Below are 57,671 nucleotides of genomic sequence, written 5' to 3'. Positions count from 1 at the left end.
ATAGAAAGAAACCTCACCTGTTTCACACCGAAATATTCATTGATAATATCCGTCATAATGAAAATGATTGGCCAGGTTAAAACACCTGCAGACATTACAAACGAAAGATTCGGTACGCCGAATAAGTTGATATCGAACTTTTTAAAACCAAGGGTTTCTTCGACACTGAATAATTTGACGCCAATAAATTCTGATAAGATCGCATTGGCCACAAAAAAACTCCCCAGGATGAGAAGTAAACGGCTTTCTTTAGTTTTAAAAGTCATAGCCCATAAATCTAAAGATAAATCGTTTCAATTCTCAGGTTTTAAATGTTAATTTTTAAAAGCAATGACCTTTTTACAATCGTTCGACCATAAAAATAGGTTAAGAAGTTAAATCTCCCAATCTTTGCGCCGCTCAAAACTAGTAAACATGGCTCAGAAAAAACACTTCTTCCTCATTCTTATATTAGGCTCACTGGCAGCACTCGGTCCCTTTTCAATCGATATGTACCTGCCTGGCTTTGTCGATATTGCCAATGACCTTAAAAGTACAGAATCTACAGTTGCCTTATCCTTGTCCAGCTTTTTTATCGGTATCTCGGCTGGTCAGCTCTTATACGGACCGCTGTTAGACAAATTCGGAAGGAAAAAGCCGCTTTATTTCGGGCTGGCCTTATACATTGTGGCCTCTTTTCTGTGTTTGGCCGTTACCGATGTAAACCAGTTGATCATATTGAGATTTGTGCAGGCCATCGGGAGTTGTGCTACTGCAGTGGCGTCTGTGGCTATGGTTCGCGATCTTTTCTCTGTAGAAGACAGTCCAAAGGTCTTTGCATCGCTTATGCTCGTGATTGCCGTTTCCCCTATGCTTGCGCCAACTGCAGGCGGGTATCTTATTTCAGCCTTAGGTTGGAAATATGTATTTGTATTTCTTGGCCTTATGGCCATTTTTATCTTGCTGGCTTCCATATTCAAACTTCCTGAAAGTTACAAGCCCGACCCAACTTACTCTTTAAAACCCAGGCCCATCATCAATAGCTTTTTGTCTGTTTTAAAAGAGCCACAGTTTTCCACTTACGCACTCATCAGCTCCATTACCTTCTCTGGTTTGTTTGCTTATGTATCATCGTCGCCAACAGTTTTCATGAAGATATATGAGGTAAGTAAAACTGGCTATGGCTGGATCTTTGCCCTGCTGTCGGTTGCATTTATCGGTTCAAGTCAGCTTAACAGCATGATTTTGAAGTGGTTCAGCAGTAAACAGATTGTAACCTGGGCACTATTGGCACAATGCGGTTTCAGTTTAATTTTTCTGGTTTTTGCCTTCAATAACTGGTTAAACCTATATTCAACCATTGGCTTTATCGCGCTGTTTTTATGTTGCTTAGGTTTCATTAATCCAAATGCTGCAGCATTGTCTCTGGCGCCGTTCACTAAAAACGCCGGTAGCGCATCAGCTTTAATGGGCGCTACACAAATGGGTTTAGGCGCTTTAGCATCCGTAATAGTCAGTTTATTTAGTGAACATTCCGTGGTGCCCATGCCCCTGGTTATGACTATTGCTGCTTTTACTGCTCTATTGTGTTTTCTCATCGGCAGAAGATTTATCAAAAATGAAGTCGCAGCCTCAGCTGATGCAGCTGTTGTTGGTCATTAGTCTGTTTCTGCCCCAATAGTCATTTTAAGCTAATCTTAGGTTTTCTAAAATGTCTCAGGTGGTGAAAATGCGCCCCATCCTACCACTTCTTTCTCTTTTTTTACTACTTTCGCTTATAACATGTTGAACATACAATCAAAACTTCCTGGTGTAGGCACCACCATTTTCTCGGTGATGTCGAAACTCGCGGCAGAACACAAAGCCATAAATCTATCACAGGGTTTTCCCGATTACCCCAGCGACCCCAAATTGACTGAGCTGGTTCATAAAGCCATGAAGGACGGTTTCAATCAATATGCACCAATGCCGGGTAATATCCTGTTGAAGGAGACCATCACCCAAAAGGTGCACAACATGTACGGCATCAGCTATAATCCCGATACCGAAGTAACTGTAACTGCCGGTGGCACCCAGGCTATTTTTACCGCCCTGGCCACTATTATCAACCCTGGAGACGAGGTCATTATATTCGAGCCTGCTTACGATTGTTACGCACCTACCATAAGACTTTTCGGAGGTCTGGTGAAAACCTACGAACTTACCCCACCGGCTTATGGTATCGATTGGGATATGGTGAAGAAACTTTTCACGGCAAATACCAGGATGATCATTCTGAATTCTCCGCAAAACCCATCCGGTAGCATATTATCTGATGAAGATATGCAGGCGCTGATCAAACTTGTTAGCGGAACAGACATTTTGATCCTGAGCGATGAAGTGTATGAACACCTGATTTATGATGGCCAGCAGCACAAAAGTGTAATGCTTTATCCTGAATTAAGGGAGAGAAGTTTCATCGTTGCCTCTTTTGGAAAACTTTTGCACGCCACTGGCTGGAAGCTAGGATATTGCCTTGCACCCGAAAAACTGACCAAAGAATTTAGGAAAGTACACCAATTTAACGTTTTCAGCGTTAATAGTCCCATGCAGCAAGCCATTGCCGAATACCTTCAGGATCCGGAAAATTATACAGGCATCACTTCATTTTTTGAGGAGAAACGAAATTACTTTAGGGGATTGCTGGCCGCAAGTCGTTTTGAACTATTGCCCTGCCATGGTTCCTATTTTCAGAGTGCAAGTTACGCGCACTTCAGCGATGAAAAAGATACAGACTTCAGCATCAGGCTGATCAAAGAATTTGGTGTGGCCACCATCCCGGTTTCAGCATTTTACCAGAAATCAACCGACCACAAAATTATAAGATTTTGTTTCGCCAAAGAAAACTCAACCCTTCTGCAGGCGGCAGAAAAATTAAAGAATGTTTAACTCATCCCGTTAAAATAAACATATGGAAGCACCTCTTTACACTCAAATAGAGAATCTGAAAGTTACTGTTTTTCAGGCTTACCTGTTTTGGGAAAACATCGAGAAGAATTTACAAAACCTCACTCTTCGTTTATCTATGGGCGTGCGTGAAAAAACGGATCTGATTGTTTTACCTGAAATGTTTAACAGCGGCTTCAGCATGAACGCCGAAGCCCTCGCCGAAGAGATGGGTGGCTTTACCATGCAATGGATGCAAAAAATAGCCCACCAGTACAATTGCGTAGTCACCGGAAGCTTAATAATTAAGGAAAACGGACAATACTATAACCGGATGATCTGGATGGAGCAAAATGGCGAATATCAGAAATATGATAAGCACCATTTATTTGGGATGGGTGAAGAAGATGAGAACTTTAGCGCAGGGCATGATAAACTGATTGTAACCCTTAAAGGCTGGAAAATAAGACTGGCAATTTGCTACGACTTGCGCTTCCCGGTATGGTTACGAAATCAAAATGAGGAATATGATATTCTCTTGCTCATCGCCAGCTGGCCTGATAAGCGTTCATCACATTGGAAAGCACTGATTCCCGCAAGGGCAATCGAAAACCAGAGCTACGTAATTGGCGTTAACCGCGTAGGGCACGATGGCAACCAGATATACCACAGTGGCCATTCTATGTGTATCGATCCTTATGGAAGTACCATCTATTATAAACCTGAAGATGAAGATCTCTATACCTTCAGTATTAATTATGAGGAATTGGTAAAGGTAAGGCGACAGTTTCCTTTCTTAAAAGATGCAGATCATTTCACCATCAGTTAAGTAATACTGATCAAATCAACGATTAACCACTCACTAGCCTAACGATTATGGGTCTGACTAGTTAAACGATTAACCAGTTCAGCAAACTAAGTATTGAATTATTGAACCGAAAACAACAAACAAACCCTATTATAACACCAATGTTTAACCGCCGCAAATTTATAATGGCCTCTGCCCTTTCAGCAGGATTACTAGCTATTGACAAAACCAGCATGGCTGATGCCCTTCCCCGATCAACAGCCATCAAAGCCAATCTACCCATTGTCATTTCAACATGGGACTTCGGTATTGCCGCCAATGCCGATGCATGGAAAGTACTTTCAAAAGGCGGAAAAGCCCTGGATGCCGTAGAGCAAGGCGTCTGGGTACCCGAAGCTGATGAAAAAAACCAGTCAGTGGGTTATGGTGGTCTGCCCGATCGTGACGGAAAGGTTACCCTGGATGCCTGCATCATGGATGAACAAGGCAATTGCGGTGCCGTACTCGCCCTCGAACACATTAAACACCCTATATCTGTAGCCCGTAAGGTAATGGAAAAAACACCTCACGTCATGCTTGCAGGTGATGGTGCCCTTCAGTTTGCTTTAGAACAGGGCTTCAAAAAAGAGAATCTGCTTACCCCCTCAAGCGAAAAGGCCTGGAAAGAATGGCTCAAAACAGCAAAGTACGAGCCTGTAATGAACATTGAAAATAAACTGTACGAAAAGGCTGCGCCTCAAAAACTACCAGGAAACCAATATAATCACGACACCATTGGAATGCTGGCAATAGATGCCCAGGGTAATATTTCTGGTGCATGTACCACCAGTGGCATGGCCTATAAACTGCATGGCAGAATTGGTGACAGCCCGATTATCGGTGCCGGCTTATATGTCGATAACGAGGTTGGTGGCGCAACGTCAACGGGTGTTGGCGAAGAAGTAGTGCGTAACGTAGGCTCCTTTCTTGTAGTCGAACTCATGCGTCAGGGATATACTCCAGAAGCCGCTTGTAAAGAAGCCGTTATGCGGATCATTAAAAAGAAACCAGAAACAGCAAAAAATATTCAGGTGGGTTTCCTGGCCATCAATAAAAAAGGTGAGTATGGCGCTTATGCCATCCAGCAAGGCTTTAGCTATGCTGTGTGCAATGCCGAAAAACAGGATCTGTTAATTAAAGGAAAAAGTTATTATTAAAATATCCTGCCGCAGTTGATTAGCATTGATGATGAATTGATCTGTTCACCTGCGGCTTACCACCTCATCAAATGAATCAGTTTCAATCAAATTCAACGGCAGTCTGGGCACTGGAAGTATGTGCAAACGGCTATGAATCAGCGCTGGCTGCACAGCAAGGCGGAGCTATCCGTGTGGAGTTTTGCGATAACCTCGCTGAAGGCGGTACCACCCCGAGTTATGGTCAGCTTGCCCTGGCCAAGAGAAATCTTGATATCGAAATCTGGCCGATTATTCGTCCCAGAGGAGGAGATTTTTTATACTCTGATATTGAGTTTAACTTGATGAAAGAGGATGTAAAGAACTGTAAGGCATTAAATTGTGATGGAATAGTCACTGGTTTATTGAATGCGGATGGTAGCATTGATAAAGTACGTACTGCCGAATTAATAGAACTGGCCAGGCCCCTCCCCGTTGCCTTTCACCGGGCGTTTGACATGACCAACAACATGGGAAAAGCCCTTGAAGATCTGATTGAACTGGGGATTGTAAGGGTGTTAAGCTCCGGTGGAGAAACCACTGCATCCAAGGGCGCAGAAACCTTAGCCAGGTTGGTCGCACAAGCTAACGGAAGAATCAGCATCATGCCCGGTGCCGGAATCAATGAAAACAATATCACTGAACTGATTCAGGAAACGGGTGCGACGCAGTTTCATGCTTCAGCCAAAACTTTCGTGGCCAGTAAAATGGTTTTCAGAAATGAGTCGGCAAAAATGGGAACCATCGATGATGAATACCAGTATGAGCTAACATCGCCCGAAAAAGTCAAAGCCCTGGTTAACGTAATTCAGTCATTTTCGAATTCCTGAGCAATCAGGCTTTTGCCTGATCTCCGCTTCCCGGTATGAAATGAAGTCCCGGAGTAAGGTAGTGAAGTAAAATCACTCTCGAGTACCTGTAATTAAAAGGCGAACATAACAGCACACCGAATAAAATTAAGCCCACATAGTACCACAGATTTTCATAAACCAAATCCAGGCCCAGTATATACGATGCCACTCCTATCGTTATAATTTCGGCCACATTCATCGCGTAACTCACAAACATGGCGACATAAAAGAAGCCGGGCTCCCGCTCAAATTTGAGATTGCAATGCGGGCAGTTTACATTCGTTTTCTGAAGTCTGAAAGAATACGCGTTCCCCGAAAAGATTTCTCCTTTACGGCAACGTGGACATTTGCACTGAATAAAAGCCTGAAATTTAGATAGCTCTGCCATGATGTGTTGTTTAACAGTACAAATGTAGGTTTTTAAAATGCCCTGCATTATGACCTATATCATGTTTTGAACAATATTATAAAGACTAAGGTTTTACTATTTTCCCTTTAATGGTTTGGATCTTCCCTTTTTCTGCAAGCAATTTTACGCCCCTGATTACGGTTTCAACTCTTAGTCCGGTCATATCGGCCAGATCCTGCCGCGTAACCTTCAGGTGGTCACCCTGTTTCACATCCGCCAATAGATAATTGATCATGGTGAGCAGCCGGTGTTCAGCTTTTTCACTGGCAAGCTCCTCCAGCATCATCGATTTATAAAACAACCTGTTGCTTAACGTGTGGATCAGCTCCAGACTGAAATTAGGTTCATTTCCAATCAGGCCGAAAAACTGTTCCCGGTCCACACGAATAATCTCCGAATCTTTACTTGCGATGGTGTAAGCCAGGTAACGGCGGTTTAAAATCAGCGCAGGCTCACCGAAGTATTGGCCGGTTTTAAAAATGCCCTGAATAAACTCCTTGCCATCTTCACTAACCGTAACCATCCGCACTTCACCCGACTTAATGAAATACACATAACGTGGAAGCGCGCCCGGCTCGTAAATTACCGCATCCTTTGGATATTCCTTAGGCATAAAGCCTTTATTGATGATGTGCTGAATATCCATAAATGCGTTTACCCTTAACCTAAGGTTTCTTTCATTAAGCTCGTATAAAACTGTTTCAGGCTAATGCCCATTGCAGCCACCTGCTGCGGAATAAAACTGGTTGCCGTTTGGCCAGGGATGGTATTGATCTCGATAAAATAAAATTTACCTGTACCTTCTTCCAGAAAATAGTCTACACGGACAACACCCCTGCAGTTCAATTTAACATAAATATCTTTAATAATCTGGTGCACCCTGGCGTATTCCTCATCGTTCATATCGCCGGGTGTAATTTCCTTAGTTGCCCCCGGGGTATATTTGGCCTCGAAATCGAAAAATTCATTCGAAGGAATTACTTCGGTGGTTGGCAAAACGGTAATCTCTCCGTTGGCCTTAAACACACCGATGGAAAACTCCCTTCCGCTTACAAATTCCTCTATTAAAACCTGATTATCTTCTTTAAATGCTTTTTCAATCGCTTCATCCAGGTCGTCGGCATGTTTAACTTTGGTCATGCCGATACTGCTGCCGCCACTATTTGGTTTTACGAAATAAGGTAATTTTAACTCTGCTTTGATTTGGCTAACACTATAATCTCCCCCCTTAAAAATCTGTACCGATCTGGCAACGTTCAAATTTGGAATGCCATCCACAATGGCTTTTGTATAACCTTTATTCATCGTGATGGACGAGGTAAGCGCATCGCAGGTAGTATAAGGGATATTGAGCATATCAAAGTAGCCTTGAAGTTTACCATCTTCACCCGGAGCACCGTGGATGGCTATGAAAACGCCTTCAAACTTTATTTTGCGACCTTCCAGTGTAATCGAAAAATCATTCTTATCAACTGCTATCTTCACCGAATCCGCAGGCTCGTAAAACCAGCCCTTATCATTGAGCATAATCTTATAAACATCGTACAAGTCGGAGTCGATATTTTGCGCAATCGTAGCCGCACTTTTTACCGAAACTACCCATTCGCCTGTAGTACCGCCTGTTAACAATGCAATAGTCTTTTTCATGATGAAAATCCTTTATATAAATAGAAATTGATAAGTAAATATATCCTCAAAAATATAAATATCTTTGTGCTTTATTTAATTTTGAGCAACAGAAATAGAAATTGATGGTATCGTTTTTGCGGTTATTGAATCGCAAACCATTCATTGATGACTATTGAAAAATTAAATAAGTACATTTGATTTTATACGCATAAACCCCAGCATTTACCATTCATGTCTAAATTTATAGATTATTTAAAAACCAAGTCTTTCAGAAGCAATCTATTAGCCGCAGTATTAACCGTAATTGGCCTTTTGCTGATTGCATTTTTCAGTCTGAGATATTACACTAAACACGGTCAGGGACTAAACGTACCAACAGTAAAAGGTTTGTCTTTTGAACAGGCTGTTCAGAAACTGGAAGAGGCGGGTTTAAAATATGAAGTTGATTCTGTTTTTATCATGGACCAGCCTGCAGGCATTGTGATTGATCAGGATCCCGATCCTAATACTTTTGTTAAAGATAACAGAACTGTATACCTAACCATCAATGCGGGTAAAATACCAAACACCAAATTCCCTGATATCGCATTTAAAACATTAAGGGAAGCACAGGCCATTATTGAAAGTTCCCGGTTAAAACTGGGCGATACCACATACAAACCCGACGTAAGCAGGGACGTAGTATTGGAAGCCTCTTTTGGCGGCGCACCCATCCAACCCGGCGACATCATCCCCGTAGGATCAAGAATTAATCTGGTACTGGGTGATGGCAGAGGTAACGAAGAAGTAGATGTACCACAGCTGGTGGGCTTAACCGTAGATGAAGCTAAATTCAGCTTGAAAGGTTCCAATTTAACTTTGGGCAATATCATCTACGAAGGCGCCATCACCGACAGCGCAAATGCAGTAATCACCAGGCAAGATCCTATGCCTGCCGATTCCTTAACCAAGGTAGCCATCGGAACAAAAATTAACATTACCTTATCTAATAAACAACCATAACTTTCCGTTAAAGAGAAATGACTGATACAGAAAAAAAGACCATGAGTACTGGCAAAAAAGTTTCGATAACCATCGCCCTGATCATTGTACTGGTGGCGGGTTATTTTGCGTTAAACCTGTACCGCCTGTACTTTGCCCCTAACATTACTGAGAACCAGAAATATTTATATATTAAAACCGGGAGTAGTTACGATCAGCTGGTGGCTAACCTGAAACAAAAAGACATCGTAAAAAGTATCTCAGCCTTCACCGCTGCGGCCGGAAAAATGAACCTGGCAAATAATGTAAAGCCCGGCCGGTACCGCTTAACCCATGGCATGACGAACAGAACGCTGATCAATATGATTAAAGCAGGCAACCAGGATCCGGTTAAGCTGAAGTTTCAAAATATCCGTAAAAAAGAAAACTTTGCAGCCTATCTGGCCAGCAATCTTGAAGCCGATTCCCTCAGCTTTATTCAGGTGCTGGATTCCACTGCACTCATCAGTAAATATGGGTTCAATCAGGATAATATCTATGCGATGTTTATTCCGAACACCTATGAAATGTACTGGAATATCTCGCCTGTTGAATTCTTTGAACGTATGCACAAGGAATATGATTCCTTCTGGACTGCTGAGCGCAAACAGAAGGCAGCCAGTTTAAATCTGACACCGGCGCAGGTCTACACCCTTGCATCCATAGTAGATGCCGAAGCACTTTATGATAAAGAAATGCCCATCATCGCCGGTTTATATCTGAACAGGTTAAACAAAGGTATTCTATTGCAGGCCGATCCTACTGTAATTTTTGCCAATAACGATTTCACCGTAAAAAGGGTAACCGGTAAGTTGCTTCAGGTGCAATCGCTTTACAACACTTACAAATATGCAGGTTTGCCTCCGGGCCCGATCATGATGCCAAGCATCAAAGCCATCGATGCCGTATTAAACCGTGATCAGAACAATTATATTTACATGTGTGCCAAAGAAGATTTTTCAGGATACCACAATTTTGCCGAAACCAAAGCACAACATGAAATTAACGCCAGGAAATATCGCGAAGCTTTAAATAAAAGAAATATCTTCAGATAATGTTTACTTACGAAACTAAAGTGAGGGTTCGCTATGCTGAAACCGATCAAATGGGTGTAGTACACCACGGTAACTACGCTCAATATTATGAAATTGCCCGAACGGAATGCTTTGAAGCCTGTTCAGGCATGTCCTACGAATCAATGGAAGCTGAAGGGGTTATGCTCCCTATTCTCGAAATGACCTCGAAGTTTTTGAAGCCTGCTTTATATAATCAGGTGTTAACAGTAAAATCGATTGTAAAAGGTTTGCCGACCGTACGGCTAAAGGTCGATTACGAGATATATAATGAGTCAAAGGAGTTGATTAATATCGCTTCAACCACACTGGTTTTCGTAGACAAGGTAACAAGAAGACCTTGCCATCCGCCAAAAAGTTTTATGGAGCATGTTAGTCAATACTTTTAGTTAATTCAATGGAATGGTTACACCGGCAATTATTACATCTTAAGTTCTATTCGAGGTTTATCGAATGGACTAAAGGATGCATATTACCCGGATTTAGCCCGCTTCCACTGTATACAGTTGCCACTTTCTTTTTTCGGGAAATAGGAAAAGACACCCTGGTAAATAAATCCTCTTCACTGGCGTACAGCTTTATGCTGGCCATTTTTCCAGGGATTATCTTCCTCTTTACACTCATCCCATTTATCCCGATCAATGGATTCCAGGATCAGCTGCTGAACTTAATTCAGCTGGTGTTGCCCCGCAATGCCTACGAAGCCTTTGAAACAACACTTAAAGATATTGTTAAAAACCAGAATACAGGATTACTATCTTTCGGATTTTTATCAGCTATATTTTTTGCTACCAATGGCGTTAAAAACCTGATGAAAGCTTTCAATAAGTCGTCCCTGATCATCGAAACGCGGAGCTGGCTCAGGCAGCGCCTCATTGCCTTTATTCTTACTTGTGTTATCTGCTTCTCTATTATCGTGTGCATCAGCGCCATGGCTATTGGTGAGGTACTGCTAACCAGTATTAAGGATGAGTTACACATCAAAGCAGGCTTACTGGTTTACATCATTCAGTTTTCGCGTTGGGCAATTCTGGCCGTGTTGTATTTCACCACCATCTCCATTTTATACCGTTATGGGCCATCACATACCAAAAAATGGAAGTTATTTAGTGCCGGTGCCTGGTTAGCTACCCTCCTGGCATTTGTGACCATCTGGGGCTTTTCTTTTTACATTAACCACTTTGCTTCATACAATAAAGTTTACGGATCCATAGGTACTTTAATCGTGATTATGATCTGGCTGTACCTCAACTCCCTCATTCTGCTGATTGGTTTTGAGCTGAATGCGAGTGTTGATGTGAGTAAAAGAAGCGTGAAGATTATCCGGCCCACCTTCAATTTATTCAAAAAATCAGCTCCTATCGAGGATGATTTACATAAGAAATAATTTTTTCCTCCTCATTGTTAAGTAATTATCAATTTAATATAAAAAAAAGACCTCCGCAGTTTGCAGATTTAACCAGAGTTCGTACTTTTGCCTCCGGAAAGCTGGCAGAGTGGTCGAATGCGGCAGTCTTGAAAACTGTTGACTGTAACAGGTCCGGGGGTTCGAATCCCTCGCTTTCCGCACAAAAAATGAAAGCCCGACGATAGTCGGGCTTTCATTTTTTCCAGTCCACCTCAAGTCTACCCCAACTCCACCTTTTCTCTACGTCCAATCTACCCCAACAGGCAGGTAACTCCGGGAAAACCTCGAGTCAACTGGCCAACGAACCCGGATAATAAGAATATACCCCACAAAAAAAAGGATGCCCATGATCAATGAACATCCTTTTTTCAATTCCTGTACAAACTCACTACAGACCTTACAAAGTAGTGGTAAATCAGAATAATTAGTTTACATGCTGGATCGCTGTGATTAATCCACCTTCAACTTTTAAACCTCTGGTTGCCGTGCGTGTAGAGGCATTAATTTTATAAACCCAGGTAGTGCCATCAGTTAAGTTTACCCCAACGTATCCTGTTGTTCCATCTTTTGGCGAGTAGTTAGTAGTTGTAATGCTGGCAACGCTTGCTGCATCAGGAAAGCCGGTTACCAGGTTCACTGTTTTAGCAGACACATCTACAATAGCTAATCGCTTGCCGGCAACATACGCACCTTTAGTCGCTTTAGGCTCAACGTTTGCCACAAATTTGTTCTGACCCACATATAACCAGTTGGTAATTACGTAACCGTTCGAAGCGGCTTCAAAATCCATATAGTAAGTTTGATCAAACTCAGTAGTTCCCGATTTAATTCTGGTAATTGCAGATGGTTTCGTGGAAGTATATACACCACCTTTAACAGCCACAGATGATGAAAATGCATAAGTATCGCCGTTTTCAACTATGCCTAAGCCATCAGTAAAATACCTGCCAATAAAACTTGTTCTGGTATCCTTAATGGTTTTTTCATAGGTCATCGAAGGATATGAATAAACTGCAATACCTGCATAATCCGGGTATTCGGTTTCAAAAGTACGGCCGGTGATGGAGAAGAATGGCGCAAACACCTTCGTGCCAACCTGAGTCAACCAGCTAAAGTGAGCAATTTCGCCATTACCAGATGGTAAAACAGCATCTAAAGTACCCTCAGCGGTTTGCTTGTTCGTTTCCGAACTCACAATATACCAGTTAGCCAAAGTTGCTCCGGTGGCCGCATATGCTCTCGGAACTTTAACCATCAGGATATCATTATTAACAGGCGCAAAAGCCTGAACAGTAGCAGCGGTAAAATCATTTAGTTTGGTTAATTTACCACTTTGAACGCCGTAAACGGTTACCGCACCAGGATTTCCCTGGCCGTATAGCATACTGAAAAATTTATTGCCCAGTGTTACATAATAACGGTAGGTACCGTCCTGTTCTACTCCATTACCGATAATAGAAACTGATCCCGATTCAAGATTGCTCGCCGTTACCAGGTAATCGGCTACACCGGTCGAAGCTACAGGAGTTACTGCAAGTACGTAATTGCCTGGATTTTCAGGAACATCATTATTGCTTTTTTTACACGCACTGAATGCAGCCGTAAATGCCAGCGCTACCAGCGCTTTTGTAATTGTTGATTTCATATTGGTTTTTTTAATAATTAAGATTTATTGATAAAGTATCGAAGGTTGAGGTAAAAGCCACGACCTGGTTTTTGCAAGCTGAAATTGTCGAACAGCGGTTTATCTGTAATATTTCTTGCTTCGAATGAGATGTTATACCGTCCGTTTTTTATACTGTATACAAGATTAAGATCATGGGCCATCTGCATGGGAATTACTTTTTTATCGGCAGCAGCATCTTTGCTTCCAAGACTTGGCCAGTAAAGCCAGAATGCATGAACATATAATAAATTATATCCAATGGTTAGATTGTTGCCTTTTTTACCGAAATCAGTGAATGTGGTACTTACATCGGTATTACCAAAGAGATATGGGATATTTGGCATCTGGTCAAGGTAAACTGGACTTTCGCCATTGTAACCCGGCTCGTATTGCTGTAAGTTCTGCAAATACTGATAGGTAATGGTTGTTCCTGCAGATAACCAGTTTTTGTAGGAATATCGTATTTCTGCATCCGCCCCAAGCGTGCGAACCCCTTCTCGGTTATCTGCAACAGTCTTAGTTTGGTTATTGTTAAGCCTGTTATAAATAAAATCGGCTGAATAGCGGTAAACACCGTTTGCCGTTAACGAAAAACGGTTAATCTCATTGATCTGGAAACTATAAATTAAACCCAAATTGAGGTTGTCACTTCTCTCAGGCTTTAATGCAGGATTAGCTTCCTGATTTTCAAGGTCACCAAAAATTTCGGTTGCCTCAGGCATTCTGTTCGTGAGTTCGTAAGAAGTTCTGAGCTGTACATTCCGGTTGAAGAAGTAGGCTAAAGCAAGTCCGTAACCCAACTTCTCGGTCGAAGAAGAGATGCCTCTGCTGCCAATCAAATTATTCTGATAGATATATTTCCCGAAAACACTGCTGCTCCATTTGTTATCTACAGCATAGCTATAACCAAAACCCAGTACATTTTTGTTCACTTTTTTAGCTGGATCTGAAGCGTTGTTATCTGGATAAAGAATGTTGTCCGTTTTACGGTTAAAAGTGGAGAATACATTGTTTATAGCTACAGAATGATGAGGAGCAATCTGATAGCTAACCATCGCCGTAGCCAGGCCGTTGTTATTGGTAAACTTAGATAGCTGACCACCTTCGCGCTCGCCCATGGTAGCTTTTGGATCACGTATACCATCCCAGTCATATTTCGCATAGGCCGTATCAATCGTTTTTTCGAAACCCAGATTATAGTTGGCATTTAGCGTTACATCTAAACCCTTAACCAAATTGGATTTTTTGTATTTTAATGATGGCATAATTATCGTTCCGCGCCTGTGCAGCTGGCCGAAAACAGCATCAGGCCTTGCCCCTGTTTGTATCTCCTTGTAGTTTTGTCCCAGCGTAATGCCCAGCAGAAGATTATCAGCAAACTTTTTACCTACCAGGCCAACATTTGCAATCAGCGTTTCGTTATGGTAGGTATCATTGAACCTCCTTAAAGAAGTTGCCGTAGTTCCCTGAACGTTTGCAAGCAGGCGCTGCGGTAAATCTGTCTTATAATCATTATCCGAATAATTCTGGAACGCACTCAGTTGAAAAGTAACCCCCGATTTTGTAGTTGCAGCAGCATTAACCACCGAACGGTGGGTGTTGAAGCTTCCATACGAATACGATGCATCGATATAATTCCTTTTAGTGTTCCCGGTTACAATGTTTACCGCACCGCCCAACGCATCTGAGCCCAGCCACATCGGCACTACGCCTTTGTATACCTCTACCCTTTCTGCCACATTAATTGGAATATTATTGATCTGGAAAGAAGATCCGAAATTATCCATCGGGATCCCGTCAATAAAATAGCGGATATGATTTCCGGAGAAGCCATTCAACGAAACATTGAAGCTAGATCCTACTCCACCGGTTTCGCGTACACGTACACCGGCAACCTTATCCAGCGCACCCGAAATATCCAGCGTGGTGTTGTAAAGTTTTGTCGCATCGATAGCTGTAACATTAAATGCCTGGCGGTTTACCTCCTGCGCTTTCGTGCGGCCCAGTACGTTTACTGTTTCCATTTGAGCTGCATCTTCAGCAATAGTCACGTTCAGTTTGAAGTCCTGTCCCGCATTCAGTCTGATGTCCCTCTTTTGTGTTTTAAAGCCTATTGCGCTGATGTGAATGCTGTAAGCACCCGGGGCAATGTTCGTGATCTGGAAAACGCCATTGGCATCCGAGATCGTGCCATAGTTTGATTTTTGAATCTTAATAGTCGCCCCTGGAATGGGGTCGCCATTATCCCCTTTAACGATACCTGAAACGGTAGAAGTTAAATTTTGGGCGTAGCTGAAAATTACGTAGGCACATAGTATACCCGTTAGCAAAATTTTCTTAATTTGCATGACTTTTAACAGAGATTAAAGGTGAGCCGGTTTCCGGTTAGCCACACGGGTCCGAAACCGTGTGGCATTTTTTTTATGTCGCAAATATAGGGGTTATTTAGACTTGATCCAAATAAGAAGTACTAAATGTCAAATCAACTTAAAGCCGCTGAAAAAGAATTGGTTAAAGGCATGTCTTGCCTAAATCACCTAAAAATGTTACAAAATGGTGCAAACGGTCATCGATGCAAGTGACCCTTTTATCGAATAGATTAGGAAAATCCAGAGAAAAAGAAAAAGGGTTAGCCATTTCAATGGCCAACCCTTTTTCAATATAAATGAAGTTAAATCTGATTATGCTTTCGTAGCGCTTTTCGATTCACTCTTTTTAATCTGTGCATTGATGCGGTCCAATACATCGTAAATGTCGAATGGTTTACTGATATAATCGTCAGCGAACGCATCTATTGCCTTCTGCTCACTGTTATTCTGTGCCGACATCACAATAATCGGAATGTGTTTAGTAAATATATCTGTTTTTAAATCCTCGCAAATCTCTGCGCCGTTACCATCTGGTAACATCACATCCAATAAGAAAAGATCAGGCATGGCATCCTGAATGTTTTGTTTCAATTCTGCAAATGATGATGAAAGCTGAAGTTCAAAGCCTTCTTCCTCTAATAAAATCTGAATTACATTTCTAATTTCCTGATCATCTTCAAGGATGTGTATTCTCTTTTTTTCCATTTCTCAATTATACGTTTGGGTTAATTCGAATAGGGTTGGTTTCTATACGATAGTAACAGTAACACCTAAACCCTCTAAATGTTTTACAATTTGTTCAGAAATTCCTTTATCTGTGATAATGTGATCTATTTCTTCCAGTCCGCAGATTTTTCCAAATCCCCTTTTACCGAATTTGGTAGAATCAGCCAGTACAATCGTCTTCTGCGACACACTGATCATCTTCCGGTTCAAATGGGCCTCCATGGCATTGGTAGTGGTTAAACCAAAATCCAGGTCTATTCCATCCACACCTAAAAACAGTTTGTTAAAATAAAAATCCTGCAGGATCATGTCTGCATAAGGACCTAAAACTGACGATGAACTTTTACGTAAAATCCCGCCCAGTTGAATCACTTCAACATTTGGTTCGCGTTGCAGTTCAAGCGCTACGTTCAATGCCGAAGTAACAACAGTTAAATTTGCTGTTGGTGTAATGTTTTTTGCAAAATAAAGGACTGTTGTACCTGATGCAATGGCAATGGAATCATTATCGTTTAACAGCGCCGCCGCCGCCGCTCCTATCTTGTTTTTTTCAGATGATTGTATCTTCTCTTTCTCATTTACCGGGCGGTCAACAGTGTACGGATTATTAACGGTGGCGCCCCCGTGTGTTCTAAAAAGTAAGCTCTTATCCTCCAGAAGTTTTAAATCCTTTCTTATTGTAACCGACGAAACTTTCAACTCCTTACACAAATCAACAACATTAATGTACTGGTCACGTTGTAAACGACTCAAAATAAACTGGTGCCTTTCAGCCAAATTCATCATAGATATATATAATTAACTTGGTGCAAAATAGCAATAAAAACATTCTCACAAATATTTTACATCATTATTTAATGTTTTTTTAATCCTGTGTCTTGTATGCTTGTGGTTTTTATTTTATATAATTACCCATTGTTTCGTTTTGTTGCATTTTGTTAATGAAGAGGTTCCATCAATCACATATTCCACCCGGTACAGTTTTCGATATTATCATCATTGGCGGTGGTGCAACCGGATTAGGAACTGCTTTAGATGCGGCCTCCAGAGGATTTAATACCCTTCTGGTCGAGCAATCTGATTTTGCCAAAGGCACTTCCAGCAGAAGTACCAAACTGGTTCATGGAGGGGTGCGCTACCTGGCACAGGGTGATGTCGATCTCGTAAAACACGCCTTAAAAGAACGCGGCCTTCTGTGGCACAATGCCCGGCACCTCGTCAGTAAAGAAGAGTTTCTGATCCCTTGTTACAGCTGGTTTTCGGTAATTAAATACCTTGCCGGACTCACATTATACGACTGGCTCGCAGGGAAATATAGTTTTGGAAAGTCGAAATACTTTTCCCGAAAAAAGAGTATAGCCAAAATGCCTGGTATAAAAGAAAAGGGCTTAAGGGGATGTATCAGTTACTATGACGGGAAATTTGACGATGCCCGCCTGGCCGTTAATCTGGCGCAAACGGCCGTGCGATACGGTGCGACATTGCTTACATATACCAAAGTTACCGGATTAACCACAGCCAGTAGCGGAAACATCAATGGTGTGGTAACGGAGGATGTGATTACAGGTAATAAATCAATCTTCAGCGCCAGGGTGGTGATCAATGCCACGGGTGTGTTTGTGGATGATATCATCAAAATGAGTAATGCGCAGGCCCGGCCAATGGTTCGCCCCAGTCAGGGAGTACATATTGTACTGCACAAGCACTTCCTGAACACTGAAGCAGCGCTCATGATTCCCAAAACCTCCGATGGCAGGGTTTTATTTGCTGTTCCCTGGCATGGTCATGTTTTGGTGGGCACTACCGATACCCCTTTAAAGGAACATCTTCTGGAGCCCCGGGCACTTCAGGAAGAGATTAATTTTATTTTAAAAACCGCAGGATTATACCTTGCTCAAAAGCCATTGGCTGAAGATATACTCAGCGTATTTTCCGGACTCCGGCCATTGGCGGCAACTACCAACTCCGCAAAGAAAAGCACAAAGGAAATCAGCAGAGACCATAAGCTGGTTGTATCGCCTCAAAACCTGATCACCATCACTGGAGGTAAATGGACTACCTATAGAAAAATGGCAGAGGAAACCGTAGAACTGGCCATCAGCCGCGCAGAGCTGCAACCCAGGGCTTGCGTCACCCAAAACCTCCCCATTCACGGTTCAACGGAAGCGACTGACTGTCACTATCTGAATATCTATGGTACCGACCGGCTAAAGATAGAGCAACTGATCATGGAGAATCCTGCACTAAATCAGAATCTTCATCCCGGTTTCCCCCACGTGCAGGCAGAGGTGGTATGGATTGCACAACATGAAATGGCTGAAACGGTGGAGGACATACTAGCGCGCAGGTTAAGGATACTATTTGTAGATGCAAAAGCTGCAAAAGAGATGGCTCCCACCGTCGCTAAACTTATGGCTGCCGTTTTTCGGTTCGACCAGGCCTGGGAACAAGCGCAGGTGCAGCAATTCCACGCGCTGGCCAATGGCTATCTCGGCGACTTCCAATTCTCAGCAAAATCGCTATCTTTGGAATCAGGTGATCAATGTTAATCTGATCTAAACAGCTAATCCAAATATAGTGCAAGATTTTTTCTTATTTATCGATACTGAAACTTCCGGTTTGCCAAAAAACTGGTCGGCTCCCTACGATGAGGAAAAGAACTGGCCTTATATTATACAGTTAGCCTGGGTGATTTTTGATCAGGAATACCGGGAGGTTAAGCGCGCTAATTATTTTATCAAGTGTAGCGATTTTAAAATTGAAAAGTCGGCACAGAAAATACACCATATTACAGAAGAATTTCTGATGATCAATGGTGGTTCGCGTGAGGTGGCACTCGAAGCTTTAAATCAGGACCTGATCAGGTATCAGCCATTGGTTGTCGGCCATTTTATGGAGTTCGATTACCACATGGTCAACGCCGAGCATCAGCGTATCGGGAAACCGACTGAATTGAATCATTTACCGTTATTTTGTACCATGAAAGCGAGTGCACCCTTTGTAACAAACCCCTCAAAAGAGCTTTTAAAGCTTAATGAGTTTTACGAGGCCTTATTTAATGAAGAGCCTGAAGCTTTTCATCAGGCCCTTGCCGATGCATTTAATACCTCGCGTATTTTTTTCGAGCTTAAAAGAATGGGTAAAGTGACAGCGGAAAGCATTACTAAACAGAATAATAATTTTACCATTAACCATAAAGGCTCAAAACCGGAAACTGCTAAAAGTTTTATCAGCCGGTTATTTTCATTTTAATCTATGGATGAAAACTTCAGCAAATCACAGGAAGACGTCGCCGCCTCACTGGTAGCAGCCGTGAGCGATCAAAGTGCCGTATCCAGTAATTATTTGCTTGCTGATCAGCTTTATAATACCAGAATTAATGATCTTGCCTACAAAAAGATCATCAGTTGCCTGCCTGAAACCCCAATATATCTGGCGGCACAACAGATGGCCGCCAATAAAACCAGCTGTCTTTTCATCAGAAATGAAAATCATGAATACTTAGGATTCGTAACCGATATTACGCTCCGCGATCGGGTAATTGCCACCCAACTGGATTCGCAATCGCCCATCAGTAACGTAATGGACGAAAATATTGTGAGCATAGCCAGTGATGTATATGTGTATGAAGCACTCCTGCTCATGTTTAATACCAAATCGCGCTACCTGCTCGTTAAAAACGGACATGAATATGTAGGTTTTCTCAGTAAAAACAGGTTATTAAGTGAACAGGCCCAATCTCCCCTGGTCTTCATCCAGTCGGTAAAATCAGCGGCCAATACCACCGATTTACGGTCCAAATGGCGCAAAGTGCCCGGCATCGTTGCCCAGCTGCTCGCCCGTGGCGTACATGCCGAAATTGTAAACGAGGTGGTAACAACCATTGCTGATGCCATTTCCAATAAAATCATTGAGGATGTGATTGCTAAACTCGGTCCTCCACCGGCTAAATTTGTTTTTATGGTATTGGGTAGCGAAGGACGAAAAGAACTTACGCTTAAAACCGATCAGGATAACGCCATTATTTATGAGGACACACCTGAAGAGAACAGGGCAATGGTACGGACCTATTTTCTCGATTTTGCCACTCAGGTTTCTGATAAGTTAAACTACGTTGGTTTCGTATACTGCGATGGAGATTATATGGCTACCAACCCCAACTGGACCCACTCCCTGTCGCACTGGAAATACAATTACAAAAACTGGATTGAAGAGGCCTTACCCGAAGCTGCAGTTAAGTTTGCCGCTTTCTTTGATTGCCGGGCAATTTATGGCGACGATAGTATTATGCAGGAGCTGCGGCTGTTCGTTGATGATGAGCTTAAAAAACCGATAGAGAAATTCTATGTATACCTGGCCAAAAATGCTTTGCTGTATGAGCCACCCCTCACCTATTTTAGAAACATCAGAACACAGAAAATAGCAAGTAAAGAGGTTTTTGATATCAAAACAGCCATGACGCCGATTGTGGATCTGGTGCGCGTGTATGCGCTGCAAAACCGGATCTTTCAGAAAGAAAATACCGGCGAACGCCTGAGGGCATTGAAAGACATGGGCGTATTTAATGATACACAATTCAACGAGCTGATGCAGTCTTACTACTACCTGATGGGCTTGCGTTTGAAAAATCAGTCGCGACAAATTATTGATGCCCATGCCGCCCCCAATAATTTCATCGAAATCAACAGCCTCACTAAAATTGATAAGGTTACCCTGATCGAAATTTTTAAAACCATTCAGAATTTCCAAAGCGGGATTAAGATTAGGTTCACCAACAGCCTGGGCTAATGGATTTGGTTATGCTTCGAAAAGCTTAAAACAAATACCCGATCAAAATCCCGATCAGCACAATAACCGGCGGACTGATTTTCGTGAAGTTCAACAGCAGAAAAGTAGCCACTATAATGCCCATAAAAAGCCAGTTAAGGCTCATGGGGATTAATAAAAGGATAAATGCCGCAATGATAAAGCCTACACTTACGGCATTGATACCAGATAAACTATGGCGGATCCTGGAAATCTTTTTTAAATCATCCCAGAACGGAACGATAAACAGCACCAGGATTAATCCCGGAAGGTTTATGCCGATCACACCGATTAAGCCACCCAATATTTGTCCGGTCATGCCATAGCCAAAGTTTCTCATGCTCAGGGCACCCAGATAACTGGTAAATGAAAAGGTAGGGCCTGGTAAGGCTTGCTGTAAGGCAAAGCCTGATAAAAAGCCTGAAGAGCTGAGGTAATGCTTCATCTCTACAAACTCAGTAAACATCAGCGGCACCAATACCTGCCCGCCACCAAACACCAGGATCCCGTTACGGTAAAAGTTTTCCAGTAAACGGATCGGCAAACTAAATGGCGATGTTCTGTTGATCACCGCACCAACCATCGCAAACAGCAGCAGCGCACCCAGAAAGTAAATCATTTTTCTCGGGTTGATGTTGGAGAATAACTTTACCCGGAGCTCGGTTTCTTCTTTTGGTGTTTCAATAGCCGAAGAAATAATTCCCCCTACCAGAATGGCCAGCGGAAAAACATAAGCATTGCGTAGTACAAATGTAGCCACTACAGCGCCTACGGCCAGAAATACCGATACCTGTGAAGTGAGTACTTTTTTGCCCAGTTGCCACGCACCGTAGGCTACAATGCCCAGTGCGATGGGCTGAATGTATTCTAAAATATCATTGAACTTTTGTTTTTGATCCAACAAGGCATAACTGATGGCGGCAAAAGTCATGATCGCTGCCGTAGGCAAAATCCAGATCAGAAAGGTAATGATGGCGAGTTTAAGTTTGCCTACTTTCCAGGCTATACCAACTAAAGTTTGTGTAGAGGCTGGCCCCGGAAGTACTTGTGCCAGTGCATTTAATTCCAGCAACTCCTCTTCTGAAATGAACTTTGTGCTCTGCACAAAATACTTTAAAAGCAATGCCAGATGTGCCTGCGCGCCACCGAATGAAGTAAACGTAAAAAAGATTACATTTCTGATGAAAAGCCACTGCCTCTTGGCGGCGATAGGTTTTGCGGAACTAATCATCTTCGTAATCCAGGCCTGCTGCGGTATTGTAAGCGCCTTGTAATTCAGAGAATGCATGCATATCCCGCTTATTCCGGGCAACCACCATCCCTTTCTGGTAAACTTCAATCGCCTTCTCTTTCTGATTGTCTTTTTCCAGCAACTTGCCAAGGTGATAGTACGTGCCTACATAATCCGGGTGCTCATCAGTTAACTTAAGGTAAAAAGAATAGGCTTTTTCCTTATCATCCTGAGCGTTATACTCTGTGGCTAAGGCATATAATATAAACGGATCGTTAGGATCACTTTCTAAAAACTCCAATAACTTGGCTAAACGTGTAGATGACATTTTATTTCCTTGCTTTTTTAATTAAATTTGCAACAGACCTTATATATAATTCAAAACAAATATGAAACATTTATAGGCATCTTTATTGCTTGTTCAGATTCATATCACTTAAAAATCAATTTAACATATGAAAATATTAGTTTGTATCAGTAACGTGCCCGACACGACGACAAAAATAACTTTTACCAACGATAATACCGAATTCAATACTGCCGGAGTTCAGTATATTGTTAATCCTTATGATGAAATTGCATTATCAAAGGCTATTGAACTAACTGAAGGTGGTAAAGGCACCGTAACGGTAATCAACGTTGGCGAGGCAGCTAACGATCCAACCATCAGAAAGGCATTAGCCATTGGTGCCGATGATGCGGTACGTGTAAATGCTGCTCCACGCGATGCCTATTTTGTAGCAAAGCAAATTGCTTCTTACGCTGCAGATAAAGATTTTAATGTGATATTAACCGGCCGCGAGTCCATCGACTTCAATGGAAACCAGGTTGCCGCTATGGTTGGCGAATTTTTAGACATCCCTTCTGTTTCCATCATCAAGAAACTCGACTATGACGGAAGCACAGCAACCATCGAAAGAGAAATTGAAGGCGGAAAAGAAGTGTTAACGGTTACTGGGAAGTTTGTAGCGAGCTGCGCTGAAGGCGTTGCTGAACCTAAAATCCCGAACATGCGTGGTATCATGAGTGCCAGAACAAAACCCTTAACTGTTGTAGAGGCGGTTGCAATTGATGCCGTGACCAAAGTAACCAAATATGAAACTCCTGCCCCACGTGGTGCTGTAAAATTAATCGCTGCAGATCAGGCTGAATCTTTAATCGGACTATTACACAGCGAAGCTAAAGTAATCTAATCCGGATTTCCTGAAGGGAAATATTAATTATCCAATCGTTACACCATCCTTTTTTAAGGATCAAGAAATAAATATATGTCAGTATTAGTATATGTAGAGCAAGCTGAAGGTAAATTTAAAAAGTCTGTTTTTGAAGCAGTTTCCTATGCCAAAGCAATTGCCGATCAGCAGTCAACTGGTTTAACTGCCATCTCCATTGGCGATGTGGCCGAAAGCGAATTAAAAGAATTAGGTAAATACGGTGCATCGAAAGTGTTAAACGTAAGTGCTGAGCAGTTGAAAACCTTTGTTAACCAGGCTTATGCCAGCGTAATTGCTGCTGCAGCTGAAAAAGAAGGCGCAGATATCATCGTGCTTTCCAACTCTTTCTCAGGTAAAGGTTTGGCGCCACGTATTGCGGTAAAACTCCAGGCCGGTTTAGCAGACGGGGCCGTTGAGCTTCCAAGCACTGACGGAAAGTTTGCCATTAAAAAAACAGCCTATTCTGGAAAAGCTTTTGCCATTACCGAATTGACATCTGCCAATAAAGTCATCGCATTGAATCCGAATGCATTTGGAGTAAAAGAAAATGCCACAGACATCGCCATCGAAAATTTCGCGGCTGATGTAAAACAATCCGATTTAGGTACGGTTATCAAAGATATCGTTCGTGCTTCGGATAAGGTATCATTACCTGATGCTGAACTGGTAGTTTCGGCAGGAAGAGGATTAAAAGGTCCGGAGAACTGGGGAATGATTGAAGAGCTGGCAGGCTTATTGGGTGCTGCAACCGCTTGTTCTAAGCCGGTTTCTGATGCCGATTGGAGACCTCACTCAGAACACGTTGGACAAACCGGGATTGCTATCAGTCCTAATTTGTATATTGCAATCGGAATTTCAGGAGCGATCCAGCATTTAGCGGGTGTAAGCTCCTCAAAAGTGATTGTTGTTATCAATAAAGATCCTGAAGCACCTTTCTTTAAGGTTGCAGATTATGGCATCGTGGGCGATGCTTTTGAAGTTGTTCCTAAATTAATTGAAGCTTTAAAAGCGCATAAAGGGTAAGACTGATAAGACCTTATGGGTTTTCAAAACCTGTAAGGTCTTCGTTTATATATGAAAAAAGTTAAGTTAGATATTGTAGGTTTATCTTACAGTCAGACACAATCCGGCGCTTATGCCCTGGTTTTAGGTGAAGTAAACGGACGCAGGCGCCTCCCAATTATTATAGGTGCCTTTGAGGCGCAGGCCATTGCCATCGAAATTGAGAAAATGACCCCAAGCAGGCCCTTAACTCATGATTTGTTTAAATCGATGGCCGATACTTTTCATATCAATATTCAGGAAATCATTATTTATAATCTGGTAGACGGCGTTTTTTATGCCAAACTGATTTGTAGCGACGGGAAAAATACGCATGAAATTGATGCCCGCACATCTGATGCGATTGCTCTCGCCGTGCGCTTCGATGCCATGATTTATACCTATGAATTTATTCTTGCTTCGGCAGGGATTGTAATTGAAGGTAATGATTTTCTTTTTCTGGAAAATATGGACTCTATTGCCAAAGAACCTGAAGCAGAAAGCATGACAGCCACCGCGCAACAGGGATTTGGGGATTTAACCACCGAAGAGTTGCAGCAAAAATTACAGGAAGCTATTGCCGATGAAGCTTATGAAAAAGCCGCAAGGCTGAGAGATGAACTGAATAAACGGGGAAAATCATAAAACCGGGTGAATTTTCATCTTTTTTAATGAAAACAACCGATAAAATACAGCCATAATAGAACTGGCCCAAATTGTTTAAAATAATTTGGGCCTTTTTTTAAATATCTTTTAAAATAGTTCTATATTCAACCTTTACTTTCAAAAATCAAACAACACGATATGATGAATGTTAAGTTTCGCTTAACGCTGATGAGCTTTATGCAGTTTTTTGTATGGGGCGCCTGGTTAATTACAATTGCAAATTATTGGTTCGGAACAAAACAATGGGATGGTACACAGTTTGGTGCCATATTCGCGACCATGGGATTTGCATCCTTGTTCATGCCTACCTTAACAGGAATCATAGCAGATAAATGGGTAAATGCAGAAGTATTGTATGGTATCCTTCATATCTTATACGCAGCTGTACTCTTTTATCTTCCGCAGGTGGAAAGTCCGAATGCCTTTTTCTGGACCATCCTGATAGCCATGTGCTTTTACATGCCTACCATATCATTAAGTAATTCAATATCATACACCACTTTGAAATCGGGTAACCTTGACGTGGTTAAAGACTTTCCACCCATCCGCGTATGGGGAACGGTGGGTTTCATTGCAGCCATGTGGATTACCAACCTGAGTGGTAGTAAAGCAAGTGCAAATCAGTTCTACATTGCAGGTACGGGCGCATTATTATTGGGTATTTACAGCTTCAGCTTGCCTAAATGCAAACCAAGTAAACTGATATCCGAGAAAGCTTCACTGATGCAAACTTTAGGTCTGGAGGCCTTCAAGCTTTTTGCAAACTACAAAATGGCTTTGTTCTTTATCTTTTCCATGTTTCTGGGTGGTGCATTACAGCTCACCAATGCCTACGGCGACGTATTCCTGGATGAGTTTAAACACTTTCCAAGATATGTAGATTCTTTTGTGGTACGCTATTCTACCATCATCATGTCGATATCTCAGGTATCAGAAACCCTCTTCATTCTGGCGATTCCGTTCTTTTTAAAGCGTTTTGGAATAAAAAAAGTGATGATTATCGCCATGCTTGCCTGGGTGTTCCGCTTTGGTTTGTTTGCCTATGGCGATCCGGCCGGCAATTTATGGATGATTATCCTATCCTGTGTAGTTTACGGTATGGCCTTCGATTTCTTTAACATCTCAGGTTCGCTGTTCGTGGAAACTTCCACTACCCCTAAAACCAGATCTTCAGCCCAGGGCATGTTTATGATGATGACCAACGGATTCGGTGCAGTTTTCGGTAGTCTGGTTTCAGGATGGATGATTGATAAATATTTTACCAGATCATTTTCAAACATACAAGCCACATCAGAATTTGTAGGTGCTGAAAGTACCAATAGCCACCTCATTGATTTTGTAAAAAGTCAGGGCGTTAGCATCCTTGCAGATGGCTCCTTTGATAAAGCCATCCACATGAAAGACTGGCACCATATCTGGCTGTCGTTCACCATATATGCTTTGTTGATTACCATTCTTTTTGCGCTGATGTTCAAACACAAACACACCATCGCCGAAGAAAAAGCCATTGATGCCATTAGCCATTAAAATTTTTTATCTCGAAATACGCTCATGTCTGCCGGAAAATATAGAAAAGAACACAATTGCCTAAACTGTGGATCGCATGTAGAAAAACATTATTGCAGCGACTGTGGTCAGCCTAATTTAGAACTTAAGGAAAGCTTCTGGGGCTTTATCAGCCACAGTATCGCCCACTATTTTCATTTCGACAATAAGTTCTTCCAGACTTTAACTCCCCTGCTTACTCAGCCTGGGCAGGTAACGCTAGATTACCTCGCCGGTAAACGTGCCCGTTACATCAATCCGGTGAGCATGTACATTTTTGTTTCCATTGTTTATTTTTTGGTGGCTTATTCACCTGAACATAAATCTAAAGAGAAGGAACATGTGAGCGTAGAGACACAAAACAAGCAGAAAGCGGCTTTAGATTCTGTAGACAAACGCTTAGGCGCCGCTGGTATTCTTAAGCATGCCCCGGGCATTGCCAGCGATGTAAGACAAGGCATTAAAGAAGACATTGATAAGGGTACTTTTAAAAGCATGACTTTTAATCAGCAAAGCGCTGTGCTTGCTGATTTAAAAAAGCAAAACAAAGCCAGCCGCTCTGATTCACTTGCCCGCATCATTACAAAGTTCAGTGAAATTCATGATGAACGTAATGATTCTACCTACGAAGCTTACCTTAACAGGCAAAAGCATTTGCCCCTTTTGGAAAAAGACAATTGGTTTGAGCGCATGATCAAAAAGCGCTCGATTACCCTTGGTGCAAAGTCAGAAGTGATTGAAGAAACCCTGGAGCACAACAGGCCTAAGCAATACTTCCTGCTCATGCCCTTACTTGCCCTATTCATCATGTGGAATTTCCGCCGTAACCACATTTACTACCTTGACCACCTGATTTTTACCATACACGGGATGACGGCTTATTTTATCATCTCCATTTTTACCCAGCCAATTATCAAATACATTTTCGGTACAGACTCCATCATATCTACAATAATAAAAATAGGTGTAGTCGTATGGATTTGCTGGTATATGTTTAATGCACTTAAGGTCTTCTATCAACGCCAGAAAGTAGTGGGTAAAATGCTTATGATTTTTATCCTGTACTATGTGGCCTTCCGCTTAACCGAAATGATCATGCTCAATCTCATCTACTATGTAGCGGTGTAACCTCCCTTTTGCGATTGCACCACTTCTATGCCTTACATTATTTCTATTTCACCCAGGTATTTGCTATTGCTTCTGCTTTTACGGTCTTCTGATACGAACGCGATGTAAGCATGAACTTTTATACCCGAAAAACGCTCGCCTGCATTTAGCGTTGCTGTTCCAACCTGACGTCGGCACCCGGCAGTTTCAAATTTCGCTTTACGCTGTTCCGGATTGTAGATTACCAGCATCACGCGGTCATCGTATCTATAAGGCCCTTCTTTACTCCAGTTAAAAGTAACTGAACCTTTTTCATTGCTGCTTACCTCAACCTCCGCTGCCATGGATTGCTGCCCATAACTTAGCAATACTTTGGCAGGGTCAATGTAAAATCCTGCATCATCTGTGATCAGTGCATTTTTTGAATTGTAGGATTTTGCTGCTAAAAACCCCTGATAGGTTTGTGCATAGCCCTGGAACCCCACCCGCAGAAATTCTGTTAAGGGGTCGAACCATTGCTGAACATATGCAAACTTACGCTGATTTGCGAGTTCCTTTTCTGAAAAAGGGGTATGCCTTTCTCCTACTGTACGAATAACCTGCTGCCCAAATAAAGGGTAGCTTACTACTTTTCCGAGTTTTCCTCTGAATCCTCCGTTGAAGCCCTTGTCTAAAATTCCCATAATCTGTTTTTTTTCTACAATCATAGCAATTAGGAATAATATCTGCAAGTTGATTTACAGGGACTTAACCCGGATTTGAAGGGGGGTTGGTACGGAAATGCCCCTACTAACCCCCTACCACTCCCCTGTAAATCCCCTGCAGAGCCCCCGTCAAGGCAGTAATTGAGGGTACCCTGCAATACGTTTGCAATTGTGGAAAAAAAGTATTAAAAAACAAAAAAGCCACAGGTTCCATGAACCTGTGGCTTACATATTATCTGTATTTAGCTTACTTTCTGTCTTTGATATTTACAAAAGGTCTGTCAGTTTCACCAACATAAATCTGGCGCGGACGGCCAATTGGCTCTTTGTTTTCGTGCATTTCTTTCCATTGTGCAATCCATCCCGGTAAACGGCCCAATGCAAACAATACGGTAAACATTTCTGAAGGGAAACCTAATGCCCTGTAAATGATACCTGAATAGAAATCTACGTTTGGATATAATTTTCTGTCGATGAAATACTGATCGGTTAAGGCCGCTTCTTCCAGTTTTTTGGCAATCTCTAATACGGGATCATTGATGCCCAGGTTTTCCAGAATATCATCGCAAGCCTTTTTAATGATTTTAGCACGTGGATCAAAGTTCTTATACACGCGGTGACCAAATCCCATCATCCGGAACGGATCGTTTTTATCTTTCGCTTTTGCGATCCATTTCTCTGTATCACCACCGTCAGCTTTAATCAGTTCAAGCATGTCGATTACAGCCTGATTGGCGCCGCCATGAAGCGGACCCCATAGTGCTGCTATACCTGCTGCTACTGATGCATATAAATTACAATCTGATGAACCAACAATACGTACAGTTGATGCTGAACAGTTCTGCTCGTGATCGGCATGCAGGATCAATAACTTGTTCATGGCATTAACCACAATCGGATTTACTTCATAATCTTCGGTGCGCTGTCCGAAAGTCATCCAAAGGAAATTGGTTACGTAATCGTATTTGTTTTTAGGATAGATAAGCGGGTTGCCTAACGACTTCTTATAGATGAAAGATACGATAGTTGGTAATTTAGCCAGTAACTTAATGATGGTTAAATTTTGCTCTTCAGCAGTTTGATTCGGCTTTAAACACTCAGGGTAAAATGTAGATAGAGAGAAAATTAGTGAGCCCAGCTGACCCATTGGGTGAGATTTGGAAGGATAGCCATCAAAAAACTTCTTCATATCCTCATGAATCAAAGTATGTTTGTTGATCTCAGTCTGTAAATTTTCTACTTGTTCTTGTGTTGGAAGATCACCATAGATAATCAGGTAGATAACCTCAAGGAAGCTTGATTTTTCTGCAAGCTCTTCGATTGAATATCCCCTGTATTTCAGGATACCTTTTTCTCCATCTAAAAATGTGATTTTACTTTTTGTCGAACCAGTATTTTTAAAACCAGTATCTAAAGTGACAAAGCCTGTTTGATCTCTTAACTTAGAAATATCGATGGCTTTTTCGTCTTCTGTTCCTGTTATTACTGGCAATTCTATTGTCTTACCATCAACTTTGATCTCTGCAATATCTGACATATTATTGTATTGTGTTTATAGCTTTCTAAATTATATAAAATTAATATACGGGCATAACAAATCTGTTAATTTAATATGAAAATTAAGTCGGTGTGACGTAACAATCATGATTTGATTAAGATTTTCTGCTGTTTTCTTATTTGGTTTTAATCTCCTCTACCACGCTGCCACATTCCAGCATTTCATCACCGTAGTAAGGATTTCTGATTTCCTTTTCCGAAGATAACCAGTCGCCGCCATCCCCTTTGTTTGCCATCGGGCAATGTTGTACATAGACTGTGCCTTTTTCAAGCTCACTACTTTTAACCAGTGCAATGATATCTGCGCTAAGTGTGGTGAAATCTTTACGTTGCGCAGTAAGGTCAGCTTTTGAAGCAATCTTTCCGGCAATTAATGCCGTAGGCTCACAGCCAGCGTAACCCGCTAAACTTTTTTCAAGACTTTGTGCTGCCGACTGTGCCTTTGAGGAATCCGATTTTACTAGCGCATTTTTTAGGTCGAAATATTGAGATAGGATAGTATTCTTTTGTGCATCCATTACTAAAACATCCTGATTTGCCGTAGCTGATTTAGTGGTAGAATCTGTAATGCTTTCTGATTTTTTTTCTGATTGATTACAGGCAAGTAAAGTGGCTAAAATGGCAATGCCGAATATTTTTTTCATTGTATTTGGTTTTCGGCTCAAAATAGCAATTATAATATTAAATCAATAAAAAAAGCCCTGCAAACTGCAGGGCTTCCCGATTAAATGATGTTTTAATTATAATTTGAAATTATAAGCTAATCTCAAATTAAACTGACCTGTTTTCATGAAATACAAATCTGATGAACTGTTATTCACATATCCTTCGTATTTAACGCCAAGATCTAAACCATTTTTCCATTCGTATCCTAAACCACCAGTGTAGATGAAGTTCATATTGGCGCCATCTTTAACTGCCAAGCCTGATCCAAGCTCGGTAGCCAGGTACATTCTCTCAATCGGAAATACTCTAACACCACCTAATAAAGGGATGAATTCAAATTTCAATGGACTGCCTTTCCATTTTAAACGGGTGTAACCACCAGATGCAGTAACGGCCACAAAAGGACTTAAGTCATACTGTAATCTTAAGTCTGCTCCATAACCATAATCCATTTCCGAACGATCAGGAAATAAGCCATAATTTACGCCAACACCTACTTTGAATGCCATGCCACTTCCTGCAGCTGGTGTTTCCATGGTTTGAGCCTGTAAATTTGAGCTTGCGAAAATTGCAACTGCCGTTGCTGCTGTTGCAAAGAATTTAGTAATGTTTTTCATATTCGATATGTTATTTAATTATTAGGTTTATCATACTTACGCAGAATTGTATCAATCAGATTTATTAATTTTCATTTTTTTCAAAATGTCCTGAAATAAAAAAAGCCCCGCACATGTGCGGGGCTCTGTATAAATGTTATATTTATTACAAGCTAAATCCGTAAGCCAGACGTAAGCCAACATAACCTGTGCTTCCACCATCTCTTGCTAAACCTTCGTATTTAACGCCAAGATCTAATCCATTGCTCCATGCATAACCTAAAGCCGGAGAATATACAAATGATGTTCCTGCGCCTTTATTGGTTCCAAAACCGGCACCCAGTTCTGCTAGTCCGTAAACGCCTGATCCTGAATCGTTGAAGAAATATTTGGCACCCACTTTAACCGGGATATAACCGAAATCAGGAACATCAACCCCAGTATTACCGATTTCCTTACCCAGGAAACGGGTATAACCTGCTGTTACCGGAATCGATAATTGTTTATCTACATCAAACTGATAACGTAAGTCTGCGCCTAAGGCCACACCGTAAGCATCACTTGTAGGGATACCACCAATAATTCCTATGCCTAATTTTTGTTTATTTTGAGCGTTAGCATTTGTAGAAATAAATAAAGCTACTACAGCTGCTGAAGTAGCTAGAATTTTAGTAATTGTTTTCATTTTAAGATATCGTTTTATTAGGTAAAATAATATGCTTCACCAATTACAAAGGCTGTGCCAAAAAACCGCCTATTTATAGCAAATAGCTATAATTTGGTCATAAACAGCACTTAAAAGAATAATTTTATTTAGTTTAAACCTTTTGCAGGATGAGCTGTTTTAAAAGGTTGGTTTCAGCGCCGGCATCGAGCCAGTTTATGCTCACCCCATCCTTTTCCATCTTTCTGAAAAACGTATTCTGGCGTTTGGCATACTGGCAAATGGCTATACCAAGTTTGTTTCTTAGCTCCTCGAAGTCGAGCAAACCGCCAAGGTATTGCGCGATGAATTTATACTCCAGGCCATAAAATACCAGCATTTCAGTGGTAATTCCTTCAGCAAGCAGCGCTTCTACTTCGGCAATCATTCCATCGTTGAAACGATTATCCAGCCGCTTTAATATTTTAGAACGCGTCAGGTTGACTTCACTCTTCAGTCCGAAAACAATGGGTCTCAGTTCAGGGCGGGCAACTACCTCAAGTGTGTTCGATTGCAGGAACGCTTCTATTTCAATTGCACGGATTAGCCTCTTCTTTGAAGACAGATCTACGAGTTGCAGATTCTGGCTCTTGCTAATCATGACCTGAAGTGTTTCTTTGGAAAGAAGTTCGAGTTCTTTCCGGAGTGCGTCGTTTACCGGGACAGCGGTGTAGGGTTGGTTTTGAAGCAAACTATGGATATACATTCCGGTACCGCCGCAAAGCACAGGGATTTTACCTTTAGCAGAGATGCTTTCGAAAGCCTGATAAAAATCATTCTTGAAAGCATCCACGTGGTACCGCTCCCCCGCATCCAGTATATCGATTAGATGATAAGGAATGTTTTGATTGTTGATCACATACTCGTTCAGGTCTTTTCCGGTACCGATATCCATTTTACGAAATACCTGCCGGCTATCGGCGCTGATGATCTCGGTGCCTAAAGCCTGGGCAACCTGAACGGCGAGCCGGGTTTTTCCTGAAGCCGTAGCACCCAGGATAATAACCAGGTTATAATCTTCCTTCATCACACCTCCATATAAATTTTAAACTACCGGTATTGAATACTTCCTTACCACTTACACAAGCATCCTTTTTGAGTTTACGGTTCCCTTCATCATCAAGGCAAAAATACTGCGGGGCAATGGCGTTGATAAATTTGAAATTCAGTTTTTCATACGCCTCTCCAGCCGACCAGTCGCGATCTGCGTAGCTCATGATGTCATTTGGCTGATATTGCGCTTCGAAATGTTTCAGGAGCTTACTTAGTCCACCCGTTACGGAATGGCCAGCCTGTACCGCAAAACGAATGAGCTCTGCTGATTTATAATTTTCACTGTGATTCATTCTGCGCAAGGCCGAGAAGGTGGCTACGGCAACGAGGTTGTCCTTTGCAAATAAACCCAATTTGTAACGGCTGCTCACCGTTCCCTGCAGATGATTCTCGTTCAGGAATTTATCTGCTACTGGTTTATCCAGTTTGATCACGCTGGTTTTCCGGCCATGGATCCGGATATTGTCGCCCAGAAGGGATTTTATTCTGGCTAAAACCTGTAGCGACCGGTTTAGCCATACATCCTCCCACAGATGTATGCATCTTTTTTGTTGAAGAAAATAACTTTGCTGCAATTGAATAAGCTGATCAACTTCGAAGTTGTTATTAAGGGGGACCAGATTCAGAAAAAGCTGATCAGTATGGATTGCGAGCAAAATGAAACCGTCTTTATGGACTAGCCGGTACGCTAAACCTTCGTTCTCCAATGCAGATTGTAATTGCGAAATCCAGTAGGTTGCTGTTTGGGCAGGTGTTGTCAATAGTGTCAGTTTATCCGGTGACTTTCAATCACCGGATGCAAATTTAAGAACAGAATCTTAAATCCACTCTTTTTCCTTAAACTTTGAATGGGCTATTTCCACCAGGGTTTCCACTTCTTTGCGTTTTGAATCGTCTAGTGTGTTCGTTTTTAAGCCAGATTGCTCAGGACTAAACTCAATAAGCGCTTCATTTCCTGCTGAAAATGCTGTGGAGTTTATCTTCAGCTCTACCTGATCTCCACTGATATAGATACCGGCAAAAAATCTTTCTGTACTCGTTTTACCGTTTTCTTCCACATTCTTTTCACTGTATAGATCGTAACCTGATTCAGAATTTTCATGTACAGTATATCCACGTGATGCGTAAGGTTGTAATCCAGCCCTGATGGTTTGAAATATTTCGGTAAGATCGGTTTTCATAGCTTATACTTTAAGTACAAAACACCATAAAGTAGTTTTTGTTTAGGTTTTTAGCCTTGCAGCCACCATTTTGCCGTAGGCAAATATTTGTTAAGGTTGATAGTTTCTCCCAGCCGTGGGGTCACGATGGGGAAGTTTAAATCTTCCGCAGCCGCCACTACCCTTTTTACGGGCTCATCCCAGCTGTGCATGGCTAAACTGAATTTCGACCAATGTACGGGCATCAAAACCTTTGCTTTTAAATCTATTGCAGCCTGCACCGTTTGTTCCGGGAACATGTGTATATAAGGCCAGTAGTCATTGTACTGTCCGCATTCCAGCAAGGCCAGATCGAAGGGGCCATACTGATTGCCAATTTGTTGGAAGTGGGTGTCGTAACCCGAATCTCCCCCCAGGAATAGTTTCGACTGCTTAGATTGAAGTACGAAAGCTGACCACAATGTTTGGTTGCGCCTGAATTTTCTACCGGTGAAATGCCGGCCGGATACCGCAGTAAACTTCAGGCTATCGAATAAACTAACCGACTGCTCCCAGCATAATTCGTTAATTTTTGAAGCCGGTACACCCCATCTTTCCAGGTGAGAGCCTACCCCTATAGAGGTGACAATGGATTTACTATTGGGTGCGATTTTTAAGATACTCTGATAATCGAGGTGATCATAGTGATCGTGGGTGATAACAAGTACATCGATATCCTTAAAATCAGCAGCCTGTACAAAACCAGTGCCCTTGAAAGCTTTGCTCCCTATGAAAGAAAATGGTGAGGGGGTTTCGCTGAAAACAGGATCAACCAGAATCCTGTATCCGTTAATTTTAATCAGGTATGATGAATGTCCGAACCAGATCAGTTCCACCTCATCCCCGGCGGCTTTACCGTTGAGATCGGGCTTTACGAATGGAAGCGGATTTGACGGGGTTTTATCTGGGTTCTGATCAAATAGAAAAGCCTTCAATAGCGTAAAAAAGCTTACACCTTCGGGTTGCATTAGGGTAGGCGATAGATTTTGCAGTGCGCCATCCCTGTAATTTGATAAATGGTGAATTTGATCAAGGCGTGTACCTTTGGGTAAGCGGCCGAAAACCGGTAGGTTGAGCACTACGAACACCGCTAGTGCCAGGATTAGGACTATATAGACAAAAATCATCTTAAAATTTTAGAGCGCTAATTTATATAAATAGAAACTAGCTTTTCGTCAGCCCAAAGCAAAAAAAGCCCTGATGAACTCAGGGCTTTGAAAGGTATTATTCCAGGTTTTGTTTATTTCAATAACCACATGATCTGGTTGTTGTCGTCATTTCCACCGTACTGACTGGCAATAGCCGCAGCAAGGTTGACTGAATTATAACTCAGTTCGTTTGACGGATACATCCATCGTAATGGTAAACTGGTTGATGGCGTGTTTAAGTTCGTTGAGGTATTGAGCTTAAATACAGGGTAACCTGTTCTGCGGTTTTCGAACCAGGACTGGTATTTATTTCCCTGCAGAAAGCTGGCCACATATTTCTGCGCGATCACCTGACCAATCTGCTGGTCGGTAGTACCTGCCAGTGCTACTGTAGCCGGAAAGGTATCAATGTACGTGGCATCCATTTTCATGTTGTGGTGATAATCGGCCAGATCGGGTGTATTGGCCGCAATGAAAGTCATCGATGATTTAATTCCATTGGCGTAATAAGTCTGGGCTGCTGTGCCAGAGATCCATCCGCGAAGTGTTGCCTCTGCAAGAATGAACTGCAGGTCCCAATAGTTGAAAACCCCTACAGGTTCTGCATTTACCAGATTGGTATAACGGTTATTGATATCTGCATAGTCTTTGCCTACCCTGATGGTTTGCAAAGCGGAAAAGGCATCGGATGGCTCTACTCCCGGATAAGCGGCCTTATCTGATTGGGAAACCCCGGCAGTTATTTTGATGGCCGAGGGTTTGGCGTAATAAAACAAACGCCTGTCGTTGGTAACCTTAAGCGGTTCAAGCAGCACATTGCTAAGCATGGTATAGTTTGATTTTACAAAGGAGTTTCCTGAGCCCGCGGGTACATCACTCCATGGGTAATTCTGCCCTGCTGTAGCATTATAGGCCAGTGCGAAATTATCGTTGTAGTCTCTCATCAATAAGCGGTTTGCCACAATGTCTTTAAAGCGATCGATAACCTTTAAGTCTGCATCGGTTGTCTTTTTGTAAAGATTCATTAGTACATGCAGCTGAAAACTGTTAGTTAATCGACGCCATTTTTCGGTGCTTCCTGCAAAGATCGGATCACCTTCAAATGTTGCACCTTGGGCAAATAAGGCATTGGCCTGATCTAGCTCATCTAATATACCCAGAAAAACAGTTTTCTGAGTATCATATTTAGGTTGTAAAATCCCGGCCGACTCTCCTTTTACTGCTTCTGTGTAAGGGATATCACCCACCTGCATGGTGCTGATGAAAAACTGCCATGCCCTCACAAAGTGCCCAAGGGCCTGATAGGATTTTCTCAATGCATCGCTGGTGGCATAATTCTCCATCGGGGTGATATTTCTTAACACGGTAATGCGATCAAAATCCGTGCGGTTAATGCGATTGTATTGAAAGCCCTCCTGCCCTTCTCCCCAGGTGAGGTATTTCCCCAGTAGAAAAGGCTGCATAAATGCTTTTGTGGTACTGATGTCGCTCCGCGTGATGCTCAGGATCATACTAGTGGCCAACATTGCCGAATTGACTTCAGTGGTTGAATTGGGATTGGTATTAATGGCTTCAAATTTACTGCAGCCACTGCTTATTGATATCAGTACAGATAATAATAAGGTATATTTTAAAAATTTACTTTTCATAACATCTTTTTAAATATGGTTGATCATTAAAAGCCAACTTTAACATTAAATCCAACCATTCGCATGGATGGTGAGTTGAGGTTTTCCGTATCCACATCCGGGTCAGAATACTTAAAGTTCGTCCACATGAATAGGTTTTGGCCGGTTAGGGAGAATGAAGCATTCTTTAAGCCCAACTTCTCTGTAAGTTTTGCGGGCACATTATATCCCAAAGAAATTTCACGAAGTTTTACAAAACTGGCATTCTGAAAACCGAGGTCTCCGCCCCTGAAATTCTGTGCATAATTTTGATATCCGACCTGAACATCGTTCACAGCGTACTGTCGCGTATCACTTATAATCTGGCCATATTTATCAAAGGTTACTGTGCCGGAAACGACCTTTACGCCTGTGCCAACGTAATTGTTTAATTTATTTACTACCTGATCATAACGGTACTGATTATCAGTTTCCGGTGCGGTTCCTGTATCGAACATTTTATCATAGATGTAGTTGTACATCCAGCCTCCTATACGGCCATCAATATTAATGCCCAGCGACCAGTTTTTGTAGCTGAAATTATTGATGAAACCAAAACTAAAATCAGGATCGGTATAACCCAGCACTTTCGAATAGGTACTTTTTACAGGCACACCGTTCTGGTGAATAACATTTCCACTTGGATCAGTTAACCAATAGGTGCCCGTATAGCTATCCAGTCTTTCGCCTTTTGCCGTCCATAAATTGTCAGGCGAATACTTGCTGTCCAGGTCGACAAAATACCGGTGCTGGTTCGACCAGTTAATGGTAGAATTCCATTGGAAATCGCGGTTTTTGATTACAGTTCCGTCCACTGTGATTTCCAATCCGCGTCTTTCATAGGTTTCGCCGAGGTTGACTAATGTTGTAGAGAATCCTGAAGTAGCGGCAATGCTTGCACTAGCCTGTCGATTATAATAAAGCTTATTAAAATAAGCCACATCGAAGTGCAATCGTCTTTTGAACAAGTATCCGGCCGCACCAATTTCATAGGTTCTTTGTGAACTTGGTAATAGATCAGACCCTAATAATGATGAAGGGTAGTTCGCAGAGTTAAGTGTATTCCATGCTGAAGTTGTAGTACCGTATGTCCTGTTGATGGCGTACGGATTAAAAGCCGTTTTAAATATAGCCCATGAGCCTCTAAGCTTGAACATATCAATCACCTTGGGCAGATCCACGAGTTCTGAAACGACTACACTTGAGCCTAGGGATGGATAAAAATAAGATCTTGAGGTTTTTGGTTGCGACGAATTCCAATCATTTCTGCCAGTAAAGTCAAGAAATACAGCATCCGCATACCCAATTGAGGCCCTTCCAAACAAACTGTTGAGTTGTTGGCTATTACCTCCCTGTGCAACAGTTGGAGGTTCAACCGAACCTGCAACTGAATAGAATGTTGGAGAAATCAATCCGTTTTTAGTTGTCGCTTCTAAAATTTGATTCTGGAAATAAAAAATAGTCCCTCCAGCTAGTGCGTCAATAGTAACTTTATTTAGTTTCTTTTTATAATTGACTATCAAATCATTATTAGTACTAAATCCCACTGAATCACGTATAGAATACATCCCTTTCGCATTCCAGCCGCTACCGTTTACGGCTCCACCACGTGTACTGAAGATATTTGCTGTTGGATTTCGGAAGGAAGTTTTATTATTATAATTATCGTATCCTATTCTTGCCAATACACTCAAATCTTTACTGATGTTATAGGTGGCTGTAACATTTGCATTTACGGTGTTGTTCTGTATTCCATTGAGTTTTTCGTAAGCAATCAGATATGGATTGTCGTACCAGTTTGTGTACATCCAGTTCTGGGTTTTATTTGGGACTTTCCAGTAGTCCTGGTAATCACGGATGTCATACTCTGTTCCTGTCCACATGACTAGCTGATAAAGATAACCTTGATTATTGTACCCCGTTCCCCATACCTGATCTGCCCATCTTTTGCTTACGCCCATGTGTCCTTCCAGTTTAAATTTCTCACTCAGCTTCATTTCACCAGCCATGGTTAGATTGACCATGTTTAAATTCTGGTTCGGAAACTGGCCTTTGTTATAAATATCGTTTAAACCGATTCTGAAACTACCATTCTCTCCCGATTGGGCGATGCTCAGATTATTGTTCAGTACGATACCATTAGACATAAAGTTCTTTAAATTGTCTTTTCCCTTTGATACCAATGGCATATTATCTTCAAACTGTTTGGTTAGCGGATTCCAGTCCCTGGCGGTGCCGCCCACATCCAACTTTGGTCCCCAAACATAATCGTTGTCAATTACGCCATTCTGACCGCGTGCATAAGAACTTTGTACATCAGGTATGGCCAGATATCCAAGAGAGGTCATGGTATTGCTATTAAAATCAACAGAGAATCCTTTTCCTGCCGAACCTTTTTTAGTCGTAATTAAAATTACTCCCCCTGGCGCTCTTGAGCCGTATAGTGCTGATGCTGTCGGTCCTTTCAAAATGTCCATACTCTCGATGTCATCAGTTGGGATATCTCTTAGTGACATATTCCGATAAGGCACACCATCAATAACCAATAAGGCACCTTCACCACGTAGCTCAATCGTAGGTCGCGCGTTAAATTCAGTCGAGTTTTTAACCACCAGTCCTGAAACCCTGCCGGTTAAGGATGTGCCTACGTCCACCCCTTTTACGGTTTGCAAATCTTTTCCTCCAACCCTTTGTACGGCATAACCTAAGGATTTCTCCGATCGCTTGATCCCCAGGGCGGTAACCACCACATCTGTTAAGTCGTTAGCAGCCGGCTGAAGGGAAATGCTGTATTCCCGCTGACTATCAATAGCAACCTCTTTGGCAATATAACCGATATAGGAAACCACCAGCGTGGCACCAATGGGTGCGTTGATGGTAAATGCACCGTTTCCGTCAGTGGTAGCCCCGGTTTTGGTACCCTTGATTAAGACACTGGCCCCTACAATAGGCTGGCCGTTTTCATCCAGCACTCTTCCTTTTATGGCTTCAAAAGTCAATGTTACAGGTGTTTCCGACTTACGCTTCAATACAATAGTTTTATTGAATATTTTGTAGTTGAGCGGCTGATCTTTGAAACAGATGTTCAACACCTGTTCAATAGACATTTCCTTTACATCAATGCTCACCTTTTTGGCACTTTGCAGCTCAAGGTTATCGTAAAGAAATACATACTCGCTTTGTTTTTCGATGGAACGAAAAACGACATCGATAGATACATTCTTCTGCTTCAGCGTGATGTTCTGACTATAAACACTGGCGCTAACCTGGCAAAAAGAAGCAAGTAAAATGATCGCAATTAGCTTCATTACAATTAATAGTTGTTTTGGTCTGCTTGCTATGGACGATGCCACATACAAGAATCTACTTAAATTCATACCTTTGAATTTGGGTTTTAAAACATTATGGCTTAGATCAATATTGTTTTCCTGCAGCGGAACTATCCCTGCAGGCATGTAGATCCCGAAAATCTGACGGGGAGTGGTACGAACACTTCCCGTTCTTTATTTTGAGATCAGCTTGATGTGAAGGGTATTTTTAACTCATAGTTGTTGGTTATTTAATGATTAGTTTGGTTTTGGTTCTTTATTTAGGATTAATTGTTATTCTTCCGCTTTCAATCCGGCAATGTATGCCTGAGTAAGCCAGCATTTTAACCAGGTCTTCGGCGCTGGAGTTCCTGGGGATTTTACCTGTGTAAGCTTTTATTGGTATCTCACCATTGTAAATCACCTCCACATCGTACCATCGGGAAATCTGCCGCATAAAGGATTTCAGATCAGATCCGACAAACTGAAAGTAACCGTTTTTCCAGGCGATTACAGCCTCCGCGTTTTCTATAGGTAGTACTTTCATCTTTTGAGCGGATTTGTTAATACCGGCCTCTTCGCCAGGGTGCAATATTTCAGTTTTTGTATGGTTTTTGATTTCCACTGCGCCTTCGAGTAAAGTGGTACGCTCTTCATCTTCGTCGCTGTACGTATTCACATTGAAATGGGTGCCCAGCACTGTGATTACCGACTGGTCGGTGTGTACCACAAATGGCTTAAATTTATTCTTGGCTACCTCGAAGTACGCCTCACCTGTTATCGTTACGCCTCTATTGGCGCTAGTAAATGCGGTTGGGAATGTGATGGAAGAGCTGGCATTCAGCCATACCTGACTTCCATCGGTTAAAATTAAATGATACTGTCCTCCCCTTGGGGTCGTAATGGTGTTATTGGTAACGGCCTTGTTTTTTAGTGCGTTTGTAAAGCGATAGGTTACTTCCCCGCCGCTTGTCTTGGTAATGCTCACACCATCTTGCTGTGCCAGGCGGCCTTCGGCGCTTTCATTTAATATAATCTCCTGCCCGTTACCCAGTTTTAAAATGGCATTGTTCCCTCCAGGCTTAATCTGATGTTGGGCAGTGAGACCGGCAATGGGTTTAATTTGCGGGTTTGTGGGCTTTTGTAAGTATAGATACAAGCCACCAAGTACAATGATCAGCAACGTTGCCGCCCTTGCGAAAAGGGGAAATGACTTTCTTAGGATTTGTTTCTCTTTTGGTGATACATTTTCCTGATTGATGCGGTTGATTACGTTCGTGTAGATGTCATTCTTAATGGCGTTGAGATCAGCTTCATTTGATGAAAATTCTTCTCCCTCCACACGGGCGTACCAGTCTTCAACCAGCAATTTTTCTTCGGTGCTTGCAGTTTGATCGTTGTATTTCCTGATAAGTTGTTTGATGTAATCGTGTTCCAAAACAGTCGCTTTTATTAGATATACCCTGAAACTTTAGAAAGTACTATAGCCTTGCCAAAATTTATTCAGTTCACATTTGATACTAAATGCAAAGGGGCATCCTGTGATGAAAAAACACAGGGAAGGTTAAGACATATATCTGGCAACCATCAAAGCCAGCAGGGCAAGTGACGAGTCGTAATCGCTCACGCGCAGCCTCAGGCGCTGATAGGCAGACTGGAGTTGGTTTTTAATGGTTTGTTCGGAAAGGGAAAGTTCTTCGGCAATTTGCCTGATGGACAGTTCGTCTTCTTTTTTCATGAGGTAAATTGCCTTCATCCTTGCCGGCATCTTCATTACCTCATCGTCGATGATCGTCTTGAGTTCCTTTTCCAAAAGAATGTTCTGCGACTGGTGATCCGCGCGAATCCCGCTGGAGGCTACTTTGTTGGCGTAACGGAGTTTTACATCATCCTGTGCGTAGAGTTTTAATGTTTTGTTCTTCAGGACGGCATATAGATAAGCCAATACACTGCCTTCCGTATCGAGCAGATCAATTTTATCCCACAAACAAACGAAAACTTCCTGTGCGAGGTCTTTAGCCACGTCAGTGTCGTTTACTTTTTTGTACGCATGATTAAAAATAATGTTCCAGTAAGCATCGAACACGAGCTGAAATGCCTTGCTCTTATTTAGCTTAACCAGGTAGAAAAAGTTACTTTCTAATTCCTTATACATATCCAATTCACAATGAGTTTAAAAAACACGTGTTTATTACAGTTTGGGTGTAAAATGATATTATAAAGGGATGGGGTTTACAGGTATTCATGATCGCTTTCAAATTAAAGGAAGTATCATTAAGACAGTATTAACCCATCGTAAACTTAATAAATAAAATTGGAATCAGCTAGTCTCATAAACAAAAGGTATAAAAGTATCTCCTGGTTTTTTAGAGATACTTTTATGGGATTAATAATCGTCGTTTAAAGCAAATATGGGTTTTCTGCTCATCCACTTGCCGCCGGTAAAGTCGGGGAATTCGACTGTTTCATTGCCCAACTCAATAGATTGCTCACTTAACGGTGTAATGGCGCTCCATGCTGCGGCGTCATATATATCCAGCGGAGTAGCTTCGTTGCGTTTTGCTGCTTCGATAAATGCATGGATCACAAAAAAATCCATACCCCCATGACCAGCGCCCTGGGCATCGTTACCGTACTTTTTCCAGAGTGGGTGGTCATATTTATCTAACCACTCTTTGGCATTATCCCAGGTATGGGGTTTGCTCACCCCTTCTACGTAAATGCTCTTATTGATGTCCATCCAAAGCCCTTTGGTACCCTGAAACCTGAAGCCCAGGGAGTAAGGACGCGGCAGATTGGTATCGTGCTGAAGAATAATGGTTTCGCCGTTTGCGCAGTCGATTGTGGTGGTCACGATGTCACCCAGTCTGAAGTTGACTTTTGCATTCGGATGAGCTGCGCCGCCCTTATCTACAATGTAATTATGGAGACCACGGGATTTTGTAGCGAAGGAATTGAGTTTAAGGAACCGGTTACCCCGGTTGATGTTGATGCATTGTGCCACCGGCCCGATGCCATGGGTGGGATATAAATCACCATTGCGGTAAACCGAATGATTGGTTCTCCAACGCGCTTCAGAGAAAGCTTTTTCGCCAAACTCAACACCATGCCCGTAGGGGTTTACGCCATCATTAAATTTCACTTCCCTCAAATCGTGCTGGTAACCGCCCTGTAAATGCAGCATTTCACCAAATAAGCCCTGGCGAACCATGTTCAGTGCAGCCAATACGTCTCGGCGGTAGCATACATTCTCAAGCATCATCACATGGGCATCAGCTTTTTCTGTTGCGTGCACCACGTCCCAGTGATCCTGCAGATTAATTCCCAAAATCACTTCGGTAGCGATATATTTAATCCCGGCATCAAGGGCGCCTAAAATCATGGGTTTATGTAATTCCCATGGTGTAGCGATGATAACAGCCTTAATATTTTTGAGTTCCAGCATCTTTTTCCAGGCATTTTCATCACCTGTAAAAATCCTGGGCATTGGTTTTCCGCTTTTAGAAACGATGGCTTTACTCATCTGAAGCATTTTGTCATCTACGTCGCAAATGGCAACCAGCTCTACATCATCCCGCCTTAATATCAGGCTTAAATGATTTTGCCCCCTCAGGCCTACTCCTATCATCACCACCTTTATTTTACCATCAGCCTGAGCGGCAAATAGGGTTTGATCAGGAATGGTAGCGATAGCTGCGGTGGTTAATCCGGCATTTCGTACAAATTCTCTTCTGTTCATCTTTGTGTTGGTTTTGTTGATTTTTGATTCTCCGAATGTATTCATATTTTAAGGCGAACGGAAAGAAAAGACTTTTAAAAAAGAACGCAAACGTTTGATTAATATGTAAATTAGTAAGTATAAGAATTTAATGTACTTTAGCTGATAGAATGCGATCAAAGCCAACAACCATCAAGGAAATTGCGAGAATGTTAAATATTTCTCCATCAAGTGTATCCAGGGGATTACATGATCATCCCAGTATTGGTGCAGTAACCCGCGAGAAAATTAAACAGCTTGCCAAGTCGTTAAACTATGAGCCGAACCATGCGGCTATACTTTTTCAGAAAGGCAAAACTTACACCATCGGCGTCATTTTGCCTGAATTGTCTGAGCACTTTTTTTCTACTGCAATATCGGCCATTGAAGATGAGGCAATGAAAAAGAACTATACCGTAATCTTTGCCCAGTCGCATGACGATTACGAGCTGGAGGTGAAACTGGTGGAAAAAATGAAAAATCAAAGGGTGGATGGCCTTCTGGTATCGATTAGTAAAGATACCTCAAAGTTCGACCATTTTGAAAAGTTAAATACGTTCAATATCCCAGTGGTATTTTTCGATCGCATTCCCCCTTTTAAAAATGTGCATTACGTAGCCTGCAGTCTGGAGAGTGCCACAGTTAAGGCCGTAAATTACCTGTTGAAAAAAGGCCACAGAACAATAGGTTTGATAAATGGCCCAACTACCTTGTACGCGAGCGAAGAGCGGAAGGAAGGATACATTCAGGCGATTAGTTATAACCGATTAAAATTTGATCCCACCCTGGTGGTTAATTGCGATTTAACGGAAAAAGGCACTATAGCAGCTGCGAATGAATTTATCAACCACAAGCGGAAGCCAACAGCTATTGTGGCCTTTAACGATTATGTTGCCTTATTTTTAATCAAATATTTTAAAAAGCTGGATGTGATCAATGATTTTGATGTAGTGAGCTATGCGAATTTACCATTCATCAGTTACCTCGACCATTCGCCGGTGGCTTCCGTAGAGCAGTACCCCTATTTGCAGGGACAAAAAGCAGCGAATATTCTGCTGGATCTGATCAGTAACCCCAATGTGGAGAATCAGGCCTATTTCAATACAATAGTAGAATCTGATTTGGTGGTGAACAACGAAAATTAGGTTCGTCAAACGTTTGCGCTAACTTTTGTTTAAACTTCCCGGCAGCAGATTAAAGTGTCGTTTAAATGCGGCGATAAAATGTTGCGGGTTTTTGTAACCCACTAAAAAGGATACCTCATTTACTTGTCTTCGCTCCTGTTGCAGGTAGAAACGGGCTTTCTCCATCCTCAGTTTATATAGGTATCCAAAAACCGTAAATCCGGTGAGCGCCTTAAAACCTTTCTTTAGCTTAAAATCGTTAATGCCCGCTTTACGCGAAAGTTCGATGAGTGAAAAAGGTTTCTGCAGGTTGTCCTCGACAATTTTTCTGGCAAGGAGTATTTTCTTTACGTCATCCTCTTTGATACCGGTAACCTGCACATCCTTTGGTTTTGCGGGTAAAAGCAACAGACTCATGATTTTCGATTCCAAATAAATCCTTTCGGCCCTGCCGGTGTAAGCATAATTGCTCATTTGCTGCAGTAATGCGTGAACTTCCAAAGGGATCTGCTCACGGGAAAAGCAAAAATAACGACCAGGGCATTCCTGATTTGTTATTTTTTGATGGTATTCCGGTGTGAGTTGCATATAAACGAGTTCAGCATTTTTTGCAACCTTGAAATCCAGTTGAGTCATTTCACATAATGTGCTGCTTCGCTGTTGACTGGGGGAATAAAATAACGTTACGGGCTGATGGGGCTCGTGGAAATTAACTTCGCCTTCCATACAAAATACATAGCTAATCTGCTGATCATTGTATTTCAAGCTAAATTCTGCCGGAGCTGCCGTTACGATACTGATACTGGTGACCTGCACTCCTTCAAACCATTTTTCAAAGATTGAAATCTGGTAATCCGGGTGATCTATAACTGCTTTATTATGTTGTATGCCCGTGTCCGTATTCATATCATAGGCATGGTTGTTACTGTAAATGACTTTTCCTGTTTGGCGTGCTGAAAGCTGAATCTCCATTTGTTTTAATCCGTGTAGCGGCATTAATTATCCGTTTGGCGTTATCACTTGTTCCTGATAATGCACAAATTTGCACAATTGTTTATAATTAGTCTAAATAAATGAGTAAATATTTATCTGTTGCTTTTTTGCTTTGCGGTTTTGCTGCTGCTGCACAGGATGTTAAAGTGGATACCGCCCGTGCTAACGATTTAAAGGATGTGGTGGTAACAGGTCAGTTTGGTCCGCAAACTTTAAAAAACTCAGTATATAACGTCAGAACAATCAGTTCAGAAAAGATCAGGCTACGCGGGGTGACTAATTTGCAGCAGGTATTAAATACAGAACTCGGATTTAGATTTAGCAATGATTTGACGTTGGGCACTACAGATGTATCGTTAATGGGCATGACCGGAAGAAACGTTAAAATTTTACTGGATGGTGTACCGATGGTCGACCGCTCGGATACGAGAGAAAGCCTTGGGCAGATTGATATTAATACAGTTGATCGGATTGAAATTGTTGAAGGGCCGATGTCTGTTGTTTATGGAACGGATGCTTTGGCTGGGGTAATTAACATCATTACTAAAAAACCTGCAAATGCACTTTTTAATGTTAATGCCCGGGTTCAGGAAGAAACGGTTGGTGAGGAATATAATGGATTTACAGGATCTGGGGTACACAACCAGAGCTTAAACCTGAGCTGGCAAAAAAATGGCTGGAGTGCGCTGGCAGGTGGAAGCCATAATGAATTTGGCGGATGGAACCTGCCTCCAAAAACGGCTACACTTGCGCAATTTAACAGTTGGGGTACCTTTTGGAAACCAAAAGAGCAATGGCTGGGAAATGCGAAAGTGGGTTATAAGAATGACAACTTTAATATCTGGTACCGCTTAGATGGGGTAAATGAAGTTATAGATGTACGCTATGGGATTAATGATCTCGGAAAAGGTAAACTCGCAGCTTATACAACAGACCGTTATACGCAGCAGTTGCAATCGGAATGGCGGGTAAACCCTAACCTACAGCTTACGGCAATTGCTGGTTATACCGACTTGCAAAGGAATACACGTACCGTTCTTCATGATTTTACTAATAATACAGAAGAATTAACCACTGCAGCCGGCGAACAGGATGTGGCTAAGTTCAACTCTGCGATTTTTCGCACTACCGCTATCTATAAGCTTAATGACCTGGTTTCGTTTCAGCCGGGGTTTGAATATAACCGGGATGGTGCATCAGGACAAAGGATATCGGGAACACCTGTCATTTCTGATTATGCGCTATTTGTTTCTGCTGAAATCAAACCCGTAAACTGGATGAATATCCGCCCGGGACTCAGGTTTATCAAAAATTCGATCTATGATGCACCGCCCGTCATTCCTTCACTGAACACGAAATTCAGGCTAAGTAAAACGCTGGATTTAAGGTTAGCTTATGCAAGGGGCTTTAGGTCGCCGGCACTAAGAGAACTATATTACGATTTTGTAGATGCCAGCCATGTCATTTACGGTAATCCAAACCTGAAGGCTGAAGAATCAAACAGTTTTAATGGTTCCGTGTCCTGGTCGGGTGTTACTACTGAAAGCATTCAGTTTCGCTCTACCCTTGCAGGCTTTTTCAATAAGTTTAAGAACAAGATTGATTTTGCGCAAGATCCGTCTGACCCAACTATCACCAGCTTGTTTAACGTTACTAATTTTAAAACGGTTGGTACCACACTAGATAATACTTTGATCTACAAAAAATTTCAGGCTAACCTGGGCTTCTCTTACATTGGCAGCTATCATGATTACTCAGAGGATGAGCAGTTCACTGGCAGTAAAGTGGTATGGTCTCCGGAAGTTTCGGCAAGCCTGAACTATAATTTTACGAGGCTTAATGGCGGTGTGGGTTTATTTTATAAGTACACCGGCGATAAACTGGGTTTTCAAACCACCACCGGCGGCTATCAGCAAACCAAAATATCGGGTTTCAGCTTTGCCGACTTTATGATTAATAAGAATATCAGGAAATTCCTGACCATTAATGCGGGAGTTAAAAATATATTCAACGTAACCCAATTAAACAGTACGGCCACTTCAGCTTCATCGGCTAATCCGCACAGTACAACCACCGGTGCTGTTCCCCTGAGTTACGGAAGATCATATACGCTCGGACTGACTTATAACTGGAATAAAATTTAAATATAACTAAGAATCAAAAACAGAAAATGAACAAACTTAACTCAATGATTGCGATAACATTTATCGCCGTAACATTTGCAGCCTGTAAAAAAGATAGCGATGAACCTATAGTGGTAATTCCGCCTTCGGACGGGAGTACGCTTACACTGAATGGATTAGTTGGAGCAGAACTAGGAAGTGCCGCAGGAAATAGTGTTTATGTTGATTTCAGCACCGATAAGCAAACCGCTGTTTTAAGATCATCATGGGATTTAGGATTTTATAGCGGTGCTGACTTTAAAGTTGTTTTGAATAATACAACAAGCGCAGGAGCAAAAGTATTGACTGCAACAAGCTTAGCCGCAGTGACAGAAACTGATACACTCGGATTAACATTAGCAGTAAGCCAGGCTAGCCCGGCACCAGCAGACTTTAATTACTTTGATAAGATCGATGGCTCAGGCACAGTTATTCCAGCTATCTCTTCTACTGCCACTGATAATAAAGTAATCATATTAAATCGTGGAACGGGAGGAAGTATTGCTGCACGCTCCTGGATCAAATTTAAAGTAACAAGAAATACTTCTGGTGGTTATACTTTGCAATATGGAAAGATTAAAGAAACAACAAATTTTACTACTGTAGAGATTCCTAAAGATGGTACTTTCAATTTTAAATTTGTATCTCTGACAAACGGACAAGTAACCAGTGTAGAACCACAGAAAGCTGATTGGGATATCACCTGGGGATATTCAGTTTATCAAACGACTTTTAATAATGCCTTAGTACCATATAACTTTTCTGATATGGTGTTTATCAATAGCCTGGCTGGTGTTACGGCAGCAGAGGTATCTACGAGTGATTTCACCTACGCTGCTTTTACTGAAGCTAATCTTACAAGTTCAAAATTTACTTTCACGGGTTTGAGAGATGCGATTGGTTCGAAATGGAGATTTAGTACTGCTTCGGCAACGAATGCTATTGGGGTAAATCCAAACACTTTCTACCTGATTAAAGATGGTGCAGGCAACATTTACAAACTAAAATTTGTAAGCTTTATTTCAAACGATGGCGGTACCCGCGGTAAACCAGTAATCGAATACAAATTGGTTAAAAAAGCATCTTAATATACAGATGCTCTCAATCTCAGATTTTAAAAATATGTTTTGTTAGTTGGATAGATGCTCCCCGCGATGGGGAACTTTATCTTTTTAAGCCGTCCCCTAAACCCGGACGGCTTTTATCATCCTGTCCTTCCCTTGCATATCGGCTTTTAATTCAATGTCAGAGAATCCTTTAGCTAGAAGCATATCAACTGTTTCCCGACCCAAATACTCATTGATTTCGAAATATAACAGTCCGCCATGATGAAGTTGTTTTTTTGCAAAATCGGCAATGGCTTTATAGAAAACAAGTGGCTCCTCATTGCTCACGAATAGGGCCAGGTGAGGTTCGTGCAAAAGTACATTATTATGCATCTGCTTTTTTTCTAATTCCCTGATATATGGGGGGTTGCTAACGATCACATCAAATTTATCTTCAGTTGTATAGTTCAGGATATCGGCATTGATGAAATTAATATCTGTTTTCAGCTGCGCTGCGTTTTCTCTTGCCATATCAAGCGCCTGAGGCGAGACATCCATCGTGCTTACCAGGAATGCCGGAAGATACTTTTTGATCGATATGGGAATGCAGCCGGAGCCTGTGCCGATATCCAACACACTTTTGTTTTTAGTGGAAGAACCAGCATGATTGTTGATGATCCAGTCGACCAGTTCCTCAGTCTCCGGCCTTGGAATCAGCACATTTTCATTTACCTTAAAAACTGATCCGTAGAAATGAGCCTCTCCTAATATGTGCTGGATCGGCTTCCCTATTTTAAGGTCGTTTAAGACCGACAACAATTGCTGAACCTGTATGGGATTGAGCCGTTGATCCTCTGGTAGCAGGAGCAGTTTACGATAAGGCATGCCGGTAATATGTTCTATTGCCATTTCAAGCAAAACCTTTGCTTCATCCTCATCATATAACATTTCAAGTTCCAGGATATAATCCTCTTTTAAGGCTTCAATTTTCATTGCTGTAAAATTACTTAATTGACATCATATGGAATCTATTTATCAGTTCAATGAGCCATTTTTTACTATTTTTGCAACAATGAGCCACGAATTTTATATGAAACGCTGTCTGGAACTAGCAGCGTTGGCAATCGGTAATGTAAGTCCTAATCCCATGGTGGGTTGCGTCATCGTTTTTGACGGGAAAATCATTGGTGAAGGTTATCATCAGCAGTTTGGTAAGGCACATGCTGAGCCCAATGCGGTGCAATCTGTATTTGATCGTTATGGCGATGCGGCCGCTGGGCTTTTAAAGCAAGCTACTGCATATGTGAACCTGGAGCCTTGTGCCCATTTCGGCAAAACTCCGCCCTGTGCGGATCTTTTTGTGAAACATCAGCTGAAGCAGGTCATCATTGGCAACCGGGATCCTTTTTCCGGTGTAGACGGCAAGGGTATCGAAAAGCTGCGTAATGCCGGGATTGAGGTTTCCAGCGGGATTCTGGATGAAGCTTGCAAGGAGTTTAACAGACGCTTTTTTACACGTATAGAGAAGCAAAGACCATACATTATTTTAAAATGGGCCGAGACGGCAAACGGGTACTTTGCCACCAATGATGGCCATCAGAAATGGATCAGCGGTGCGGTGGCTAAACGACTGGCACACCAATGGCGTACAGAAGAAGATGCCATTTTGATCGGCAAGCAAACAGCTATCATTGATAATCCACATTTGACTGCCCGCGAATGGCCGGGCAAGAATCCTGTTCGTTTGGTGATCGACCGCAGTTTACAGATACCTCAAAACAATCATATCTTCAATCAGGAGGCCAAAACCATCATCTTTAACGAGGTAAAAACAGATGTTGAGGATAATATCCATTACATTCAAATGGAAGACATGCACTTCTATCTCGCTCAGAAAATTGCTTTTCAACTTTACCTCATGGATATTCAATCTGTCATCATCGAAGGAGGCGTGCAGATGCTCCGGCAGTTTTTAGAGGGCGGGCTTTGGGATGAAGCCAGGATATTTACTTCTGCTAATAGCTGGACGGATGGAATAGCCTCGCCTGCTATCAATGGCAATTTAATCAACCAGGAACAGGTTGGAACAGATAAGCTTTCCATTTACATAAACGCCATAAATAAATGATATTTATAATTTTAAGTGTTTGCTGTAGTGTTACCGTAGCCGTGTTACTCAAACTGGCAAAGCGGTACCAGATCAGCATCATTCAAGCCGTTGCCGTTAATTATTTTGCCGCCCTGTTGCTTTGTTTCTTGTTTTTTAAACCTGATGTTAGCCTGCTTAATGCTGCGGCGCCCTGGCAGATTTACATACCTATAGCAATCCTACTTCCCTCTGTATTTTTAATCCTTGCGGCATCGATCAAAAATCTGGGTATTGTAAAAACGGATATCGCTCAACGACTGTCGCTATTTATCCCTGTTCTGGCAGCTTTCTTTATTTTTAAAGAAGACTTCAATCAGTTAAAAATCATTGGTCTGGCCGTAGGTTTCCCTGCGATATTTCTCACGTTTCTGCGTAAGGCTGAACCTAATGATAATAAAGGAAACTGGTTTTATCCGGTATTGGTTTTCGCCGGCTTCGGCATCATCGATGTGCTTTTTAAGCAGATTGCACTATATAAAGCGGTTCCTTACACCACATCCCTGTTTATCGTGTTTGCAATGGCTTTTGTGGTTGCACTGGTAATTGTGGTATTTTTAGCGATCACCGGAAAAATCAAACTTCAACTGGTAAACCTGGCATGTGGACTAATATTGGGCTTATTTAATTTTGGCAATATTCTTTTTTACATGAAGGCACATAAGGCATTGGCCGACAATCCGTCGACCGTATTTGCGGCCATGAACCTGGGTGTAATTATCGTAGGCAGCATCATTGGTATCCTGGTGTTTAAAGAAAAGCTGACGAAACTCAACTACGTGGGTATCTTATTGGCACTGGCCGCAGTAATCATCATCAGTTTGTCGCAAAATGCTGTTCGATGATACTTATAAAACGATCGAAGGTGCTTCAGAGGGCATTTTTCGTGATAAAGGCAGTAAGTTTCTGGCCTATGCTTACCCCATTCGCTCGGAGGAAGAGGTGAAGCCCTTGTTGTTAAACCTGCGCGCAGAACATAGTAAAGCCAGGCATTGGTGTTATGCTTACCGGCTTAGCCCCGATCGGTCGGTGTTCAGGATTAATGATGATGGTGAGCCATCAGGTACGGCCGGGCGACCCATCTTAAATTGTTTGTTATCTGCCGACGTGACGAACGTTTTAATTGTTGTAGTACGGTATTTCGGGGGAACGCTCCTGGGTGTTCCAGGTTTAATTAATGCCTATAAAACGGCAACTGTGGAGGCGCTGAACGCGGCACACTTCGTTTCTAAAACCGTCAACGATATTTATGAAGTAGATTTCGAGTATCTTCAGATGAATGACGTGATGAAAGTAGTCAAAGACGAAGACCTGAAGGTGCTTGACCAGCAGTTCGATACATACTGCACACTGAAATTTGGAGTCAGAAAGACTTACCTGAACCAGGTTTTAGCTAAATTTGACAAAATAGTCCAGGTGAAAACCAGGTATATACAAACCATATAACTCAAATTACCTACCATGAAAATAGCTGAAAGTGATCTGATTATTAACCCTGACGGAAGTATTTACCATTTGAATCTGCTTCCTGAAGATGTCGCAGATACGGTGATTACTGTTGGAGACCCAGACCGCGTAGGTGAAGTGAGTAAGCATTTCGACCGGGTGGAATTAAAAAAAGGCAAACGTGAATTTATCACCCACACCGGTTACGTGGGTGCTAAAAGAGTAACTGTCTTATCTACGGGAATTGGTACCGATAATATCGATATCGTTTTCAACGAACTGGATGCACTGGTAAATGTGGATTTTGAACGCAGGGAAGTTAAAAAAGAGCTAAGGTCATTAAGTATTATCCGCGTTGGGACATCTGGTGCGGTTCAGCCGGATATCCCGATGGGGACTATTCTCGCCTCCTCATTTGGTTTGGGTATGGATGCGCTGATGAACTATTACCAGCAAAACCCATCTGTTCAGGAACAGGATTTGCTGCAAGACGTAAATTCGCATTTTGGCCAGCTCCCAAACATCCTTCCCTATTTAACTGCTGCTGATGACTCTTTGTTGAATACCATTGGTAAGGATTTAACCCATGGCATTACCATAACCGCTCCGGGGTTCTACGCCCCTCAGGGCCGCAAAGTACGTGCTGAAAATTCTATAGCTGATTTTATTGGCCTGATCAATAGTTTTAAAAGCAACGAATACCGGATTACAAACCTGGAGATGGAAACTGCCGGGATTTATGCTCTTGCTAAAGTTTTAGGTCATAAAGCTTTATCCATAAATGCCATCCTTGCCAGTCGGGTAAAGTTTGAATTTAGTCAATCGCCGGATAAAATTGTTGAACAAGCCATTAAACTGGTGCTGGAAAAGTTGTGATCCTAGGCGGCTTTGATCTTTTCCTTTACCAGTTCATTTCCCTCGGCATCAAGATAGGTACAAGTTAATTCTTCGAGATCTGTAATCCACTTTTCTACGCCGGCATCAGCAGCCTGTTTACAAAAGGTAAAATAATCGGTTTCGCCTTTTTGATGGATATGAAGTGAGTGACTAAGCTTCTCTGCAGACGATTCGTCATTGATCACTACATCAGGGTACTCCGTAGGACTGATCTGCTGCGAATGGTCTTCGCTATCAAAATAGATAGACAAACCATTGCTCACATAAACATCGTTTCTTACGATGCCCATTTCTTTCAGTTTTTTGATGAAATTGGGGAAATCGGCACCTGTTTTGATTTCTGCCTCTGCACGCTTAATCTGCTCTATAGTAAACATTCTTTAAGAATTTAATGATACTTTATAAATCGTTGTTTGTGTATACAAATCTTCGGGTTGCAGTATCGTTGTCGGGAATCCCGGAATATTTACTGCATTCGGATGATGCTGTGTTTCCACACAGAATGCTCCATAACCAACGTAATCTTTTCCACCTTTACCATTTTTTGCCTTCAGCCATTTAGCGGTGTAAAAATGGGCAACAGGTTCAGTTGTATAAACACTAAGTACTAAACCACTGTCGTGCTCAGTTGTTTTACTGGCCAGGGATAAATCCCCATATTCCTTATCCAATACGAAAGTCTGGTCATAACCTTCATCAGGATTCCAGTCTTTTCCGATTTCTTTTAATTGGGTAAAATCAAGAGGCGTTCCGCTAACGGGCAGCAGTTTTCCGGTGGGACAAAAGTTGCTATTCTGTTCCAGGGAGTTTGAAGCAAAAATCTGTTGCTGATGTTTACTCACACTCTCGCCCGTTGCTGAAAGATTAAAGTAGCCATGGTGTGTTAAATTGATGGCTGTAGCCCTGTCAGTTTCCGCTTCATAGGTTAGTATTAGTTCGTCGTTTTCAGTCAGCTCAAAGGTAAGGCCTACAACCAGGTTTCCAGGGAAGCCCTCTTCCCCATCCACACTTTCATACTCCAGCGTTACAAATGATTCATTTTCATCCAGCTCAACAATATCCCAAACCTTTTTGTCGAACCCAACCACACCCCCGTGTAAGGTTTCAGTGCCGTTGGTTTGAGCCAGTTTATAGGTTTCATCTCCAATAGAAAATGAACCGTTTTTGATTCTGTTGGCATACCGGCCTACAACAGCGCCCAGGTAATTACCATTGGCAATATATTCAGGATCAAGGTATTGTTCGATGGTTTCAAACCCCAGTACGATGTCCTGCTCTTCTCCTTTTGCGTTTTTTACGATAAACTTGTTAATGATGGCGCCATAGTTAAAGATTTTAACATAAGTGCCTTTTGTATTGGTGAGTTCGATGGCAATAATTTCTTCTCCATCAATAAATATTCCTGTAGGTATCTGCTGAACGCTCATAATGATAATTGGCTTTGATTTACCCAACAAACTTAACTGAATTTTCTTTTTTTGATGCAGGTTGTGCGGAGTTTTTTGGCATGGCAAACCAGATTAATTATTTAATTTTGGGGCTTGATGAGAAAGTTAAAGTTAGATGAGTTAAATCGCCCAGATATTGAAGCGTTTAAAGCGCAGGAGAAACTGCCCGTAATTGTGATTTTAGATAACGTACGCAGTATGCATAATGTAGGATCGATATTCCGCACTGCAGATGGCTTTGCATTAGAGAAAGTGGTATTATGTGGCATTACTGCGCAGCCGCCACACCGTGAAATTGAAAAGACGGCATTAGGTGCTACCCAGTCTGTCGATTGGGTTCATTATGCCGATACGCTTACGGCTGTTGACGCTTTTCGTGCTGAAGGGTATGAGATCGTAGCCATTGAGCAGGCAGAGAACAGCACCATGCTCAATACCTTTAAGCCGGATCCAGCGAAGAAATATGCGCTGATATTTGGCAATGAGGTTGATGGAGTAAGTGATGAGGTGATGTCAAAAATCGACGAATGTATTGAAATTCCACAATTTGGTACCAAGCATTCTTTTAATATTGTGATATCGGCAGGTATTGTTTTCTGGGATTTCTTTGCTAAATTGAGGTTGTAAAAAGCCGGTATGGAAAACCTGTTACTCAAGAAGCTACAAATCAAACCTGGTTATCGGGTTAAGGTGGTAGACGCTCCGGAAAGTGCGGCTGCGATATTTGGTGATATCCCCTCTGAAGTCTCACTGGTGTACGGTGGAGAAGGTGATTTTAATGCACTGATTACTTTTACTACTGCTAAATCCACTTTGAACCGCCAGATTGAAGATCATTTACCTCGTATCAATGCGAAAACAATCTTTTGGGTGTTTTATCCTAAAAAATCATCGAAGGTTGAGTCAGACTTGGACCTGATGAAAACCTGGAAAGAACTGGAGGTATATGGCTTATCGCCTTGCGCCTCGGCAGCGGTGAACGGGACATGGACAGGGCTCAGGTTGAAACTTTCTACCGAAGTTAAAGCTTCGGGCATGCGCAATGACCATATCAAAAGCAATGAGTATGGAGAATATATCGATCCTGTAAATAAAGAGATCAAGCTCCCACCTGATCTCGAAGCCCTCCTCAGTAAACATGTAGTCGCCCTTACCTACTTTAACAGCCTGGCCTACTCGCACAGGAAAGAATATGTATTATGGATTTTATCTGCCAAACAAGAGAAGACGCGCCTTTCACGCCTTGAGAAAACCGTAGATATGCTGTTGAACAGAAAGAAAAATCCATCTGAAAAAGGCTGATTTTCTAATGCCGGTTTAATCTTCTGTACTGAATTACATACAAAATATGACATTTCCAAATGTTAAAAGTAACATTTTCATGTGTTAAATTATATGTCTTAACAGCCTGATAATATGCTATTTGAATGGATTTGTATGCTTTTGGCAGGATTTTTTCTTTGCTGGTGCAAAACAGTGATGTAATAAAACTGTTAACACACTAACATTTAAAATAGAAAAAATGAATACGAGAATTACAAAATCAACAATGTTGATTGCTTTATTAGGCCTATCATCACAATTATTTGCACAGGAGGCTACTACGACTACCACGACAACTACCACTACTGGTCGCTTTTCTCCAACCCAGTTCCGTACCTGGTCAATTGGTGTTCACGGAGGTGTATTAAGTCCTAACACGATTTTTAATGGGAAAGACAGAGATTTCCAGACTGCTAAAGAAAACATCGGCTACGGTGGTTATATTAAAAAACAAATTTTACCTGCATTAGGTATCCAGGCAGATTTCTTAGCTGGTAAAGTAGAAGGCTTAAGAGCAACTACGGGTTTAGATGCTAATGGCAACTATACTTCAACTAACAATTCTGAATTTAAAACCAATATCCAATGGTCGGGTGCTGTTTCTGCAGTGTGGAATGTAGCCAACATCAACATCAACAAAACTGATGGTGTGTTGATCCCATACTTAAAAGGTGGTGCCGGTTATATGTCATCAGGTGCAACTACTTCAGGAACGCCTGCTGCTTTAACTGATCAGGGTTCATACAGAGAAGGATGGTTTATCCCGGTTGGTGCAGGTTTCAAACTAGCAGTTGCTAAAGGTATTAACCTAGACTTCGGTTATGATGTTAACTTCCTTAAAACTGATAAGTTTGACGGATATAACATTGGTGGTTATGACAGGTTCTCTTACGGACACGCAGGTTTAGAATTTGCTTTGGGAAGTAAAGAAAAACCACAATTACAAAACTACAGTTCATTAGCTGCTTTAAACAAATCAACAGCAGAAGAAAGTGCTGAATTAAGAAGAGCATTATCTACTGCTGAAGAAAATGCAGCCAG

At 41.9% G+C, this 57,671-nt stretch carries 55 protein-coding genes and 1 tRNA gene (1 of these 56 running past the window's edge); 28 read left to right on the top strand and 28 right to left on the bottom strand.

Annotation, left to right across the window (positions count from 1 at the left end):
• Nucleotides 1-266 carry the 5' end (the start) of a queuosine precursor transporter gene (locus AB669_RS16685; RefSeq protein WP_047800485.1) on the bottom strand. Its footprint begins 505 nt before the window's first position, so 266 of the gene's 771 nt are visible here — the first part of the coding sequence; its start codon is at nucleotides 264-266; the stop codon falls past the left edge of the window.
• A gap of 148 nt (nucleotides 267-414) precedes the next feature.
• Here AB669_RS16685 and AB669_RS16680 point away from each other — a divergent pair, with 148 nt between their 5' ends.
• The 5 genes from AB669_RS16680 (at nucleotide 415) to AB669_RS16660 (ending at nucleotide 5,756) form a co-directional block, all read left to right on the top strand.
• Complete coding sequence (locus AB669_RS16680) at nucleotides 415-1,641, top strand: multidrug effflux MFS transporter (RefSeq protein ID WP_047800484.1); 1,227 nt, start codon at nucleotides 415-417, stop codon at nucleotides 1,639-1,641.
• A 120-nt stretch (nucleotides 1,642-1,761) separates the two neighbouring features.
• Nucleotides 1,762-2,907 (top strand): methionine aminotransferase, encoded by a 1,146-nt coding sequence (locus AB669_RS16675; protein ID WP_047800483.1) that lies wholly within the window; start codon nucleotides 1,762-1,764, stop codon nucleotides 2,905-2,907.
• A gap of 22 nt (nucleotides 2,908-2,929) precedes the next feature.
• Nucleotides 2,930-3,733 carry a nitrilase family protein gene (locus AB669_RS16670; protein ID WP_197082424.1) on the top strand — a complete coding sequence of 268 codons (804 nt, stop codon included), beginning with the start codon at nucleotides 2,930-2,932 and terminating at the stop codon, nucleotides 3,731-3,733.
• Nucleotides 3,734-3,873: 140 nt separating this feature from the next.
• Nucleotides 3,874-4,908, top strand: a complete 1,035-nt coding sequence (locus AB669_RS16665) for a N(4)-(beta-N-acetylglucosaminyl)-L-asparaginase (protein ID WP_047800482.1) — start codon at nucleotides 3,874-3,876, stop codon at nucleotides 4,906-4,908.
• A gap of 71 nt (nucleotides 4,909-4,979) precedes the next feature.
• Nucleotides 4,980-5,756: a copper homeostasis protein CutC gene (locus AB669_RS16660; RefSeq protein WP_047800481.1), complete on the top strand. Its 777-nt coding sequence runs from the start codon at nucleotides 4,980-4,982 to the stop codon at nucleotides 5,754-5,756.
• A gap of 4 nt (nucleotides 5,757-5,760) precedes the next feature.
• On the opposite strand, the gene AB669_RS16655 is transcribed toward AB669_RS16660, so the two are convergent.
• From AB669_RS16655 to AB669_RS16645, 3 genes are all read right to left on the bottom strand, one after another.
• Entirely contained in the window at nucleotides 5,761-6,165 is a 405-nt protein-coding gene (locus tag AB669_RS16655; protein WP_082120726.1) for a DUF983 domain-containing protein, read from the bottom strand.
• 85 nt (nucleotides 6,166-6,250) lie between these two features.
• Nucleotides 6,251-6,832 (bottom strand): Crp/Fnr family transcriptional regulator, encoded by a 582-nt coding sequence (locus tag AB669_RS16650; protein WP_047800479.1) that lies wholly within the window; start codon nucleotides 6,830-6,832, stop codon nucleotides 6,251-6,253.
• A 14-nt stretch (nucleotides 6,833-6,846) separates the two neighbouring features.
• A complete protein-coding gene (locus tag AB669_RS16645) occupies nucleotides 6,847-7,833 on the bottom strand; it encodes a D-alanine--D-alanine ligase (RefSeq protein ID WP_047800478.1) in 987 nt (328 codons plus the stop codon).
• A gap of 213 nt (nucleotides 7,834-8,046) precedes the next feature.
• Between AB669_RS16645 and AB669_RS16640 the strand changes: the two genes are divergently transcribed.
• From AB669_RS16640 to AB669_RS16620, 5 genes are all read left to right on the top strand, one after another.
• A complete protein-coding gene (locus AB669_RS16640) occupies nucleotides 8,047-8,817 on the top strand; it encodes a PASTA domain-containing protein (protein ID WP_047800477.1) in 771 nt (256 codons plus the stop codon).
• Nucleotides 8,818-8,834: 17 nt separating this feature from the next.
• Nucleotides 8,835-9,890, top strand: coding sequence for an endolytic transglycosylase MltG (gene mltG, locus AB669_RS16635; RefSeq protein ID WP_047800476.1), 1,056 nt, complete (start codon nucleotides 8,835-8,837; stop codon nucleotides 9,888-9,890).
• On the top strand, nucleotides 9,890-10,297 hold the full coding sequence (locus AB669_RS16630; RefSeq protein WP_047800475.1) for a thioesterase family protein: 408 nt from the start codon (nucleotides 9,890-9,892) through the stop codon (nucleotides 10,295-10,297). The genes mltG and AB669_RS16630 overlap by 1 nt, the downstream gene beginning before the upstream one ends.
• 8 nt (nucleotides 10,298-10,305) lie before the next feature.
• Nucleotides 10,306-11,295 carry a YihY/virulence factor BrkB family protein gene (locus AB669_RS16625; RefSeq protein ID WP_047800474.1) on the top strand — a complete coding sequence of 330 codons (990 nt, stop codon included), beginning with the start codon at nucleotides 10,306-10,308 and terminating at the stop codon, nucleotides 11,293-11,295.
• 95 nt (nucleotides 11,296-11,390) lie between these two features.
• Nucleotides 11,391-11,475 (top strand) — tRNA-Ser (locus tag AB669_RS16620).
• A 265-nt stretch (nucleotides 11,476-11,740) separates the two neighbouring features.
• On the opposite strand, the gene AB669_RS16615 is transcribed toward AB669_RS16620, so the two are convergent.
• The 4 genes from AB669_RS16615 to AB669_RS16600 form a co-directional block, all read right to left on the bottom strand.
• Nucleotides 11,741-12,961 carry a DUF4374 domain-containing protein gene (locus AB669_RS16615; RefSeq protein WP_047800473.1) on the bottom strand — a complete coding sequence of 407 codons (1,221 nt, stop codon included), beginning with the start codon at nucleotides 12,959-12,961 and terminating at the stop codon, nucleotides 11,741-11,743.
• 17 nt (nucleotides 12,962-12,978) lie between these two features.
• Complete coding sequence (locus AB669_RS16610) at nucleotides 12,979-15,330, bottom strand: TonB-dependent receptor (protein ID WP_047800472.1); 2,352 nt, start codon at nucleotides 15,328-15,330, stop codon at nucleotides 12,979-12,981.
• A gap of 333 nt (nucleotides 15,331-15,663) precedes the next feature.
• Entirely contained in the window at nucleotides 15,664-16,056 is a 393-nt protein-coding gene (locus AB669_RS16605) for a response regulator transcription factor (RefSeq protein WP_047800471.1), read from the bottom strand.
• A gap of 42 nt (nucleotides 16,057-16,098) precedes the next feature.
• A complete protein-coding gene (locus AB669_RS16600) occupies nucleotides 16,099-16,863 on the bottom strand; it encodes a DeoR/GlpR family DNA-binding transcription regulator (RefSeq protein ID WP_047800470.1) in 765 nt (254 codons plus the stop codon).
• Between the two features lie 155 nt (nucleotides 16,864-17,018).
• On the opposite strand from AB669_RS16600, the gene AB669_RS16595 reads away from it, so the two are divergent.
• Genes AB669_RS16595 through AB669_RS16585 form a run of 3 tightly spaced genes read left to right on the top strand, consistent with a single transcriptional unit; the run spans nucleotide 17,019 to nucleotide 20,865 of the window.
• Nucleotides 17,019-18,626, top strand: a complete 1,608-nt coding sequence (locus AB669_RS16595; RefSeq protein WP_047800469.1) for a glycerol-3-phosphate dehydrogenase/oxidase — start codon at nucleotides 17,019-17,021, stop codon at nucleotides 18,624-18,626.
• 28 nt (nucleotides 18,627-18,654) lie between these two features.
• A complete protein-coding gene (locus AB669_RS16590; protein ID WP_053058449.1) occupies nucleotides 18,655-19,329 on the top strand; it encodes a 3'-5' exonuclease in 675 nt (224 codons plus the stop codon).
• Between the two features lie 3 nt (nucleotides 19,330-19,332).
• The gene (locus AB669_RS16585; RefSeq protein WP_082120713.1) at nucleotides 19,333-20,865 is read left to right on the top strand and encodes a DUF294 nucleotidyltransferase-like domain-containing protein; all 1,533 of its coding nucleotides are present in this window, start codon (nucleotides 19,333-19,335) and stop codon (nucleotides 20,863-20,865) included.
• A 25-nt stretch (nucleotides 20,866-20,890) separates the two neighbouring features.
• On the opposite strand, the gene chrA is transcribed toward AB669_RS16585, so the two are convergent.
• Together chrA and AB669_RS16575 are read right to left on the bottom strand one after the other, a co-directional pair.
• A complete protein-coding gene (chrA, locus tag AB669_RS16580) occupies nucleotides 20,891-22,114 on the bottom strand; it encodes a chromate efflux transporter (protein WP_047800468.1) in 1,224 nt (407 codons plus the stop codon).
• Nucleotides 22,107-22,442, bottom strand: a complete 336-nt coding sequence (locus AB669_RS16575) for a lipopolysaccharide assembly protein LapB (protein ID WP_047800467.1) — start codon at nucleotides 22,440-22,442, stop codon at nucleotides 22,107-22,109. The genes chrA and AB669_RS16575 overlap by 8 nt, the downstream gene beginning before the upstream one ends.
• A 127-nt stretch (nucleotides 22,443-22,569) precedes the next feature.
• Here AB669_RS16575 and AB669_RS16570 point away from each other — a divergent pair, with 127 nt between their 5' ends.
• The 5 genes from AB669_RS16570 (at nucleotide 22,570) to AB669_RS16550 (ending at nucleotide 27,708) form a co-directional block, all read left to right on the top strand.
• Nucleotides 22,570-23,307, top strand: a complete 738-nt coding sequence (locus tag AB669_RS16570) for an electron transfer flavoprotein subunit beta/FixA family protein (RefSeq protein WP_047800466.1) — start codon at nucleotides 22,570-22,572, stop codon at nucleotides 23,305-23,307.
• A 75-nt stretch (nucleotides 23,308-23,382) separates the two neighbouring features.
• Nucleotides 23,383-24,351 (top strand): electron transfer flavoprotein subunit alpha/FixB family protein, encoded by a 969-nt coding sequence (locus tag AB669_RS16565; RefSeq protein ID WP_047800465.1) that lies wholly within the window; start codon nucleotides 23,383-23,385, stop codon nucleotides 24,349-24,351.
• Between the two features lie 51 nt (nucleotides 24,352-24,402).
• The gene (locus AB669_RS16560) at nucleotides 24,403-25,014 is read left to right on the top strand and encodes a bifunctional nuclease family protein (RefSeq protein WP_047800464.1); all 612 of its coding nucleotides are present in this window, start codon (nucleotides 24,403-24,405) and stop codon (nucleotides 25,012-25,014) included.
• A 162-nt stretch (nucleotides 25,015-25,176) separates the two neighbouring features.
• Nucleotides 25,177-26,562 (top strand): nucleoside permease, encoded by a 1,386-nt coding sequence (locus AB669_RS16555; RefSeq protein ID WP_047800752.1) that lies wholly within the window; start codon nucleotides 25,177-25,179, stop codon nucleotides 26,560-26,562.
• 24 nt (nucleotides 26,563-26,586) lie between these two features.
• Nucleotides 26,587-27,708 (top strand): DUF3667 domain-containing protein, encoded by a 1,122-nt coding sequence (locus tag AB669_RS16550; RefSeq protein WP_047800463.1) that lies wholly within the window; start codon nucleotides 26,587-26,589, stop codon nucleotides 27,706-27,708.
• Between the two features lie 32 nt (nucleotides 27,709-27,740).
• Here AB669_RS16550 and AB669_RS16545 read toward each other — a convergent pair whose 3' ends face one another.
• From AB669_RS16545 to AB669_RS16480, 14 genes are all read right to left on the bottom strand, one after another.
• Nucleotides 27,741-28,394 (bottom strand): DUF6266 family protein, encoded by a 654-nt coding sequence (locus AB669_RS16545; RefSeq protein WP_053058448.1) that lies wholly within the window; start codon nucleotides 28,392-28,394, stop codon nucleotides 27,741-27,743.
• Between the two features lie 244 nt (nucleotides 28,395-28,638).
• Nucleotides 28,639-29,928, bottom strand: a complete 1,290-nt coding sequence (locus AB669_RS16540) for a citrate synthase (RefSeq protein ID WP_047800462.1) — start codon at nucleotides 29,926-29,928, stop codon at nucleotides 28,639-28,641.
• Nucleotides 29,929-30,064: 136 nt separating this feature from the next.
• On the bottom strand, nucleotides 30,065-30,592 hold the full coding sequence (locus AB669_RS16535; protein WP_047800461.1) for a DUF3347 domain-containing protein: 528 nt from the start codon (nucleotides 30,590-30,592) through the stop codon (nucleotides 30,065-30,067).
• A gap of 96 nt (nucleotides 30,593-30,688) precedes the next feature.
• A complete protein-coding gene (locus AB669_RS16530; RefSeq protein WP_047800460.1) occupies nucleotides 30,689-31,231 on the bottom strand; it encodes a hypothetical protein in 543 nt (180 codons plus the stop codon).
• Between the two features lie 145 nt (nucleotides 31,232-31,376).
• Nucleotides 31,377-31,895, bottom strand: coding sequence for a hypothetical protein (locus AB669_RS16525; RefSeq protein ID WP_047800459.1), 519 nt, complete (start codon nucleotides 31,893-31,895; stop codon nucleotides 31,377-31,379).
• Nucleotides 31,896-32,028: 133 nt separating this feature from the next.
• Nucleotides 32,029-32,940: a tRNA (adenosine(37)-N6)-dimethylallyltransferase MiaA gene (gene miaA, locus AB669_RS16520; RefSeq protein ID WP_047800458.1), complete on the bottom strand. Its 912-nt coding sequence runs from the start codon at nucleotides 32,938-32,940 to the stop codon at nucleotides 32,029-32,031.
• Nucleotides 32,924-33,727 (bottom strand): hypothetical protein, encoded by an 804-nt coding sequence (locus AB669_RS16515; RefSeq protein ID WP_047800457.1) that lies wholly within the window; start codon nucleotides 33,725-33,727, stop codon nucleotides 32,924-32,926. The genes miaA and AB669_RS16515 overlap by 17 nt, the downstream gene beginning before the upstream one ends.
• Before the next feature lie 57 nt (nucleotides 33,728-33,784).
• Complete coding sequence (locus tag AB669_RS16510; RefSeq protein ID WP_047800456.1) at nucleotides 33,785-34,147, bottom strand: hypothetical protein; 363 nt, start codon at nucleotides 34,145-34,147, stop codon at nucleotides 33,785-33,787.
• A 50-nt stretch (nucleotides 34,148-34,197) separates the two neighbouring features.
• Nucleotides 34,198-35,292: an MBL fold metallo-hydrolase gene (locus AB669_RS16505; protein ID WP_047800455.1), complete on the bottom strand. Its 1,095-nt coding sequence runs from the start codon at nucleotides 35,290-35,292 to the stop codon at nucleotides 34,198-34,200.
• 113 nt (nucleotides 35,293-35,405) lie between these two features.
• Complete coding sequence (locus AB669_RS16500) at nucleotides 35,406-36,962, bottom strand: SusD/RagB family nutrient-binding outer membrane lipoprotein (protein WP_047800454.1); 1,557 nt, start codon at nucleotides 36,960-36,962, stop codon at nucleotides 35,406-35,408.
• Between the two features lie 26 nt (nucleotides 36,963-36,988).
• Complete coding sequence (locus AB669_RS16495) at nucleotides 36,989-40,357, bottom strand: SusC/RagA family TonB-linked outer membrane protein (protein ID WP_082120725.1); 3,369 nt, start codon at nucleotides 40,355-40,357, stop codon at nucleotides 36,989-36,991.
• 208 nt (nucleotides 40,358-40,565) lie between these two features.
• Nucleotides 40,566-41,726, bottom strand: coding sequence for a FecR family protein (locus tag AB669_RS16490; protein WP_047800453.1), 1,161 nt, complete (start codon nucleotides 41,724-41,726; stop codon nucleotides 40,566-40,568).
• Between the two features lie 126 nt (nucleotides 41,727-41,852).
• A complete protein-coding gene (locus AB669_RS16485; protein WP_047800452.1) occupies nucleotides 41,853-42,443 on the bottom strand; it encodes an RNA polymerase sigma factor in 591 nt (196 codons plus the stop codon).
• Nucleotides 42,444-42,674: 231 nt separating this feature from the next.
• Entirely contained in the window at nucleotides 42,675-44,027 is a 1,353-nt protein-coding gene (locus AB669_RS16480; RefSeq protein WP_047800749.1) for a Gfo/Idh/MocA family protein, read from the bottom strand.
• A 149-nt stretch (nucleotides 44,028-44,176) separates the two neighbouring features.
• Between AB669_RS16480 and AB669_RS16475 the strand changes: the two genes are divergently transcribed.
• Nucleotides 44,177-45,190 carry a LacI family DNA-binding transcriptional regulator gene (locus AB669_RS16475; protein WP_047800451.1) on the top strand — a complete coding sequence of 338 codons (1,014 nt, stop codon included), beginning with the start codon at nucleotides 44,177-44,179 and terminating at the stop codon, nucleotides 45,188-45,190.
• Nucleotides 45,191-45,208: 18 nt separating this feature from the next.
• On the opposite strand, the gene AB669_RS21625 is transcribed toward AB669_RS16475, so the two are convergent.
• Nucleotides 45,209-46,165 carry an AraC family transcriptional regulator gene (locus tag AB669_RS21625; RefSeq protein ID WP_053058446.1) on the bottom strand — a complete coding sequence of 319 codons (957 nt, stop codon included), beginning with the start codon at nucleotides 46,163-46,165 and terminating at the stop codon, nucleotides 45,209-45,211.
• 77 nt (nucleotides 46,166-46,242) lie between these two features.
• On the opposite strand from AB669_RS21625, the gene AB669_RS16465 reads away from it, so the two are divergent.
• Entirely contained in the window at nucleotides 46,243-48,306 is a 2,064-nt protein-coding gene (locus AB669_RS16465; RefSeq protein ID WP_047800450.1) for a TonB-dependent siderophore receptor, read from the top strand.
• 26 nt (nucleotides 48,307-48,332) lie between these two features.
• Nucleotides 48,333-49,412: an HmuY family protein gene (locus AB669_RS16460; protein ID WP_053058445.1), complete on the top strand. Its 1,080-nt coding sequence runs from the start codon at nucleotides 48,333-48,335 to the stop codon at nucleotides 49,410-49,412.
• 96 nt (nucleotides 49,413-49,508) lie between these two features.
• Here the strand turns inward: AB669_RS16460 and prmC are convergent, their stop codons facing one another.
• The gene (gene prmC / locus AB669_RS16455; protein ID WP_047800449.1) at nucleotides 49,509-50,363 is read right to left on the bottom strand and encodes a peptide chain release factor N(5)-glutamine methyltransferase; all 855 of its coding nucleotides are present in this window, start codon (nucleotides 50,361-50,363) and stop codon (nucleotides 49,509-49,511) included.
• Between the two features lie 79 nt (nucleotides 50,364-50,442).
• Between prmC and ribD the strand changes: the two genes are divergently transcribed.
• The 4 genes from ribD to AB669_RS16435 are packed head-to-tail and all read left to right on the top strand — an operon-like array spanning nucleotide 50,443 to nucleotide 53,838.
• Nucleotides 50,443-51,498: a bifunctional diaminohydroxyphosphoribosylaminopyrimidine deaminase/5-amino-6-(5-phosphoribosylamino)uracil reductase RibD gene (ribD, locus tag AB669_RS16450; RefSeq protein WP_047800746.1), complete on the top strand. Its 1,056-nt coding sequence runs from the start codon at nucleotides 50,443-50,445 to the stop codon at nucleotides 51,496-51,498.
• Nucleotides 51,495-52,361, top strand: a complete 867-nt coding sequence (locus AB669_RS16445) for a DMT family transporter (protein WP_047800448.1) — start codon at nucleotides 51,495-51,497, stop codon at nucleotides 52,359-52,361. Before ribD ends, AB669_RS16445 begins: the two co-directional genes overlap by 4 nt.
• Nucleotides 52,348-52,962: a YigZ family protein gene (locus AB669_RS16440; RefSeq protein WP_047800447.1), complete on the top strand. Its 615-nt coding sequence runs from the start codon at nucleotides 52,348-52,350 to the stop codon at nucleotides 52,960-52,962. Before AB669_RS16445 ends, AB669_RS16440 begins: the two co-directional genes overlap by 14 nt.
• A 15-nt stretch (nucleotides 52,963-52,977) precedes the next feature.
• Nucleotides 52,978-53,838, top strand: coding sequence for a nucleoside phosphorylase (locus AB669_RS16435; protein ID WP_047800446.1), 861 nt, complete (start codon nucleotides 52,978-52,980; stop codon nucleotides 53,836-53,838).
• Between the two features lie 2 nt (nucleotides 53,839-53,840).
• On the opposite strand, the gene AB669_RS16430 is transcribed toward AB669_RS16435, so the two are convergent.
• A complete protein-coding gene (locus tag AB669_RS16430) occupies nucleotides 53,841-54,236 on the bottom strand; it encodes a DUF1398 domain-containing protein (protein ID WP_047800445.1) in 396 nt (131 codons plus the stop codon).
• Between the two features lie 3 nt (nucleotides 54,237-54,239).
• Nucleotides 54,240-55,286 carry an aldose epimerase family protein gene (locus tag AB669_RS16425; protein ID WP_047800444.1) on the bottom strand — a complete coding sequence of 349 codons (1,047 nt, stop codon included), beginning with the start codon at nucleotides 55,284-55,286 and terminating at the stop codon, nucleotides 54,240-54,242.
• A 117-nt stretch (nucleotides 55,287-55,403) separates the two neighbouring features.
• Here AB669_RS16425 and AB669_RS16420 point away from each other — a divergent pair, with 117 nt between their 5' ends.
• The 3 genes from AB669_RS16420 to AB669_RS16410 all read left to right on the top strand — a co-directional run.
• On the top strand, nucleotides 55,404-55,934 hold the full coding sequence (locus AB669_RS16420) for an RNA methyltransferase (RefSeq protein WP_047800443.1): 531 nt from the start codon (nucleotides 55,404-55,406) through the stop codon (nucleotides 55,932-55,934).
• A gap of 9 nt (nucleotides 55,935-55,943) precedes the next feature.
• Entirely contained in the window at nucleotides 55,944-56,609 is a 666-nt protein-coding gene (locus AB669_RS16415; RefSeq protein WP_047800442.1) for a YdeI family protein, read from the top strand.
• 220 nt (nucleotides 56,610-56,829) lie between these two features.
• On the top strand, nucleotides 56,830-57,671 hold an 842-nt coding region (locus AB669_RS16410), incomplete at its 3' end, for an outer membrane protein (protein ID WP_047800441.1).

The sequence above is a fragment of the Pedobacter sp. BMA genome (assembly GCF_001027745.1).
Taxonomy (GTDB): domain Bacteria; phylum Bacteroidota; class Bacteroidia; order Sphingobacteriales; family Sphingobacteriaceae; genus Pedobacter.
The sequence above is the reverse complement of the archived record's forward strand: the minus strand, read 5'-3'. Positions and strand labels throughout refer to the sequence as shown.

What these genes read in the sequence shown, in the direction of transcription:
- AB669_RS16680 (WP_047800484.1), top strand. Translation starts at nt 415, where the DNA reads ATGGCTCAGAAAAAACACTTCTTCCTCATTCTTATATTAGGCTCACTG.
- AB669_RS16675 (WP_047800483.1), top strand. Translation starts at nt 1,762, where the DNA reads ATGTTGAACATACAATCAAAACTTCCTGGTGTAGGCACCACCATTTTC.
- AB669_RS16670 (WP_197082424.1), top strand. Translation starts at nt 2,930, where the DNA reads ATGGAAGCACCTCTTTACACTCAAATAGAGAATCTGAAAGTTACTGTT.
- AB669_RS16665 (WP_047800482.1), top strand. Translation starts at nt 3,874, where the DNA reads ATGTTTAACCGCCGCAAATTTATAATGGCCTCTGCCCTTTCAGCAGGA.
- AB669_RS16660 (WP_047800481.1), top strand. Translation starts at nt 4,980, where the DNA reads ATGAATCAGTTTCAATCAAATTCAACGGCAGTCTGGGCACTGGAAGTA.
- AB669_RS16655 (WP_082120726.1), bottom strand. Translation starts at nt 6,165, where the DNA reads ATGGCAGAGCTATCTAAATTTCAGGCTTTTATTCAGTGCAAATGTCCA.
- AB669_RS16650 (WP_047800479.1), bottom strand. Translation starts at nt 6,832, where the DNA reads ATGGATATTCAGCACATCATCAATAAAGGCTTTATGCCTAAGGAATAT.
- AB669_RS16645 (WP_047800478.1), bottom strand. Translation starts at nt 7,833, where the DNA reads ATGAAAAAGACTATTGCATTGTTAACAGGCGGTACTACAGGCGAATGG.
- AB669_RS16640 (WP_047800477.1), top strand. Translation starts at nt 8,047, where the DNA reads ATGTCTAAATTTATAGATTATTTAAAAACCAAGTCTTTCAGAAGCAAT.
- mltG (WP_047800476.1), top strand. Translation starts at nt 8,835, where the DNA reads ATGACTGATACAGAAAAAAAGACCATGAGTACTGGCAAAAAAGTTTCG.
- AB669_RS16630 (WP_047800475.1), top strand. Translation starts at nt 9,890, where the DNA reads ATGTTTACTTACGAAACTAAAGTGAGGGTTCGCTATGCTGAAACCGAT.
- AB669_RS16625 (WP_047800474.1), top strand. Translation starts at nt 10,306, where the DNA reads ATGGAATGGTTACACCGGCAATTATTACATCTTAAGTTCTATTCGAGG.
- AB669_RS16615 (WP_047800473.1), bottom strand. Translation starts at nt 12,961, where the DNA reads ATGAAATCAACAATTACAAAAGCGCTGGTAGCGCTGGCATTTACGGCT.
- AB669_RS16610 (WP_047800472.1), bottom strand. Translation starts at nt 15,330, where the DNA reads ATGCAAATTAAGAAAATTTTGCTAACGGGTATACTATGTGCCTACGTA.
- AB669_RS16605 (WP_047800471.1), bottom strand. Translation starts at nt 16,056, where the DNA reads ATGGAAAAAAAGAGAATACACATCCTTGAAGATGATCAGGAAATTAGA.
- AB669_RS16600 (WP_047800470.1), bottom strand. Translation starts at nt 16,863, where the DNA reads ATGATGAATTTGGCTGAAAGGCACCAGTTTATTTTGAGTCGTTTACAA.
- AB669_RS16595 (WP_047800469.1), top strand. Translation starts at nt 17,019, where the DNA reads ATGAAGAGGTTCCATCAATCACATATTCCACCCGGTACAGTTTTCGAT.
- AB669_RS16585 (WP_082120713.1), top strand. Translation starts at nt 19,333, where the DNA reads ATGGATGAAAACTTCAGCAAATCACAGGAAGACGTCGCCGCCTCACTG.
- chrA (WP_047800468.1), bottom strand. Translation starts at nt 22,114, where the DNA reads ATGATTAGTTCCGCAAAACCTATCGCCGCCAAGAGGCAGTGGCTTTTC.
- AB669_RS16575 (WP_047800467.1), bottom strand. Translation starts at nt 22,442, where the DNA reads ATGTCATCTACACGTTTAGCCAAGTTATTGGAGTTTTTAGAAAGTGAT.
- AB669_RS16570 (WP_047800466.1), top strand. Translation starts at nt 22,570, where the DNA reads ATGAAAATATTAGTTTGTATCAGTAACGTGCCCGACACGACGACAAAA.
- AB669_RS16565 (WP_047800465.1), top strand. Translation starts at nt 23,383, where the DNA reads ATGTCAGTATTAGTATATGTAGAGCAAGCTGAAGGTAAATTTAAAAAG.
- AB669_RS16560 (WP_047800464.1), top strand. Translation starts at nt 24,403, where the DNA reads ATGAAAAAAGTTAAGTTAGATATTGTAGGTTTATCTTACAGTCAGACA.
- AB669_RS16555 (WP_047800752.1), top strand. Translation starts at nt 25,177, where the DNA reads ATGAATGTTAAGTTTCGCTTAACGCTGATGAGCTTTATGCAGTTTTTT.
- AB669_RS16550 (WP_047800463.1), top strand. Translation starts at nt 26,587, where the DNA reads ATGTCTGCCGGAAAATATAGAAAAGAACACAATTGCCTAAACTGTGGA.
- AB669_RS16545 (WP_053058448.1), bottom strand. Translation starts at nt 28,394, where the DNA reads ATGATTGTAGAAAAAAAACAGATTATGGGAATTTTAGACAAGGGCTTC.
- AB669_RS16540 (WP_047800462.1), bottom strand. Translation starts at nt 29,928, where the DNA reads ATGTCAGATATTGCAGAGATCAAAGTTGATGGTAAGACAATAGAATTG.
- AB669_RS16535 (WP_047800461.1), bottom strand. Translation starts at nt 30,592, where the DNA reads ATGAAAAAAATATTCGGCATTGCCATTTTAGCCACTTTACTTGCCTGT.
- AB669_RS16530 (WP_047800460.1), bottom strand. Translation starts at nt 31,231, where the DNA reads ATGAAAAACATTACTAAATTCTTTGCAACAGCAGCAACGGCAGTTGCA.
- AB669_RS16525 (WP_047800459.1), bottom strand. Translation starts at nt 31,895, where the DNA reads ATGAAAACAATTACTAAAATTCTAGCTACTTCAGCAGCTGTAGTAGCT.
- miaA (WP_047800458.1), bottom strand. Translation starts at nt 32,940, where the DNA reads ATGAAGGAAGATTATAACCTGGTTATTATCCTGGGTGCTACGGCTTCA.
- AB669_RS16510 (WP_047800456.1), bottom strand. Translation starts at nt 34,147, where the DNA reads ATGAAAACCGATCTTACCGAAATATTTCAAACCATCAGGGCTGGATTA.
- AB669_RS16505 (WP_047800455.1), bottom strand. Translation starts at nt 35,292, where the DNA reads ATGATTTTTGTCTATATAGTCCTAATCCTGGCACTAGCGGTGTTCGTA.
- AB669_RS16500 (WP_047800454.1), bottom strand. Translation starts at nt 36,962, where the DNA reads ATGAAAAGTAAATTTTTAAAATATACCTTATTATTATCTGTACTGATA.
- AB669_RS16495 (WP_082120725.1), bottom strand. Translation starts at nt 40,357, where the DNA reads ATGAATTTAAGTAGATTCTTGTATGTGGCATCGTCCATAGCAAGCAGA.
- AB669_RS16485 (WP_047800452.1), bottom strand. Translation starts at nt 42,443, where the DNA reads ATGTATAAGGAATTAGAAAGTAACTTTTTCTACCTGGTTAAGCTAAAT.
- AB669_RS16480 (WP_047800749.1), bottom strand. Translation starts at nt 44,027, where the DNA reads ATGAACAGAAGAGAATTTGTACGAAATGCCGGATTAACCACCGCAGCT.
- AB669_RS16475 (WP_047800451.1), top strand. Translation starts at nt 44,177, where the DNA reads ATGCGATCAAAGCCAACAACCATCAAGGAAATTGCGAGAATGTTAAAT.
- AB669_RS21625 (WP_053058446.1), bottom strand. Translation starts at nt 46,165, where the DNA reads ATGCCGCTACACGGATTAAAACAAATGGAGATTCAGCTTTCAGCACGC.
- AB669_RS16465 (WP_047800450.1), top strand. Translation starts at nt 46,243, where the DNA reads ATGAGTAAATATTTATCTGTTGCTTTTTTGCTTTGCGGTTTTGCTGCT.
- AB669_RS16460 (WP_053058445.1), top strand. Translation starts at nt 48,333, where the DNA reads ATGAACAAACTTAACTCAATGATTGCGATAACATTTATCGCCGTAACA.
- prmC (WP_047800449.1), bottom strand. Translation starts at nt 50,363, where the DNA reads ATGAAAATTGAAGCCTTAAAAGAGGATTATATCCTGGAACTTGAAATG.
- ribD (WP_047800746.1), top strand. Translation starts at nt 50,443, where the DNA reads ATGAGCCACGAATTTTATATGAAACGCTGTCTGGAACTAGCAGCGTTG.
- AB669_RS16445 (WP_047800448.1), top strand. Translation starts at nt 51,495, where the DNA reads ATGATATTTATAATTTTAAGTGTTTGCTGTAGTGTTACCGTAGCCGTG.
- AB669_RS16440 (WP_047800447.1), top strand. Translation starts at nt 52,348, where the DNA reads ATGCTGTTCGATGATACTTATAAAACGATCGAAGGTGCTTCAGAGGGC.
- AB669_RS16435 (WP_047800446.1), top strand. Translation starts at nt 52,978, where the DNA reads ATGAAAATAGCTGAAAGTGATCTGATTATTAACCCTGACGGAAGTATT.
- AB669_RS16430 (WP_047800445.1), bottom strand. Translation starts at nt 54,236, where the DNA reads ATGTTTACTATAGAGCAGATTAAGCGTGCAGAGGCAGAAATCAAAACA.
- AB669_RS16425 (WP_047800444.1), bottom strand. Translation starts at nt 55,286, where the DNA reads ATGAGCGTTCAGCAGATACCTACAGGAATATTTATTGATGGAGAAGAA.
- AB669_RS16420 (WP_047800443.1), top strand. Translation starts at nt 55,404, where the DNA reads ATGAGAAAGTTAAAGTTAGATGAGTTAAATCGCCCAGATATTGAAGCG.
- AB669_RS16415 (WP_047800442.1), top strand. Translation starts at nt 55,944, where the DNA reads ATGGAAAACCTGTTACTCAAGAAGCTACAAATCAAACCTGGTTATCGG.